General features: G+C 52.1%; 60 protein-coding genes and 5 pseudogenes (2 of these 65 cut by a window edge). 56 read left to right on the top strand and 9 right to left on the bottom strand.

Features of this window, described 5'->3' with window-relative positions:
* From ACE3MN_RS27410 to ACE3MN_RS27160, 51 genes and pseudogenes are all read left to right on the top strand, one after another.
* Window positions 1-164, top strand: the 3' portion of a protein-coding gene (locus ACE3MN_RS27410) for a TraY domain-containing protein (protein WP_185927446.1). Its footprint begins 1 nt before the window's first position; 164 of the gene's 165 nt are visible here — the last part of the coding sequence; its start codon straddles the left edge of the window (only 2 of its three bases are visible, at window positions 1-2); its stop codon occupies window positions 162-164.
* Window positions 165-226: 62 nt separating this feature from the next.
* Window positions 227-589: a type IV conjugative transfer system pilin TraA gene (gene traA / locus ACE3MN_RS27405; protein WP_142446400.1), complete on the top strand. Its 363-nt coding sequence runs from the start codon at window positions 227-229 to the stop codon at window positions 587-589.
* Between the two features lie 13 nt (window positions 590-602).
* A complete protein-coding gene (gene traL, locus ACE3MN_RS27400) occupies window positions 603-908 on the top strand; it encodes a type IV conjugative transfer system protein TraL (protein ID WP_020323523.1) in 306 nt (101 codons plus the stop codon).
* Between the two features lie 19 nt (window positions 909-927).
* Window positions 928-1,494: a type IV conjugative transfer system protein TraE gene (gene traE / locus ACE3MN_RS27395; protein WP_020323527.1), complete on the top strand. Its 567-nt coding sequence runs from the start codon at window positions 928-930 to the stop codon at window positions 1,492-1,494.
* A complete protein-coding gene (gene traK / locus ACE3MN_RS27390) occupies window positions 1,481-2,221 on the top strand; it encodes a type-F conjugative transfer system secretin TraK (RefSeq protein ID WP_375364398.1) in 741 nt (246 codons plus the stop codon). Before traE ends, traK begins: the two co-directional genes overlap by 14 nt.
* Window positions 2,221-3,636 carry an F-type conjugal transfer pilus assembly protein TraB gene (traB, locus tag ACE3MN_RS27385; RefSeq protein WP_375364397.1) on the top strand — a complete coding sequence of 472 codons (1,416 nt, stop codon included), beginning with the start codon at window positions 2,221-2,223 and terminating at the stop codon, window positions 3,634-3,636. Before traK ends, traB begins: the two co-directional genes overlap by 1 nt.
* Complete coding sequence (locus ACE3MN_RS27380; RefSeq protein ID WP_224232551.1) at window positions 3,629-4,225, top strand: conjugal transfer protein TraP; 597 nt, start codon at window positions 3,629-3,631, stop codon at window positions 4,223-4,225. The genes traB and ACE3MN_RS27380 overlap by 8 nt, the downstream gene beginning before the upstream one ends.
* Window positions 4,206-4,430, top strand: a complete 225-nt coding sequence (locus ACE3MN_RS27375; RefSeq protein ID WP_064362914.1) for a hypothetical protein — start codon at window positions 4,206-4,208, stop codon at window positions 4,428-4,430. Before ACE3MN_RS27380 ends, ACE3MN_RS27375 begins: the two co-directional genes overlap by 20 nt.
* 22 nt (window positions 4,431-4,452) lie before the next feature.
* The gene (traV, locus tag ACE3MN_RS27370) at window positions 4,453-5,016 is read left to right on the top strand and encodes a type IV conjugative transfer system lipoprotein TraV (protein ID WP_135800737.1); all 564 of its coding nucleotides are present in this window, start codon (window positions 4,453-4,455) and stop codon (window positions 5,014-5,016) included.
* Window positions 5,017-5,162: 146 nt separating this feature from the next.
* Window positions 5,163-5,366 carry a hypothetical protein gene (locus tag ACE3MN_RS27365; RefSeq protein ID WP_142446404.1) on the top strand — a complete coding sequence of 68 codons (204 nt, stop codon included), beginning with the start codon at window positions 5,163-5,165 and terminating at the stop codon, window positions 5,364-5,366.
* A gap of 240 nt (window positions 5,367-5,606) precedes the next feature.
* Window positions 5,607-6,020, top strand: coding sequence for a hypothetical protein (locus ACE3MN_RS27360; protein ID WP_224236395.1), 414 nt, complete (start codon window positions 5,607-5,609; stop codon window positions 6,018-6,020).
* 28 nt (window positions 6,021-6,048) lie between these two features.
* Window positions 6,049-6,348 carry a hypothetical protein gene (locus ACE3MN_RS27355; protein WP_020315144.1) on the top strand — a complete coding sequence of 100 codons (300 nt, stop codon included), beginning with the start codon at window positions 6,049-6,051 and terminating at the stop codon, window positions 6,346-6,348.
* 16 nt (window positions 6,349-6,364) lie between these two features.
* Window positions 6,365-6,589 (top strand): hypothetical protein, encoded by a 225-nt coding sequence (locus ACE3MN_RS27350; protein WP_022644711.1) that lies wholly within the window; start codon window positions 6,365-6,367, stop codon window positions 6,587-6,589.
* Window positions 6,586-6,990, top strand: coding sequence for a hypothetical protein (locus ACE3MN_RS27345; RefSeq protein WP_155553381.1), 405 nt, complete (start codon window positions 6,586-6,588; stop codon window positions 6,988-6,990). The genes ACE3MN_RS27350 and ACE3MN_RS27345 overlap by 4 nt, the downstream gene beginning before the upstream one ends.
* A gap of 132 nt (window positions 6,991-7,122) precedes the next feature.
* Complete coding sequence (gene traC / locus ACE3MN_RS27340; RefSeq protein WP_375364396.1) at window positions 7,123-9,762, top strand: type IV secretion system protein TraC; 2,640 nt, start codon at window positions 7,123-7,125, stop codon at window positions 9,760-9,762.
* 32 nt (window positions 9,763-9,794) lie between these two features.
* Complete coding sequence (gene trbI / locus ACE3MN_RS27335; protein WP_051800694.1) at window positions 9,795-10,196, top strand: type-F conjugative transfer system protein TrbI; 402 nt, start codon at window positions 9,795-9,797, stop codon at window positions 10,194-10,196.
* Window positions 10,193-10,828, top strand: a complete 636-nt coding sequence (gene traW / locus ACE3MN_RS27330; protein ID WP_142446408.1) for a type-F conjugative transfer system protein TraW — start codon at window positions 10,193-10,195, stop codon at window positions 10,826-10,828. The genes trbI and traW overlap by 4 nt, the downstream gene beginning before the upstream one ends.
* A 168-nt stretch (window positions 10,829-10,996) precedes the next feature.
* Complete coding sequence (locus tag ACE3MN_RS27325; RefSeq protein WP_142446409.1) at window positions 10,997-11,482, top strand: conjugal transfer protein TraP; 486 nt, start codon at window positions 10,997-10,999, stop codon at window positions 11,480-11,482.
* Between the two features lie 26 nt (window positions 11,483-11,508).
* Window positions 11,509-12,471, top strand: a complete 963-nt coding sequence (traU, locus tag ACE3MN_RS27320) for a conjugal transfer pilus assembly protein TraU (RefSeq protein WP_375364429.1) — start codon at window positions 11,509-11,511, stop codon at window positions 12,469-12,471.
* 12 nt (window positions 12,472-12,483) lie between these two features.
* Window positions 12,484-13,101, top strand: a complete 618-nt coding sequence (trbC, locus tag ACE3MN_RS27315) for a type-F conjugative transfer system pilin assembly protein TrbC (protein WP_219719430.1) — start codon at window positions 12,484-12,486, stop codon at window positions 13,099-13,101.
* Window positions 13,098-14,978, top strand: coding sequence for a type-F conjugative transfer system mating-pair stabilization protein TraN (traN, locus tag ACE3MN_RS27310; protein WP_142446412.1), 1,881 nt, complete (start codon window positions 13,098-13,100; stop codon window positions 14,976-14,978). The genes trbC and traN overlap by 4 nt, the downstream gene beginning before the upstream one ends.
* 37 nt (window positions 14,979-15,015) lie before the next feature.
* Window positions 15,016-15,297: a hypothetical protein gene (locus tag ACE3MN_RS27305; RefSeq protein WP_064174416.1), complete on the top strand. Its 282-nt coding sequence runs from the start codon at window positions 15,016-15,018 to the stop codon at window positions 15,295-15,297.
* Window positions 15,287-15,514, top strand: coding sequence for a conjugal transfer protein TrbE (locus ACE3MN_RS27300; RefSeq protein WP_142446413.1), 228 nt, complete (start codon window positions 15,287-15,289; stop codon window positions 15,512-15,514). The genes ACE3MN_RS27305 and ACE3MN_RS27300 overlap by 11 nt, the downstream gene beginning before the upstream one ends.
* 10 nt (window positions 15,515-15,524) lie before the next feature.
* Entirely contained in the window at window positions 15,525-15,851 is a 327-nt protein-coding gene (locus ACE3MN_RS27295) for a hypothetical protein (RefSeq protein ID WP_142446414.1), read from the top strand.
* A gap of 18 nt (window positions 15,852-15,869) precedes the next feature.
* On the top strand, window positions 15,870-16,622 hold the full coding sequence (gene traF, locus ACE3MN_RS27290; protein ID WP_142446415.1) for a type-F conjugative transfer system pilin assembly protein TraF: 753 nt from the start codon (window positions 15,870-15,872) through the stop codon (window positions 16,620-16,622).
* Window positions 16,623-16,632: 10 nt separating this feature from the next.
* Window positions 16,633-17,070 carry a hypothetical protein gene (locus ACE3MN_RS27285; RefSeq protein WP_142446416.1) on the top strand — a complete coding sequence of 146 codons (438 nt, stop codon included), beginning with the start codon at window positions 16,633-16,635 and terminating at the stop codon, window positions 17,068-17,070.
* 435 nt (window positions 17,071-17,505) lie between these two features.
* Window positions 17,506-17,745 carry a type-F conjugative transfer system pilin chaperone TraQ gene (gene traQ, locus ACE3MN_RS27280; RefSeq protein WP_142446418.1) on the top strand — a complete coding sequence of 80 codons (240 nt, stop codon included), beginning with the start codon at window positions 17,506-17,508 and terminating at the stop codon, window positions 17,743-17,745.
* Window positions 17,717-18,292, top strand: a complete 576-nt coding sequence (trbB, locus tag ACE3MN_RS27275) for a type-F conjugative transfer system pilin assembly thiol-disulfide isomerase TrbB (RefSeq protein ID WP_142446419.1) — start codon at window positions 17,717-17,719, stop codon at window positions 18,290-18,292. The genes traQ and trbB overlap by 29 nt, the downstream gene beginning before the upstream one ends.
* Complete coding sequence (locus tag ACE3MN_RS27270; protein ID WP_224232543.1) at window positions 18,282-18,830, top strand: hypothetical protein; 549 nt, start codon at window positions 18,282-18,284, stop codon at window positions 18,828-18,830. Before trbB ends, ACE3MN_RS27270 begins: the two co-directional genes overlap by 11 nt.
* A gap of 465 nt (window positions 18,831-19,295) precedes the next feature.
* The gene (gene traH / locus ACE3MN_RS27265; RefSeq protein ID WP_142446433.1) at window positions 19,296-20,645 is read left to right on the top strand and encodes a conjugal transfer pilus assembly protein TraH; all 1,350 of its coding nucleotides are present in this window, start codon (window positions 19,296-19,298) and stop codon (window positions 20,643-20,645) included.
* Window positions 20,645-23,473 (top strand): conjugal transfer mating-pair stabilization protein TraG, encoded by a 2,829-nt coding sequence (gene traG / locus ACE3MN_RS27260; RefSeq protein ID WP_375364395.1) that lies wholly within the window; start codon window positions 20,645-20,647, stop codon window positions 23,471-23,473. The genes traH and traG overlap by 1 nt, the downstream gene beginning before the upstream one ends.
* A gap of 24 nt (window positions 23,474-23,497) precedes the next feature.
* A complete protein-coding gene (locus ACE3MN_RS27255) occupies window positions 23,498-24,127 on the top strand; it encodes a hypothetical protein (RefSeq protein WP_142446422.1) in 630 nt (209 codons plus the stop codon).
* Window positions 24,128-24,158: 31 nt separating this feature from the next.
* Window positions 24,159-24,848, top strand: a complete 690-nt coding sequence (locus ACE3MN_RS27250) for a tetratricopeptide repeat protein (protein ID WP_235891254.1) — start codon at window positions 24,159-24,161, stop codon at window positions 24,846-24,848.
* A 223-nt stretch (window positions 24,849-25,071) separates the two neighbouring features.
* Entirely contained in the window at window positions 25,072-27,372 is a 2,301-nt protein-coding gene (traD, locus tag ACE3MN_RS27245) for a type IV conjugative transfer system coupling protein TraD (RefSeq protein ID WP_142446423.1), read from the top strand.
* Window positions 27,372-32,633 (top strand): conjugative transfer relaxase/helicase TraI, encoded by a 5,262-nt coding sequence (traI, locus tag ACE3MN_RS27240; RefSeq protein ID WP_375364425.1) that lies wholly within the window; start codon window positions 27,372-27,374, stop codon window positions 32,631-32,633. The genes traD and traI overlap by 1 nt, the downstream gene beginning before the upstream one ends.
* 56 nt (window positions 32,634-32,689) lie before the next feature.
* Window positions 32,690-33,415, top strand: coding sequence for a type-F conjugative transfer system pilin acetylase TraX (gene traX / locus ACE3MN_RS27235; RefSeq protein ID WP_375364424.1), 726 nt, complete (start codon window positions 32,690-32,692; stop codon window positions 33,413-33,415).
* A 147-nt stretch (window positions 33,416-33,562) separates the two neighbouring features.
* Window positions 33,563-34,156, top strand: a complete 594-nt coding sequence (locus ACE3MN_RS27230; protein WP_142446426.1) for a fertility inhibition protein FinO — start codon at window positions 33,563-33,565, stop codon at window positions 34,154-34,156.
* 19 nt (window positions 34,157-34,175) lie between these two features.
* On the top strand, window positions 34,176-34,523 hold the full coding sequence (locus ACE3MN_RS27225) for a DUF6404 family protein (RefSeq protein WP_155553389.1): 348 nt from the start codon (window positions 34,176-34,178) through the stop codon (window positions 34,521-34,523).
* Between the two features lie 204 nt (window positions 34,524-34,727).
* Complete coding sequence (locus ACE3MN_RS27220; RefSeq protein WP_040118499.1) at window positions 34,728-35,030, top strand: hypothetical protein; 303 nt, start codon at window positions 34,728-34,730, stop codon at window positions 35,028-35,030.
* Window positions 35,031-35,179: 149 nt separating this feature from the next.
* Window positions 35,180-35,827, top strand: coding sequence for a hypothetical protein (locus ACE3MN_RS27215; protein ID WP_155553390.1), 648 nt, complete (start codon window positions 35,180-35,182; stop codon window positions 35,825-35,827).
* A 5-nt stretch (window positions 35,828-35,832) separates the two neighbouring features.
* Window positions 35,833-36,483 (top strand): DUF2726 domain-containing protein, encoded by a 651-nt coding sequence (locus tag ACE3MN_RS27210; RefSeq protein ID WP_142446429.1) that lies wholly within the window; start codon window positions 35,833-35,835, stop codon window positions 36,481-36,483.
* Window positions 36,480-36,788, top strand: coding sequence for a hypothetical protein (locus tag ACE3MN_RS27205; protein WP_004098858.1), 309 nt, complete (start codon window positions 36,480-36,482; stop codon window positions 36,786-36,788). Before ACE3MN_RS27210 ends, ACE3MN_RS27205 begins: the two co-directional genes overlap by 4 nt.
* Before the next feature lie 97 nt (window positions 36,789-36,885).
* A complete protein-coding gene (locus tag ACE3MN_RS27200; RefSeq protein ID WP_319928060.1) occupies window positions 36,886-37,443 on the top strand; it encodes a phospholipase D family protein in 558 nt (185 codons plus the stop codon).
* A gap of 132 nt (window positions 37,444-37,575) precedes the next feature.
* Window positions 37,576-37,836 carry a replication regulatory protein RepA gene (locus ACE3MN_RS27195; protein WP_108703732.1) on the top strand — a complete coding sequence of 87 codons (261 nt, stop codon included), beginning with the start codon at window positions 37,576-37,578 and terminating at the stop codon, window positions 37,834-37,836.
* Window positions 37,837-38,063: 227 nt separating this feature from the next.
* On the top strand, window positions 38,064-38,144 hold the full coding sequence (tap, locus tag ACE3MN_RS27190; protein WP_375364428.1) for a RepA leader peptide Tap: 81 nt from the start codon (window positions 38,064-38,066) through the stop codon (window positions 38,142-38,144).
* Window positions 38,125-39,000, top strand: coding sequence for an incFII family plasmid replication initiator RepA (repA, locus tag ACE3MN_RS27185; RefSeq protein ID WP_108703733.1), 876 nt, complete (start codon window positions 38,125-38,127; stop codon window positions 38,998-39,000). The genes tap and repA overlap by 20 nt, the downstream gene beginning before the upstream one ends.
* 1,106 nt (window positions 39,001-40,106) lie before the next feature.
* Complete coding sequence (locus tag ACE3MN_RS27180) at window positions 40,107-41,258, top strand: tail fiber domain-containing protein (RefSeq protein ID WP_155553392.1); 1,152 nt, start codon at window positions 40,107-40,109, stop codon at window positions 41,256-41,258.
* Window positions 41,259-41,261: 3 nt separating this feature from the next.
* Window positions 41,262-43,397: an S-type pyocin domain-containing protein gene (locus ACE3MN_RS27175; protein ID WP_375364423.1), complete on the top strand. Its 2,136-nt coding sequence runs from the start codon at window positions 41,262-41,264 to the stop codon at window positions 43,395-43,397.
* Window positions 43,394-43,693 carry a hypothetical protein gene (locus tag ACE3MN_RS27170; RefSeq protein WP_004136829.1) on the top strand — a complete coding sequence of 100 codons (300 nt, stop codon included), beginning with the start codon at window positions 43,394-43,396 and terminating at the stop codon, window positions 43,691-43,693. The genes ACE3MN_RS27175 and ACE3MN_RS27170 overlap by 4 nt, the downstream gene beginning before the upstream one ends.
* A gap of 251 nt (window positions 43,694-43,944) precedes the next feature.
* Window positions 43,945-44,160: a colicin immunity domain-containing protein gene (locus tag ACE3MN_RS27165; RefSeq protein ID WP_224236764.1), complete on the top strand. Its 216-nt coding sequence runs from the start codon at window positions 43,945-43,947 to the stop codon at window positions 44,158-44,160.
* A 403-nt stretch (window positions 44,161-44,563) separates the two neighbouring features.
* A pseudogene (locus ACE3MN_RS27160) lies at window positions 44,564-44,746 on the top strand (Tn3 family transposase); the annotation flags it as partial.
* A gap of 79 nt (window positions 44,747-44,825) precedes the next feature.
* On the opposite strand, the pseudogene ACE3MN_RS27155 reads toward ACE3MN_RS27160, so the two are convergent.
* Window positions 44,826-45,032 (bottom strand): annotated as a pseudogene (locus tag ACE3MN_RS27155) (universal stress protein); the annotation flags it as partial.
* A gap of 17 nt (window positions 45,033-45,049) precedes the next feature.
* Window positions 45,050-46,528: a SulP family inorganic anion transporter gene (locus tag ACE3MN_RS27150; protein ID WP_064371619.1), complete on the bottom strand. Its 1,479-nt coding sequence runs from the start codon at window positions 46,526-46,528 to the stop codon at window positions 45,050-45,052.
* Window positions 46,529-47,493: 965 nt separating this feature from the next.
* Between ACE3MN_RS27150 and ACE3MN_RS27145 the strand changes: the two genes are divergently transcribed.
* From ACE3MN_RS27145 to ACE3MN_RS27135, 3 genes are all read left to right on the top strand, one after another.
* Window positions 47,494-48,552 (top strand): sensor domain-containing diguanylate cyclase, encoded by a 1,059-nt coding sequence (locus tag ACE3MN_RS27145; RefSeq protein ID WP_004136836.1) that lies wholly within the window; start codon window positions 47,494-47,496, stop codon window positions 48,550-48,552.
* Window positions 48,553-48,899: 347 nt separating this feature from the next.
* Complete coding sequence (locus ACE3MN_RS27140) at window positions 48,900-49,592, top strand: EAL domain-containing protein (RefSeq protein WP_375364422.1); 693 nt, start codon at window positions 48,900-48,902, stop codon at window positions 49,590-49,592.
* The gene (locus tag ACE3MN_RS27135) at window positions 49,559-49,921 is read left to right on the top strand and encodes a hypothetical protein (protein WP_375364421.1); all 363 of its coding nucleotides are present in this window, start codon (window positions 49,559-49,561) and stop codon (window positions 49,919-49,921) included. Before ACE3MN_RS27140 ends, ACE3MN_RS27135 begins: the two co-directional genes overlap by 34 nt.
* Before the next feature lie 370 nt (window positions 49,922-50,291).
* Here the strand turns inward: ACE3MN_RS27135 and ACE3MN_RS27130 are convergent.
* Both ACE3MN_RS27130 and ACE3MN_RS27125 read right to left on the bottom strand, forming a co-directional pair.
* A pseudogene (locus ACE3MN_RS27130) lies at window positions 50,292-50,876 on the bottom strand (IS6 family transposase); the annotation flags it as partial.
* 61 nt (window positions 50,877-50,937) lie between these two features.
* Window positions 50,938-51,057: pseudogene (locus tag ACE3MN_RS27125) on the bottom strand (S-(hydroxymethyl)glutathione synthase); the annotation flags it as partial.
* A gap of 94 nt (window positions 51,058-51,151) precedes the next feature.
* Here ACE3MN_RS27125 and ACE3MN_RS27120 point away from each other — a divergent pair.
* Window positions 51,152-51,274: pseudogene (locus tag ACE3MN_RS27120) on the top strand (IS30 family transposase); the annotation flags it as partial.
* A 62-nt stretch (window positions 51,275-51,336) separates the two neighbouring features.
* Here the strand turns inward: ACE3MN_RS27120 and ACE3MN_RS27115 are convergent.
* Entirely contained in the window at window positions 51,337-52,293 is a 957-nt protein-coding gene (locus tag ACE3MN_RS27115; RefSeq protein WP_375364420.1) for an alpha/beta hydrolase fold domain-containing protein, read from the bottom strand.
* 330 nt (window positions 52,294-52,623) lie between these two features.
* Entirely contained in the window at window positions 52,624-53,037 is a 414-nt protein-coding gene (locus ACE3MN_RS27110) for a winged helix-turn-helix transcriptional regulator (protein ID WP_375364419.1), read from the bottom strand.
* Window positions 53,038-53,127: 90 nt separating this feature from the next.
* Here ACE3MN_RS27110 and ACE3MN_RS27105 point away from each other — a divergent pair, with 90 nt between their 5' ends.
* Window positions 53,128-54,081 carry an aromatic alcohol reductase gene (locus ACE3MN_RS27105; RefSeq protein WP_375364418.1) on the top strand — a complete coding sequence of 318 codons (954 nt, stop codon included), beginning with the start codon at window positions 53,128-53,130 and terminating at the stop codon, window positions 54,079-54,081.
* 105 nt (window positions 54,082-54,186) lie between these two features.
* On the opposite strand, the gene ACE3MN_RS27100 is transcribed toward ACE3MN_RS27105, so the two are convergent.
* The 3 genes from ACE3MN_RS27100 to ACE3MN_RS27090 form a co-directional block, all read right to left on the bottom strand.
* Window positions 54,187-55,047: an SMP-30/gluconolactonase/LRE family protein gene (locus tag ACE3MN_RS27100; protein WP_004136854.1), complete on the bottom strand. Its 861-nt coding sequence runs from the start codon at window positions 55,045-55,047 to the stop codon at window positions 54,187-54,189.
* A gap of 100 nt (window positions 55,048-55,147) precedes the next feature.
* Window positions 55,148-55,621: a DMT family transporter gene (locus ACE3MN_RS27095; protein WP_004136855.1), complete on the bottom strand. Its 474-nt coding sequence runs from the start codon at window positions 55,619-55,621 to the stop codon at window positions 55,148-55,150.
* 14 nt (window positions 55,622-55,635) lie between these two features.
* Window positions 55,636-56,477 carry the 3' portion of an amidohydrolase family protein gene (locus ACE3MN_RS27090; RefSeq protein WP_375364417.1) on the bottom strand. Its footprint extends 556 nt past the window's final position, so the window shows 842 of its 1,398 coding nt (coding positions 557-1,398); its start codon lies off the right edge, out of view — the gene reads right to left on this strand; the stop codon is at window positions 55,636-55,638.

The raw sequence follows: 56,477 nt of genomic DNA, 5'->3' as shown, positions 1-56,477 counted from the left end.
TGAAACTTGATGAAGAGACTAATCGTCGACTTATCAAAGCAAAAGACAGAAGCAGAAGAAGTAAAACATCCGAAGCCTATTTGAGACTGAAAGATCATCTTGAAAGGTTTCCGGACTTTTATAACTCAGAACTTACCGTACCAGGAGGTGAACAGGAGAGATGATTTAGCAACATAGTCATAAATTTGTTTTATATATCCATCATTCTTTTTTAAAGGAAATAAACATGAATGCTGTATTAAGTGTTCAGGGCACTGCTGTCTCTGAAGAAACTAAGCCGTCTTTTCTGTCCCGCGTTTTCAGCAAGAAGACGGCACTGAAAACCCTGAAGTATGCCCTGCCTGCTGTGGCTGTGGCCGCGCTGTTCCCGCAGGCGGCGATGGCCACCGCGACTGACCTGATGAAGTCCGGTGATACCACGGTCAAGGGTACCTTCGGTAAGTCTTCCAGCGTGGTCAAGTGGGTGGTACTGGCTGAAGTTATCGCAGGTGGCATCATGTACATGATGACCAAGAACGTAAAATTCCTGTTTGGCTTCGCCATTATTTCCACCTTTATCACCATCGGTATGTCAGTCGCCGGATACTGACAGGGAATAAGTGATGACGGGAGACGAATTAAAGAAATACCGTTTCCCGGAAACACTGACTAACCAGTCCCGCTGGTTTGGTTTATATCTCGATGAACTTATCCCGGCCGTGATATGTCTCGGCTGGGGTTTCTGGACCAGCAAGTTCATATTTGGTATGGCTGCAGCGGCACTGGTTTTCTGGGGTATCAAGAAACTGAAAAAAGGGCGGGGCAGCTCCTGGCTACGCGACCTGATTTACTGGTATCTGCCAACGTCTCTTCTTAAAGGTTTCTTTCATGATGTTCCGGACTCCTGTTTCCGGCAGTGGATTAAATAAATCAACGGGGAAATAACATATGGAACATGGTGCCAGGCAAGATACCACGCGTGTTATCGCCGTGGGATTTATCTGTCTGGGGACGCTTTTTACCCTCAGTCTTGCGACAAATATCATTCAGGGCATTAATAACTACCGCCTTCAGACAGAACAGAAAGTGGCGGTGACACCGATGTTATTCAGTGCCCCGTTTGCGGTTTCACAGAATCAGGCCGACGCCTCTTATATTGAACAACTGGGGCTGAGTTTTATTGCGCTTCGCCTTAACGTCACACCGGAAACGGTTGATGCCCAGCATCAGCAGCTGCTCCGGTATGTATTACCGGCCTCGCAGAACAGTCTTAAGGTCCAGCTGGCTGAAGATGCGAAACGAATAAAAGAAAATAATGTTAACGCCACCTTTTATATGACGTCTGTCCGCGCCTGGCCTGCGGAGAACCGCGTTGATATCAGGGGGGAGCTGAAAACATGGATTGGTGATTCGAAACCCTACAGCGAAATTAAAAGTTATGTCATTCAGTTCAGTCGCGTCGACGGCGTCAGCTGGCTGGCGCGTTTCGGAGAAATAAATAATGAAAAAAATTAATCCGTTATTTATTTCAGGTTGCCTGTTATTTACGGTGCCTGCAATGTCCGCCACCCTCAGTGGGACGCTGGCCCCGACCGTGGTCCCTCTGACAAACGGCGGGCAGGCTAATATCGCGGTGAGCAACACCGATCCGAACCTTTTTACTGTACCCGGGGACCGTATCACCGCGATTAACAGCCTGGATGGCGGCCTGACCAATCAGGAGCAGACCGACAGCGGGGGGGCTATTCTGGCGACCGTCAGTAAAAAGCCGTTCACCTTTATCGTGGAAACCGAGCGCGGCCTGAACTTCTCCATACGTGCTGTGCCGCACGCAGGCGTCGGTAGAACCATTCAGCTTGTCAGTGAATTGTCGGGAACACCGGGACCGGCCAGGGCATGGGAAGAGTCTAATCCGTATGAATCCGTACTGGTCACCCTGAACCGTGCCGTGCGCCAGGGGAGTGTTCCTGGTGACTATCAGGCTGTCCCGGTCACGTCAGAAACGCTGGCGGTGCCAGCCGGTTTGCGTGCCACGGCAGAGAAAGTCTGGACAGGGCATCACCTGAAGGTCGTCCGTTACAGTCTGGATAATGTCTCGCTGTCGCCTCGTATGGTGCGTGAGAGCGATTTCTGGCAGCCCGGCACGCGCGCCGTCATGCTCAGTACGCCTGCAGGACCGCTGACCGCCGGTGGCCGGATGCAGGTCTGGGTGACCACCTCTGATGCTGGAGGGAACCGCTGATGGCGAACTTCAACACGCTGATTAAGCGCAAGCAGTACCTCTGGCTGGGGCTCATTCTGGTGGGCGGCGCAGCTGCCGTTGGCGGCGGTCTGTATCTGTCAGAGCTGAACCTGAGCTCTGATGAAGAGGCCCCTGCTCAGGGCGAACCCGCACCGGACATGACCGGGGTGGTCGACAGCAGCTTCAACAGCAAAGTGGAGCAGCATGCCACCACCGAGATGCAGGCCACGGCGGCAGACCTGAACAAGCGATTTGCCTCCCTGCAGGGGGAAGTGGACCTGCTCAGTAAAGCGCGGAATGCAGACCAGGTCCGTATCGACAAACTCAGCAATGAGAATGCGGCCATGCAGGAACAGCTGAAGGCGCTGGGCGTTAAGCCGGCTGTCTCTGGCGGCGAACCTGCGCCAACACCGCCGTCTCCGCCTCCTGGCCCGGAAGGCGAGCCGCAGCCTGCCAGTTATCCGCCGCAGTCCGGCGCAGCGGTACCGCCTCCGACGGCATTTTATCCGGGCAATGGTGTGACACTACCGCCACAGGTCAGCTACCAGTCTGTGCCGGTTCCGAACCAGATACAGCGTAAAACATTCAACTACAACCGGGGCAAAAAAGGGCGGGAGCTGCCCTATATCCCTTCCGGCAGCTTTGCGAAGAGCATCCTGATTGAAGGGGCCGATGCGAATGCTTCTGTCACGGGTAACGAATCCACGGTGCCGATGCAGCTGCGTGTGGTGGGTCGTGTCGAGATGCCGAACAGCAAAACGTATGACCTGACCGGCTGCTTTGTCGGTCTCGAAGCCTGGGGGGATGTCTCCAGTGAGCGCGCCATCGTCCGCACCCGCAATATCAGCTGCATCAAAGGGGACAAAACCATCGACCAGCCGATAGCCGGGCACGTCTCTTTCATGGGCAAGAACGGGGTGAAAGGGGAAGTCGTGATGCGTAACGGAAAAATCCTCGGCTGGGCATGGGGGGCCGGTTTTGTTGACGGGATTGGTCAGGGAATAGAGCGTGCTTCTCAGCCGGCTGTCGGGCTGGGGGCCACGGCGACGCTCGGTGCCGGTGATGTTCTCAAAATGGGGTTTGGAGGCGGTGCGTCAAAAGGAAGTTCAACACTGAGCGAGTACTACATTAAACGTTCAGAGCAGTATCACCCTGTTATCCCGATTGGTGCCGGCAATGAAGTCACCGTGGTCTTTCAGGATGGGTTCCAGCTGAAAACCATTGAGGAGCTGGAAGCGGAAAAGAACGGTCAACAACAGGCGCAGAATCAGGAGCCGGTCGCGCAGCCTGAAGCGCAACAGTCAGGCAGCAACCTGAACGGGTTTAACACTGACGAAATGCTGAAAAAACTGGGCAAGCTGGACCCACGCCAGTTCTCACCAGGCGCAGAAGCGCAGGGAGAAAACCATGGTTAAGTCCCGCACTGCTCTCGTTCTGTCCTCGCTGCGCTGGTTCCGCTGGCTGATTCAGCATGCGGTAGTGTATCCGCTGGCCACGATGATGCTGCTGATTGTGGCAGCGCTGTGGCGTGGTCATATCACGCCCGGTCAGATGCTGGTGAATACCATCGAATCGGTGCAGCGGGAAGGATATGTCATTCACGACTGCACGGAACCCGCTTCGCGCGAAGCACTCAATGGTGATGCGGTGAAGCCATTACTGCCTCCTGTTTTACAGGAGGATTGCTCTTCTTTCAGTACGGATGCGGCAGGGTATGCAGCACATATCGACCAGGGCTACACGAAAAACATCCTCTGGCTCTGGTTTCTGATGGCGGTGGTGTTTACGGGTGTCGCGGTGGTTTTCGGCCGTACCCCTGCCAGCAGAACAGGTATCACGTGGGTGAGGGATGCGCGGGGGAATGTTTTTCCCGGATGCAGACCCGGCAAAGGCGCGATATCACCGTTACTGGCCGGATATCAGAAACGCGGTGAGACCATCGTGATTTATGACCCTTCCGCCAGATTTAGCGAGGAAGATAAAAATGAAAACAAAGAGAAATAATCCATACCCCGATGAAACCGGTAATGCGGTTCCGGTCGGGGAGCCTGGTGCAGGAAAAACAGCGTTTTCATCAGAACTGATTTTCGCCCGATCGGATGTCACTCAGCTTAAGCGTGTTGACGAAGCGATGAGTCCGGGAGAGCGGGATAAATTTGTCCGGACGATTAAGGCAAACACTCTGTTCAGGATGAACCTGAAAAAATAACTGATAAATAGCGAGAAATATCATGAAGGAATTAATGCTGTTAATTCCTCTGGGCAGCGCTTTGCTCTTAACCGGGTGCGCGGGCACAGAGACGGAATTCGAATGTAATGCCACGACATCGGATACCTGTATGACGATGGAGCAGGCGAATGAGAAAGCGAAGGCCCGGGAGGAAAGCGCCGCAAAGCCGGCTGCGGCCGGGTTGCCTCGACTGGCTGACGGCAACTTCCGCACGCTGTCGCAGGTATCGTACCCGCTGCCGCCGCAACCGACCCTCTCTGCAACCGGCACAACTCCAGTGTCAACGGCGGCAGTGAAACCGGCAGGCATGCTGAGCGCGCCGCCAGTACACCCGGTGCAAAACGCCAGCAATCGGACCGCGCCGCTCACTGCCACGCCGGTCAGTCAGACATTTCGTTCACCTGTAACGCTGCCGGGCAATTATCCCCGGCCACTCAGGAAGGGAGAACAGACGGCCTCCCTCTGGATAGCGCCGTATATCGATGCTGAAGACGTCTATCACCAGCCCACCACGGTGTTATTTGTGGTGACGCCATCGGCATGGGGTCAGCCCCGAATTAACTAATCAACAGCGGCGTTAATGGCGCTGTGAACACTGAATGTACACCGGATTTAAAACGAGTGCCCTCTGCGTTGAAAGGGATGGGCGGTAGCGTGCTTTGCACCTCGCGCTTGTGGTCTGAAAATTTATGAAGAATGGAGTCGTTTTTTATGATTAAGTTTCAGGATTTTAAAAAAGATAAAAAAACATCTGGCAATGGGGAGATTGACTGCGTCCGTAAAATGAATGAATGGATTGAAAACAAGAATATTCAGGTAATTTCAGTTGAAACCCTGACCGAAGTTACTGGCGACGGTTTCTCTACCGACACCTGTTTTATAATGCTCAGGCTCTGGTATAAGGAAGTCTGTTAAGTCCAAAGGAGTCAAGTATCAATTTCGGGCAAAGATTGATGATACCCTGGTGTTTTATCCAGAGCATCACCACGGTGTTATTTGTGGTGATGCCATCGGCATGGGGCCAGCCCCGGATTAACTGATATCCCACACGCCTGCGCCATTTCCGGCGGGGGCGCGCTTTCTTATTACTGGCTTTATAACGAGTACCCCGCGCGTTGAAAGGGGAGGGCGGTAGCGTGTTCAGAGGATGGGATAATGACTGAGGCTTTTAAATATACCTGGCTGCTTCTGAAAGAAGAGCCGGTATACATACCACTGATTTTCATGATTACGGGTACTGGAGTTATTTCTGTTTTTTTTGTTCTGAAGGATTTCAGGTCATGGTGGAGTAAACTAATCCTCCTGGTAATTGATGTCTTATTTTGTTTGTTTATATTTATTGCTGCACTTGAACCTGAGTCTACTTATAAAAATATTCAACAAAGAAAAGATAATATTTCTTTTACGCTTAAAAACTGCAAGGTCTCCGCATTTGAAGCACAACAGGCAGGGTTGCTCGGGACAACAAAAGATGCCTGGTCCTGTCCTGATGGGATAACCCGCTACCTTCCTGTTAAGTACAGGCCAGAGGCTGGTTCGTCTGAAAAAATGCAGAGTGAATTGCACTGAATTTATTTACTGAAAGGTAAGGCTGGTTATGAGTGAATTATTCAAATGGGGTCTCGCGCTGGTCATTACTGTGGTCGGGTATGCTCTGTTGTTATCTTCTGACAGCCACGCTGTACCCGAGGCGCAGGCTCATCACTGGATTAATGACTGCCGGTTACTGGAGTCGAATATTGACAGGGGGTTTCTCTCTTCCGCGCAAAACCGGCTTCAGTGTGGTGACGTTATTGAAAATGTCAGCAAGGCTGATTATGACAGGGCGATAAATGGCGATAAGCAAATAAAAACCATCGCAGAATTAATTGAAGAACTGTTCGGCGTTAATTTATAAACGGAGACAATAAGGTATGCATACCTTCATTTTTCTGGTGCTGATGACACCGGCTAGTGCCGGTGGTATCTGGAGTATCACACCTATGCCCAATACGGATGTGTGCCTCAAAATGCTGCGTGCAGTCGAAGCGCGTGGAGGCAACAGAAGGTTCGGAAGTAATACGGGTGAGTGCATTGAAGTTAAAACGCGAGAACCCCTGAACAGTACGATGGAAACGCTGAACGGAGGCAGTCAATGAGAGCCTACTACCTTGAAGGAGATAATATTGAGTGGCTTATTGGTGTGTGCCTGATCCTTTTCGTTATCGGTGTTGTCGGTGCGCTGGCCATGTTTGTTATCCCTGAAAAGATTAATCTGCGAGTCTGCAGGGCTAATGTATTTTTCTTTAGTGCGCTTATGGCAGTGGTTGCGTTTGTCACACTTATCGTCTTTACCAGTCGGTCATTCACGATGGATGAGCTGGAAGCCGGGAGACACTGGAAAAATGACTGTAAACTCCTTGAGGCAAACATTCCGACGGGCGCATTTACCGAACCTGTTAATAAACTGGGTTGTGCCGGTGTCATCATTAATATACCGACGGTTCAGTATGATGAGTATATCCGCCAGTGGGAGTTATATAAGCGTGCAGGTAAATAGTTTTTAAATTCGCCTGAGCGACTTTCGGTGTTTATTTGTGTCTGCGATTTTAAAAATGGCTTTGCGTGATATATCCGCGAACTACAGCCTGATATTTCTCTGAATTTCTAAAATGTATTAAGGAATGCTCGCATGAGTAATAACATCATGGATACCGTCGCGCAGGCCGTGAACTCGCTGGTCTCTGCGCTGAAGCTGCCCGACGAATCTGCCAAAGCCAATGACACGCTGGGCAGCATGAACTTTCCGCAGTTCAGCCGTATCCTGCCTTATAAGGATTATGACTCTGCCACCGGGCTGTTTATTAATAACAAAACCGTCGGCTATATGTTTGAAGCGCGCCCGCTTCCCGGTGCGGATAAAGATATCGTCTCCACGCTGGAGCATTTACTGCGCAGTAAACTTCCCCGCGGTGTGCCGGTCAGTTTTCATCTGGTATCCAGTAAGCTGGTCGGGAATGATATCGACTACGGCCTGCGTGAATTCCGCTGGAGCGGTACACAGGCTAAAAAGTTTAATGCCATCACCCGCGCCTACTATCTCCGGGCAGCCGAAACACAGTTTCCCCTGCCGGACAATCTGGATTTGCCCCTGACGCTGCGTAACTACCGCGTCTACATCTCCTGCTGCGTGCCCCGCAAGAAGAACTCCACCTCGCAAATTGTGGAGCTGGAGAATCAGATTAAAGTGTTACGGGCATCGCTCGGCGGGGCTTACATCCCGACGCGTATTCTCGATGCAGCCGGGCTGGTCGAACTGATGCGGGAGCTGATTAACCCGGACCCGCACGAGATGTACCGGGTGCCGTACAAGCTGGACCCGTATCAGGACCTGAACTACCAGTGCGTGGATGACAGCTTCGACATGCAGGTCACCGCCGGTCACCTGAAAATCGGCCGCCTGGGGCGCGACGGGAAAGAGTGCGTGACCCGGGTGACGAACTACCACCTGGAGTGTGACCCGGAAATCGCCTTTCTCTGGACCGCGGCGGACAACTACGCCAACCTGCTGAACCCTGAGCTCTCCATCTCCTGCCCCTTTGTCATCACGCTGACGCTGATGGTCGAGGACCAGGTGAAAACCCAGAACGAAGCCAACCTGAAATTCATGGACGTGGAGAAGAAAAGCAAAACTTCCTATGCGAAGTATTTTCCGAACGTAATAAAAGAAGTGCAGGAGTGGGGCGATATCCGCCAGCGTCTGGCGACCAACCAGACCTCTCTGGTGTCCTACTTCTTTAACATCACCACGTATACCGCCGACAACGCAGAGGCCTCTCTCGCTACCGAACAGCAGGTGCTCAACAGCTACCGTAAGGGCGGTTTCCAGCTTATCCCGGCCCGCTACCATCACCTGCGTAATTTTCTGGCCATGATGCCGTTCAAGTGCGGCGAAGGCCTGTTTAAAGAGCTTCAGGCGGCAGGTGTGGTGAAGCGGGCTGAGACGTTCCAGGTGGCCAACCTTCTGCCGGTTGTTGCTGACAGTCCGCTGGCGCCGGCAGGACTCCTGGCCCCCACCTACCGTAACCAGCTGGCGTTCATCGACCTGTTCTACGAGGGAATGAACAACACCAACTTCAACATGGCGGTCTGCGGCACCTCCGGGGCGGGGAAAACCGGTCTGATCCAGCCCCTCATTCGCAGCGTGCTCGACTCCGGCGGTTTTGCCTGGGTCTTCGACATGGGCGACGGCTACAAGCTCCTGTGCGAAAACATGGGTGGCGTGTATCTCGACGGCGACTCGCTGAAGTTTAATCCGTTCGCCAATATTCTCGACGACGCGAACTTTGACCTGTCCGCCGAGCGTATCCGCGACCAGATGTCGGTGATGGCCAGTCCCAACGGCAACCTGGATGAAGTACACGAAGGTCTGCTCCTGCAGGCGGTCCGGGCGGCCTGGCTGAGTAAGCGCAACAAGGCGCGCATCGATGATGTGGTGGACTTCCTCCAGAGCGAGAAAGACAGTGAGGAATACGCCGACTCGCCGGGGGTGCGCAGCCGTCTTGATGACATGATCATCCTGCTCGACCAGTACACCGTGAACGGGCTGTACGGGGAGTACTTCAACTCCGATGAGCCGTCCCTGCACGACGATGCCCGGATGGTGGTCCTTGAGCTGGGCGGGCTGGAGTCGCGCCAGTCCCTGCTGGTCGCGGTGATGTTCTCGCTGATTATCTATATCGAGAACCGGATGTACCAGTCCCCGCGCAGCCTGAAAAAACTTAACGTTATCGATGAAGGCTGGCGACTGCTGGACTTCAAAAACGAGAAGGTCGGGACCTTTATCGAGAAGGGCTACCGGACGGCGCGCCGGCACACCGGGGCTTATATCACCATCACCCAGAACATCGTCGACTTCGACTCCCCGACCGCATCGAGCGCGGCACGGGCCGCCTGGGGTAACTCATCGTACAAGGCCATTCTGAAGCAGTCAGCGAAGGAGTTTGCGAAATACAACCAGCTGTATCCAGACCAGTTCAGCAAGCTTGAGAAAGACATGATTAACGGATTCGGCTCGGCCAAAGAGCAGTGGTTCTCCTCTTTTATGCTGCAGGTGGAGGCGAACTGCTCCTGGCATCGCCTGTTTGTCGACCCGCTCAGCAGGGCGATGTACTCCTCCAAAGGCCCGGACTTCGAGTACATGAAAGCGCGCCGGGCAGAAGGTGTCGATATTCACGATGCGGTGTACGGCCTGGCCTGCCGCAACTTTGACAGGGAGATGGCTGAGCTTGAATCCCGGATATCTGAAAACGACACAGAGGAAAACCGCTGATGGAAGAGAATGCAGAGCAACAAACGGAGCAGATGCAACAGCAGCAGAGGCCGGAACAGCAGCAAAACAAAGCGACATCGCGCACTTTCCGGCGGGTGCTGGTCATCACCGCCCTCGTCGTTTTTACCCTGGCCTGCAACGTCATGCTCACGCGGGTGATGCTGGCGTACACCACGCCACGGGTGGTGGCCTTCGATATGAAAAAGACGCTCGACAACTTTATGGACAGCGTCAGCCAGAAGCCACTGACTGAGGCGCAGTCAAAAGTGCTCTCGGACCGGTTTAACGAGGCACTGGAGAAGAGCCTGGCGGATTATCAGCAGCAACATCATGTGCTCATTCTGGTCTCACCCGCCGTGGTTCAGGGCGCATCCGATGTGACCCGCACCATTCAGCACGACATTGCCCGCCGGATGAAAGGAGCACAGCAATGATACGACTGAAAGGCTGCCTGCTCGCCAGCTGTCTTTTGTCGCCGCTGACACAGGCGGCCGACCTCGGGACCTGGGGGGATTTGTGGCCCGTGCGCGAGCAGGACATGCTGCAGCTCATCACGCAGCGTCTGCAGAAACTGCAGACCTCCGGTCAGTGGGACCAGACGATGGATGAATTTAAACAGCGCGTCATTGAAAACAGCCAGCGCCCGGCGCCGGTGGAGGGGATTAAACGGGCAGAGAAGTATGAGCAGCGCTGGTTTGACCCCAGCATCCGTCTGAGTGAAGACCTGAAAGACCATGAGGGGCGGGTGTTTGCCCGCAAGGGCGAAGTTGTGAACCCCCTGAAAACCGTGCCGTTTATGCAGACCCTGTATTTCATCAACGGGGATGACGCCGACCAGGTGGCGTGGATGAAGCGCCAGGTGCCGGAAACCCTGATGAGCAAGATTATCCTGGTGCGTGGCAGCGTGCCGGACACGTCCGCCGCACTGGACAGCCGGATTTATTTCGACCAGAACGGCGTGTTGAGCCAGCGCTTTGGCCTGACCACGGTGCCGGCGCGTATCACGCCGGCTCCGTCTGGTGAACGGCTGAATATTGAGACCTTCCCGCCGGCCCCGCAGCCATGAACCGACGAGACTGGCCGGCAGGTCGTCACACAGCAAGCCGGGAAGACGGCACAACTCAGAGGACGAAGAACATGACATCCAACAGTCGTATCAATCCGGGCAACACCCTTCACCGCAATGATAGTACGGTCTGCTGCGAGAGTCTGACCGCTGAAGCATGGGGGCATCATGATAAATAAGGCTCTGGCACTCATTTTATATTGCCTGCGCTGGCTGGTCTGGGCAGTCCATTACCTGGTTATGTGGCCTGCTGCAACGGTAATGCTGTTTGTAATCTTAATTTTCTGGCTGCGTGACACCACGCCGGGCCAGGTAGCGGCAGACGAAATAGCGGCTTCAACGCGATATGTAAATTATGGGGAATTCAGGACACCGGGAGGGTGTGGTCCGAACTTAGGCGGTCCTTTATTCGGAGAGCACTGTCGTAGCACGGATGCTGCGGGTTATGCCGATTATATAAAAGAGAGTATTGACGAATTGTGGCGCGGAACCTGGAAAGCGCTTTGGATCGTAATGGCGCTGGTATATGCAGGACTGTCCTGGCTTCTGGGGTGCTTTCCCCGTTTCCCTCGCCATGTATTTGTCAAAGTGGCAGGTGACGCGGGAAGCGTCACCCTTCCCGATAACCGGCTCAGGGAGACAGATCAGAAATGAAAGCTGCTGTGTTCTTTCTCATCTGCATGACTTTTTCGGTATTCTCGGGCCGCGCCGCTGCAGACCCTTCCTGTGAGGGACGATTTGTTAACCCGATCACCGATGTATGCTGGCGCTGTATCTTCCCCCTGTCGCTCGGCAGCGTGCAGGTCGGCAAAGGCGACCTGCCGGATACCAGCAATCCCGGCAGTCCCCTGCAGCTCTGCCCGGCTCCGCCGCCGCTGTTTGTTCGCCCCGGTCTGGCCATCGGGTACTGGGAGCCCATGGCGATGACGGACGTCAGCCGTTCCCCGGGCTGCATGGTTAATCTGGGGGGATTCAGCATCAACCTCGGCAAGACCGGCATGGGGACCGCGAAAAAGGACGACAAACAGGTGAACGGGGCCTTCTATCACGTGCACTGGTACAAATACCCGCTGACGTACTGGCTGAACATCATCACGTCAGCAGGCTGCCTGGAAGGGGGCGATATGGATATTGCGTATCTTTCCGAGATTGACCCGACCTGGGTGGACAGCAGCCTGACTACCATCCTGAATCCGGAAGCCATTCTGTTTGCCAACCCGATTGCGCAGGGCGCCTGTGCTGCTGATGCGATGGCCAGCGCGTTTCATATGCCGCTGGATGTTCTGTTCTGGTGCGCCGGCTCTCAGGGTTCGATGTATCCCTTCAGCGGCTGGGTCAGCAACGAGTCCAGTCCGCTGCAGTCCTCGTTACTGGTCAGCGAGCGCATGGCGTACAAGCTTCACCGGCAGGGACAAATCATGGAGAGCATCGGCAAGGACAAGGCGGTCTGTTATGAGTACCCGTCCCCGATTATCCCCAAAGAGCGCTGGCGCTATCAGATGGTGAACATGTACCCCGACAGCGGTCAGTGCCATCCCGTGGGTCGCAGCGTGATGCGCTGGGAAGCGGGACGAAATCCCCCCAACTCACGAAAGAACTACGGCTATCTGATGTGGCGTAAACGTAACTGCGTCTTCCTCTGACAGGAGTCTCCGATGAAATTTATCAATGCGATGATTGTGATGGCCTTACTGACCATGAAGGTGTGTGGGGCCGTTGGCCCCACAACCGAAGACAGAGCCTGGCTGAAACAGCAGGAGAATTTAAGCGAGCAGCTGCGCCAGCATCCCGACAGACAGCTGCGGGAGGAGCTGGAAGCGCAAATTAAGCGCAATCCACTCAACCGCTCAGACAGCCAGTTTATCGATAATCTTCTGAGCCAGCAGAAAGCAGCGAATCAGGAAAAACCGACAGAAGGGGCACTGTATTTTGTCTCCTTCTCGATACCGGAAGAGGGGCTGAAGCGCATGCTGCATGAAACCCGCCAGTACGGTATTCCGGCAACACTGCGGGGACTGATTAATAACGATATGAAGACCACCACTGACGCGGTGCTGCAGCTGGTAAAGGACGGTGTCACCGATGGCGTCCAGATCGATCCGACGCTGTACTCACAATACAACATCCGGAGTGTCCCGGCCCTGGTGGTCCGTTGTCAGACGGGGTTCGACGTGGTGCGCGGCAATATTCGCCTGAAACAGGCGCTGGAGAAAGTGGCGGAAACAGGTGACTGCGCACAGACGGCCAGAACAATGCTGGGAGGTGTCCGGTGAAAGAACTCCCGCTCATTCTGACACTGCACGCCTCTGTCCTCAGTGCCTTCATCTGGCTGGCATCACCGGCCTGTGCTGACAGCGGTACCGACTATAAAGCCGGGTCGGATTTTGCGAAGCAGGTGCAGGGCAGCGGGATTGACTCGCTGAAAAACTTCAGCGGCGAGCAAAACCTGCCGGGGTATACCGACAGCCCGGACCAGACAAAATACTACGGTGGCGTCACTGCCAGCGGAGACAGTGCCCTGAAAGGTGACTCGGCCGCTGAGTTCAGCCAGGGCGAGACCGGTAAAACCATTACGGAGTCATTCACAAACCGGCCTCCGGACCTGGTTTCCCCGGAGGCACCGTTTATTCAGTCGGCAAAAGACATCGAATCCCGGGCGGATACGATTGTCGGGGATACCGGACAGGCCTGTACGGCCCAGGTGGTTAACCGCAGTGAATTCACGAACCACACCTGTGAGCGCGACCTTCAGGTTGAGCAGTACTGTATGCGGACGGCGACCATTACCGGTCACTATAACGATACGACGACGACTGATGTGTACAGCGTGGCGCTGAAGGATGCCTGGCAGGAGGGCGACCAGGTCAAAGTGCGCTTCAGTTTCGGTGTGACCGGGACACTTATTCATGCAGAGGCGCAGTATTTCATTACCAGCCTGCCGAATTATGCGCCACCGGGGCAGGCAAGGACGCTCTATGCCCTTGGCGGTTCGGTTCGTGTGGAAGGGGGGCAGGAGTGGAAAACCCTTTCCGGTGGCGGTTATCAGGTTGTGGAGGGCCGGGACGAGATTATGACCATTAAGCTGCATGACAGCTATTCGGTCAGCTACTTCGCCGGCATACTGGCCCGGAATCTCCGCTCCGGTTACATCACTCTGAACATCCGCGCCACAATGCAGGTCGCCTCAAAAGAGTGGGAGCCTGACGTCACCTGGGTTGAGAACTGCGCCTTTAACAAAGATGAAGGAAACAAAACATCGTCAGAATGTACTGAGCCGGGAAGCACGAAAGAGGTCTGGCAGGACGGGAAAGCGTACCCGGTTTATCAGGCCTGCTGGGCTTACAGGGACACGTACATTACTCAGCCTGCAGATTTTGGTGCCTGTCAGTCTCTGATGGATAACAAAGCCTGCACCCTGTCATCCCGCCAGTGCGCCTTTTACAGTGAGGACGGAAGCGGGACCTGTCTTCATGAGTACGCTACGTTCTCCTGTGAGACGCGGACCAGCGGGAAGCAGATGATTTGCGGCGGGGATGTGTTCTGTCTCGATGGCGAATGCGATAAGGCGGCCTCCGGGAAGAACAATGATTTTGGTCAGGCAGTCTCCGAACTGGCCGCCCTGGCGGCAGCCGGTAAGGACGTGGCTGAGATGGACGGCGTGAATGTCAGGGCCTTCACCGGCAACGCGAAATACTGCAAGAAGTTCGCCGCCGGATTCAGTAACTGCTGCAAGGACAGTGGCTGGGGGCAGGATGTGGGGCTGGCGCGCTGCAGCGGCGAAGATAAGGCGCTCGCGAAAGCCAAAGCCAACAAGCTGACCATCAGCATCGGGGAGTTCTGTTCGAAAAAAGTCCTGGGTGTCTGTCTGGAGAAAAAGCGCAGCTACTGTCAGTTTGATTCAAAACTGGCGCAGATTGTTCAGCAGCAGGGACGAAACGGCCAGCTGCATATCGGATTTGGCGGCGCGAAAAGCCCGGACTGTCGGGGTATCAGCGTGGATGAGCTTCAGCGTATCAACTTTGACCAGCTGGATTTCACGAACTTCATGGAGGATTTAATGAAGAACCAGTCTATTCCTGAGAACTCAGCGCTGACAGAAAAAACGAAAGAACGCATCAAAGAGCTTCTCACACAGTCTTCTGCAAAGTAACCCCTCTTTAATAACATACATATCTAAAGGTGATTAAATGGCCGCGTCATTCATGGTGGTTGTTCTGCTTGTGGTCTTTCTTTTTATTCCGACTGGTATTGCTTTATGCATGTCAGGCCGCAGTCTGCTCCTGATATTCCTGGGTGCCCTGACGTGCCAGGCCGCTGTTGCCGTTGCGTTTGCAGGACTGTCTGCCCGGGGCTGGTCTGAGTCGATGGGGATGGGGGCGGCATCACTCATTTTCTACGTTATCGGGCTGCACAAGGCTGACGGTGTAAAACAGAATACTCGTAACGGGAGAGAAAAGAATGAAAGTTAATTTTCACAAACATCCTGCCGTCGATTTTTCGCTGAGACTGGCGCTGACGATAATTATTATTTCTCCGGTGCTGTACTTTTCATGGGATGCCGTCAAAGGAACATCAGGCAGTGATTATATCCTGAGCGTTATCTTTATTCTCTGCATGGGCGGTGTCGGACTTATGAATTATCTGTTTTTTTCGGCGCTGACCAGACTTTTACAGAAGGGAAAATAAAGGAGCAGGGATGGAAGAGAAAAAGTCGTATGGAATGGTGGTGCTGTTTGTCAGCGTGTTTGTTGTTTTTCTGGTGAGCATCATGTCTTACAGCCTGTGGCGGGACAAACAGATTAGTGCATTTATGGCCACCAACCGTGCCTGGGGTATCCAGTGTGACCGGATTTCTCAGGTCGCGTGGGTGGTCCGGGGTGGGGAGCGGGTGAATTTAACGATAACCGATCTCCCCCTTTACTGCAGCAGCTACCGCTTTGAACTGCGCAATGGTCAGGGTGAAGTCATTCACCTGCTCGATAAACACGCTGCCTACCAGCAACTTTCCCGCCAGCCACACTGATTAAAACAGGTAGTTATCATGCGAAAAATACACACCGCCCTTCTGGCGGGGTGCCTTTGCTGCACCCTGTTGCCGGCTTTCGCCAAAGATGCGGGCTGGCAGTGGTACAACGAGAAACTGAAGTCCCGGGAAGCTGAAAAGCCGCCAGTACCGGCGGCCCCGCCACCGCAAATGGATATTCTCCAGAAGCAGGCTCTCCTGCAGCAGGCGACTAAGAAAGCCCTGGCGGAAGCCATTATGTACCCCTCGGTACCGGCCTTTGTGAAGTACTTCCGGCTGCAGAACTACTGGACGCAGCAGGCCGGCCTGTTCTCGATGAGCGCGAAGAAGGCCATGCTGGCGCACCCGGAGCTCGATTACAACCTGCAGTACAGCCACTACAACGGCACGGTAAAAAACCAGCTGGCGGCCGACTATGCCGAACAGCGCCGGGCTATCTCGACCCTCGCGCAGCATTTTGGCGTGATGTTCTTCTACCGGGGCCGCGAAGCCATCGATGGCCAGCTGGTCCAGGTGATTCAGAACTTCCGCGAAACCTACGGCCTGAGCGTGATACCGGTGTCGGTCGACGGCGTCATTAACCCCATGCTGCCCGACAGCCGGACAGACCAGGGACAGGCCGCACAACTCGGTGTGAAGTTCTTCCCCGCGATGATGCTGGTCAACCCGAAAAGCGGCCAGGTGAAGCCGCTGAGTTACGGCTTCATCAGCCAGGACGACCTGGCGAAACAGTTCCTCTATGTCTCCAGCGACTTTAAACCAAACTTTTGAGGATTAACGGATGATTTATTTTCGGGCTGGATGTATTGCTCTGCTTTTTATCACCATTCCGGCGCTGGCATCAGAAATAATGGGTATTCCTGAGGGTAGTCGGATTTTTTGGTTTGGGATTTTTCCAGCAATATGCTTGCTTTTTCCTGTTTTACTTGGCTCAATAAATACTGGTAAAAATTTTCTTTGTGAGTATTTGGTGTGTGCATTAACTGTTCTGACTGTTCAGATACCATTTCTCGTTAAAATATCCTCACACTCTTATTTTTTCCTGTTCATTATAGCCGGGGTTGTGCAGACTATTATTCCACTGGTTGTGCATGTGGGTATGCTTGCAGTTGTTTCGGGGGGGCATTCTGGTTTGATAAAAAGAAATGTCTGCATTAGTGGAGCGTCATTGGCAATGGCGCTCTGCGTTTGGTTTGGAATCATGTGTCTATTTAAATAATAAGTATGCTAGTTTCTCTCCAAATATATCGTCGAATTTATAGTAGATTGCAAACTGAATAAGAAAAATCCACACCATAAACAAGAAAAGGGCAGTGAGAGCCTTGGTTAGTTGAATGATATAAATGAACGCCATTTGAAACATCCAGTATGACAATCCCAAAATTGTTAGTAGGCATAATGTAATGACAATGTAGTCCGGAATGTTTTGAGGGGGCAGTGAAAGAGATAAAATATATGCAATGAATATTATTGCCGCATTTCCTAAAAGAGTTTCCCGGATAAGGTCCCTGATTGTCAGGAGTCTGTCTTGTCTGTCTTTATCTATTTTTATGTCCATTCTCTCTCCGAACTCTATTGATTGTAGTTTGGTCTGATGCGCGGTAATGAGTAAAGCACATTCAAAAACTTAAGTCTAAAAACTGAAGGATGATATATGCGAAAGATTCGGTTCCCCGATTTGGATATTACGGGAATGTGGGTGCTGGCCGTGGGAGTGTTTTCCCATCTGATAGCCAGGCTTGTCAGAAAACAGCCTGAAATGGCCGTGCAGGCCGCTGAAATTCTGGGATTAGGAATGGTCATCTTCGGCGGGTACCGCATTCTCAATGCCCTTATTGCTGAAGCCGAAAAGGAGGAGAAAGCCCGTGAAAAGCAGCCTGAAGAACACAACTAAAACAGCAGCAACCACAGCAACTTTACTCCTGGCCCTCTCCGGCATGGCGCACGGGGGAACACTCGATGAGGTGAAGTCACTCTGGGACCCGCAGGGCATCTCCGGTGTGGCATCAGCCTCCCGGCAGGATGATGCTCCTCGAGCTGTGATGCCTGCCACCCAGCCTCGCTGGCTCCGGCTCAGTAACGGCAGGCAAGTGGACCTGCGGGACTGGAAAGTGGTGTTGTTCATGCAGGGGAAGTGCCCGTACTGCCATAAGTTTGACCCGGTCCTGAAGCAGCTGGCCACGCAGTACGGCTTCTCTGTCTTCCCCTATACCATTGACGGGCAGGGCGATGAGGCCTTTCCGGAGGCGCTGCCGGTACCACCTGAGGTGATGCAGACCTTTTTCCCCAATATCCCGGTGGCCACGCCGACCACGTTTCTGGTCAACGTGAACACGCTGGCCGCTTACCCGGTTCTGCAGGGCGCCACGGATGCGCAGGGCTTTATGGCGCGAGTGGATACAGTATTTCAGATGATGGGGATGCCCAAAAATGAATATTAAAAAATCATTAAATCTGCGGCCTTCTGATTTAAGTAAAAAGAGTTTATATTTTCAATGCATGATGTATGTTGTGTTTTTAACGGGCGCTATCATTTTTACTGGAAAAAATCTTGAGTGTCTTATTAATGGAATGTGTGTTTTATGGGGTCTTTTCGTAAATAATTTCGGTCTGGCTGTGGTGCTGGTTTTTAGTGTCTTTTTTGCTATGGTTCTTTCAGTTTCTGCTGGGGGGTATCCATATGATGATTTTAAGCCGGTGTTAATATTTTATGGGAATTCAGTCTCTGTTGTTTGTCAGGTTTTCGCCCTGCTGGTTTTGCGGGCATGGCAGTGGGATTTTTTTGCTGTGGCAGGAACGTTCCTTCTGACTCAGTTTATAACCGGATATATGACAGGTGGCATCCAGAGAGATATATCAGAAGGCAGGGTTCTGGATGATGCATTCCATATCATCGCTGAACTCTGGGTCCTGTTACCCATGTCAATTTTTTGTTGGGGGGTGTCATGGGTTTATTATACAGCCCTGTTTAATTCTTAATGACTGAAATGAATAAACGACTAATGCTAAACGTTATACCGAATTCAATTAAGACAACCCATATCGCAAAGTACGCTCTGTTTATTTTTGTATCTCGTTGCAGTAATTCTTCAAATAAGGGGCGAAGAGTGTAGATTACCCAGGAGAGAACGAACAGGCAGCTTAATATCGACATTGTTAAAATAATAAGCCAGACGATGATGGGGCTGTCCTTGAAGTATAAGGAAGGTGTTATCAGGAATAATATTAACGAACTGCTTGTCAGTGTATCTCTGAATATATTTCGTAAAATATCCTGAGAGTTTTTGTCTTCCAGCATTCTTATCATTTTTCCGAATGGTAGCTTCATGATTAACACTCCTTTTATAAATGCTGTCAACCGGGCATAGAGGGCAACATATGTATCTGTTTTCACCGTGGTTCAGAACGATTTATTCTTACAGAAGTCGTTTCCGTCTTCAACGTATATTGCTGAGTTGTCTTTTGGGGGGGATATCGTTCAACACCGCCGCCGATGTGAATGGCGATATGAATAACTTCTTCAACAAACTGGGGTTCGCGTCCAATACCAGTCAGCCACAGGTCTGGCAGGGGCAGGCGGCGGGCTACGCCTCCGGTGGTTCGCTGTATGCCAGAACGCAGGTCAAATCCATCCAGCTGGTCAGCATGACCCTGCCGGATATCAACGCTGGCTGCGGCGGCATCGATGCGTACCTGGGCTCATTCAGCTTCATTAACAGCGAGCAGCTGCAGCGCTTCGGCAAACAAATCATGTCCAACGCCGCAGGCTACTTCTTTGACCTTGCCCTGCAGACTACGGTACCCGAAATCAAAACTGCCAAAGACTTCCTGCAGAAAATGGCCAGCGACATTAACAGCATGAACCTCAGTTCGTGCCAGGCCGCACAGGGCATTGTGGGTGGCCTGTTCCCCCGCACCCAGGTGGCGCAGCAGAAGGTCTGCCAGGACATTGCCGGTGAAAGCAATATTTTTGCCGACTGGGCGGCATCGCGTCAGGGCTGTTCGGTTGGCGGGCAGATGGGCAAGGTGCAGGATAAAGCCAGCGATAAGGACAAGGAGCGCGTCATGAAGAACATCAATATCATGTGGAATGCCCTGTCCAAAAACCGGCTCTTTGACGGCAATAAGGAGCTGAAGGAGTTTGTGATGACGCTCACCGGGACGCTGGTCTTCGGTGAGAACAGTGAAATCACCCCGCTGCCGGCGCGTACCACCGACCAGGACCTGATTAAAGCCATGATGGAAGGGGGTACGGCTAAAATCTACCACTGCAACGATTCTGAAAAATGCCTGAAAGTAGTCGCAGACGCGACGGTCACCATTGCCGCCGACAAGGCGCTTAAGAGCCAGATTTCGACACTTCTGAGCAGTATTCAGAGCAAGGCGGTAATGGACCAGGCCCTGACGGAGCAGGAGAAGGGCTTTATCTCCAGCACCACCATCCCGGTGTTCAAATACATTGTCGACCCGCAGATGCTGGGTATTTCAAACACGCTGATTTATCAGCTCACGGACTATATCGGCTACGACATTCTGCTGCAGTACATCCAGGAGCTTATTCAGCAGGCCCGGGCCATGATTGCCACAGGCAACTACCCGCAGTCGACAATGGATTTAATTCTGGAAAACCTGAATCAGGCGAGCGTGCAGATTGCCGCCTTTCAGGCGCGTGTTCAGGTCCAGCAGGATGCGATGCTGGTTGTTGACCGGCAGATGAGTTACATGCGCCAGCAGGTGTCCGCCCGCATGATGACCCGCTACCAGAACAACTACCATTTCGGAGGGAGCCTCTGATGACGCCACTTGAAATCTACACCATCGCCGGGGGCGACTGGCTGCGGGGTAATCTCAATGCCATCGCGGCGTTCATGGGGACCGCCACCTGGTCGTCCATTGAGAAAATGTGCATCGCGTTTTCGGTGCTGATTGTGACCGTCAGCTGGGTGAAAAAACACAACATCATGGACCTTGTCGGTTGGGTGTTTTCCCTGACCCTGGTCTCGATGCTGGTTGTCGTCCGTACACCTGTACAGATAATCGACTACAGCAACGTGGCGCAGGTCTACAAAGTGGATAACGTCCCGGTTGGCCTGGCCATTCCGGCGTCGCTGACCACGCGTGTGGGTAATGCCCTGGTACAGAGCTACGAGATGATTTTCTCCCTGCCCGACAGTGTCACCTACAGTAAGACCGGGATGCTGTTTGGCGGAAACCTGGTGGCGAAAAGCACGGATTTTGTTTCGCAGAACCCCGAAATTACCACGCTGTTCTCCGACTATGTCCAGAACTGCGTGATGGGTGACATCTTTCTCAATGGCAAATACACCCTTGAAGAACTGATGAACTCGCCCGACCCGTACACACTGGTGTTTTCTAATCCCAGCCCGCTGAGAGGGGTATTCGATAAAAACAACAAGTTCCAGACCTGTCTGGAGGCTTCACGTGATTTGAAGTCAGCGTTAGCACTCGACTCTCAGACCGGCGGGAAAACATGGAGTTATTATGTACGCCAGCTGTTTGGCGGCAAACCGAATCCGGACCTGCTGTTCAGCCAGATGATAGGCGACAGTTACAGCTACTTCTACAGCTCAGGCCAGAATGCCGGGCAGATTATCCGGCAGAATGTCACCATGAATGCGCTGCGCAACGGCATCCAGAGTTACGCGGCCCGCAGCGGCGACACGGCAAGTCTGGTGAACATCGCCAACACCACGTCGCTGGAGAAACAACGCCTGGCACAGGCCACGATGGGGCATCAGGCCCTGCGCTCCCTGCCAATGATGCAGACGGTGATCATGGGTATCATGATTGGGTTGTTCCCCATACTGATTATGAGCGCGATGTTCAACATGATGACGCTGCAGGTGATAAAGGGCTACGCGTTTGCCCTGATATGGCTGCAGTCCTGGCCACTTGTCTTCTCCATCCTGAACAGCGCGATGGCCTACTACGCAAAACAGAACGGTGTCCCTGTGGTTCTCTCTGAGCTCTCTCAGGTGCAGTTGAAGAATTCGGATATTGCGACAACGGCCGGGTATATCTCGATGATGATACCGCCGCTCACCTGGTATATGGTCAAAAATATCGGTGCCGGCTTCTCCAGCGCATACAGCCACTTTGCCTCTTCGGGACTCAGCTCGACGTCTCAGGCTTCATCGGGAGTTGTGGATGGTAATTACTCCTTCTCAAACATGCAGATGGAAAACGTCAGCGGCTACAGCTGGGGTACCAACAGCACGACCAGCTTCGGGCAGATGTCGCGGCAGCTGGGGAATGGGGCAATGAGCACGCAGACCAGGGATGGCTCAATGGTCTGGGACAGTGGTGGTGCAATGTCAAAACTGCCGGTGGATATCAACGTCGGTCGTCAGATAGCCAGTGCGCAGCAGCAGATGGCCAGAGAGTCGGATGTGCAGGCTGAAAGTGCTCTGCATGGTTATAACAGCAGCGTGACAAGTGCCTGGAACAGCCTGCAGCAGTTCGGCACAAATAAAGGGAACAGCGCGTCGACAACAACCGGGGCCGATAATACTGAGTCGTCGCAGGACTCAATGGCCAGAAGCAAGATGTGGAATGCCGTTGTTTCAAATGCTAAAGCCAATAACATCAGCAACGAGCAATCCTTCCAGAATCTTATGGATGAAAATACGAGAGGTTCGGTCAATGGTGAAATTTATGGCAGCGCTAAAGTAAGTGGTGGATTTGAAGTTTTCGGTACCGGAGGACGAGCGGAAGCCGGTGGAAAAATTTCAATAAATGGTACTGCTAGTTCTGGTTCAACAGATTCGGTTGGACAATCAGGCCGTAAATCAGAAGACAGTCGTCATGATATAAGTAGTCAGGCAGCTAAAGACTTTAAAGAAGGATCAGATTACTTTACCAGTCGAAAAAATTCCACATCAGGCAATATTACGGATAATAATGCCAGTTCACGTGTTGACCAGTTTGCAGCATCACTCTCAAGTGCTAAAAACAGCTATGACCAGTATACGAATAGCCGGACACGCAGTCATGAATACAGTGAAATGGCTTCACGGACAGAGAGCATGAGCGGCCAGATGAGTGAAAATCTGACTCAGCAGTTTGCTAACTTTGTCCAGCAACGTTCACCGCAGAATGCAGAATCCATACTGACCAACACAAGTTCGCCAGAAGTTGCTGCGCAACGTGAAGCCCTAGCGCGTGAGTTCGTCAAAGCTCAGGTTGAGCCTAAGATTGATGGTGCTTACCAACAAGGGCGAGAGTCCATTGGCCAGAACATGTCTGGTGTATCAGGTGGTGGTGATCGTGGTACGGTAATGAACGACTACGGACATAATGCTGGTAGCATTGATACCATGACTCGGGATGCTGGAATTAAAGATAATGTTGGTCAGTCAGTTGATACAATGCTGTCTAAAAATAAACAGGCGCACCGAGAAAGCCAACAGGGAATTCAGCAGAAGGGTGGTGAAGTGAAGAAACAACAGAGCGATCTGGAAAATCACCACAAAACAGCAGGAAATAAATTTGAAAGTGAATATAATGTCAGAAGGGAACATCAAGAGTTAATTCCCGGGGCTGATTCCCGAGATGAGTTGACGAAAAAGGCTCTCGATTTCCAGGAGAAGCATAAGCGTTAAGAATATATGTTCTAGGGAGGGGGTATGAAAAATATGTTTATGTCGATGATGGTATGCCTTTCTTGTTTATCACATGGTTACCTCCTGATTATTACTATTTTCCTCACTGCTTTATCTGTAATTTGGTTTGGGATTTTTGAATATGTAAAGTTTGTTGTTAAGAGGAAAGTGAAATACCCTCCATTTTGTAGTAATAATTTAAAGTACATGAGCTTTGTGCTCCTTTTTGCTCTGATACATCCTGCTCTGTGTTTAATGTTTGTATTTTTCTTTCATCCTTTCTATCTAAGCAGAAGCCTGCGGTTGACTTCTCAAACGAACCTAATCTCTGTAAGGAATAGTCGTATTAACCCACGCCGTTACGGTAATGACTCTTCGTTTGCTCAGGTAGAACCGTTTGTAGCAAGTGGCAAAGTTATCAGTAGTAATCCATCGTATTGCTTAAACGAATTTTCAGATTCTCTAAGCTATATGGGTCGAGAGGATTTTTCTATTAGTAATACTTCCGGCTCAGGATGCGAAATTCATATGCCCAGCGTTCCAGATTTTAATGGCAGCATTTCTGATGTGAATCCTGCAAGTGGACTGCCAATGATTAGCGACGTAGATGTTTGCGGAAACTCCTATGGTATAAACAGCCATGCAGATTATTGAGTGAGTGATTTTATTAAAAAAGAAAATTTTGATGCAGGGAGATATCGAAATGAAAAAATACAATATTTTGATCGGTGGGATTTTTCTTTTTACGCTATTTAATGCATGGTCAAACGATGACTATTATAGCAAGATTAAGAAAGATGCAATTGCAGGCGATGCACAAGCACAGTTCAAAATAGGCAGGATGTATATGATAGTGTCCGGGGATTATGAAAAAGCTTTTTACTGGTTAGGTAAAGCTGCAAAGCAAGGCAACGCTGAGGCGCAGGCAGATATAGGCTCTTTCTATTATTACGGGACAGGTGTCAAGAAAAACCGAAAAAAAGCTGAAGAGTGGTTAGTTAAAGCCTCGCGTAATGGTGAACCAAGGGCGCAAAATGATTTGGCGATATTATATTCGGAGTCAGAGTCTCGAGATGCACGCTGTGATAGGATATGGGAACTTTTATCCTCGTCAGCAGCCAAAGGTTATGATATGGCATATCTTAATATTGGTAATTACTACTTACGTGGAGTGTGTGTAGAGCGTAGCATGAGTAAGGCGGTAGACTGGTGGGAAAAAGCAGCTGATAAGGGAAATGGCCAAGCTGAGTTCAACCTATATGTTTCATACTCTAATGGTAGCGGTGTATCTATGAATCAGCATACCGGCTATGTATATCTGAGAAAATCATGTGAGCACGGATATAAAAAAGCTTGTGATTTAATCAATGAATAGATATGTGCTTCGATAATAATACCTGCCATATTTAAAATGGCGGGTTCCTCTTTGTGTTTTTTTCTGTTTTTACTCAAACGGTGAGTAGGTGCGCAATTTACTTGTGCGCCTGTGAGGCGTTGCCGCCATCGGCGGAATGTTTTAATGATGTAATCACCTTCTGTCGGATATTTTCCTGATATCCGGCATTCCTTCCTCAATGGTTTACTGACGGATTATTGCCATGAGCTTCAATGCCAAAGATATGACGCAGGGCGGTCAGATTGCCAATATGCGCTTTCGCATGTTTGGCCAGATTGCCAATATTATATTTTACGTGCTGTTTATTTTATTCTGGGTGCTGTGCGGGTTGATGCTGATGTTCCGCCTCAGCTGGCAGACCTTTGTGAACGGCTGCGTGTACTGGTGGTGTACGACGCTCGGTCCCATGCGCGATATTATTCGCTCCCAGCCCGTCTACACCATTCAGTATTACGGCCAGTCGCTGGAATATACCTCAGAACAAATCCTGGCCGATAAATATACCATCTGGTGTGGCGAGCAGCTGTGGACCAGTTTTGTGTTTGCGGCCGTGGTTTCCCTCGTTATCTGTATCGTGACGTTCTTTGTTGCCAGCTGGGTACTGGGCCGGCAGGGGAAACAGCAGAGCGAGGATGAGAATACCGGCGGGCGCCAGTTGTCCGATAAACCCAAAGACGTGGCGCGCCAGATGAAGCGCGACGGTATGGCTTCGGATATTAAAATTGGCGATCTGCCGATACTGCTGAACTCCGAAATCCAGAACTTCTGTCTCCACGGGACCGTGGGCTCCGGTAAATCCGAAGTGATACGCCGTCTCCTGAACTACGTCCGCGCCCGGGGCGATATGGCCATCATCTACGACCGCTCCTGTGAGTTTGTCAAAAGCTATTACGACCCGTCGCTCGATAAAATCCTCAACCCACTGGACTCGCGCTGTGCGGCCTGGGATTTGTGGAAAGAGTGCCTGACGCTGCCGGACTTCGATAACGTCTCCAATACCCTTATCCCGATGGGGACCAAAGAGGACCCGTTCTGGCAGGGCTCAGGGCGCACGATTTTTGCCGAGGGCGCGTATCTGATGCGTGAAGACAAGGACCGCAGCTACGAGAAGCTGGTCGACACCATGCTCTCCATCAAAATCGACAAGCTGCGCGCCTATCTGCAGAACACCCCGGCGGCGAACCTGGTGGAAGAAAAAATTGAGAAAACCGCTATCAGTATCCGTGCGGTGCTGACCAACTACGTCAAGGCCATCCGCTACCTGCAGGGCATTGAGAAGAATGGCGAGCCGTTCACTATCCGGGACTGGATGCGCGGTGTGCGTGAGGACAGGCCCAATGGCTGGCTGTTCATCTCCTCCAATGCAGACACGCATGCTTCCCTGAAGCCCGTTATCTCCATGTGGCTGTCGATTGCTATCCGGGGTCTGCTGGCTATGGGGGAGAACCGCAACCGGCGCGTGTGGATTTTTGCTGATGAGCTTCCCACGCTGCACAAGCTGCCGGACCTGGTCGAAATCCTGCCGGAAGCGCGTAAGTTCGGCGGCTGCTATGTGTTTGGTATTCAGTCCTACGCCCAGCTGGAAGACATCTATGGCGTGAAACCCGCCGCCACGCTCTTTGACGTGATGAACACCCGGGCCTTCTTCCGTTCTCCCAGCAGGGAAATAGCGGAGTTTGCCGCCGGTGAGATTGGTGAGAAGGAAATCCTCAAGGCCAGCGAACAGTACTCCTACGGTGCAGACCCGGTGCGTGACGGGGTATCGACCGGGAAAGAAAAAGAGCGTGAAACGCTGGTCAGCTATTCCGATATTCAGACACTCCCGGACCTGTCCTGTTACGTCACGCTGCCCGGGCCGTATCCGGCCGTGAAGCTGGCCCTGAAGTACAAACCGCGCCCAAAAATTGCCGAGGGATTTATTCAGCGCACTCTCGATACACGGGTGGACGCCCGGCTCAGTGCGCTCCTGGAGGCGCGGGAAGCCGAAGGCAGTCTGGCGCGGGCGCTTTTCACGCCGGATGCGCCGGAGCCTGAACAGCGTGATGCAGACAGCAAAACACCGGCCGGACAGCCAGAGCCGGAAAGCGCTCCGGTCTCACCTGCCCCCCTGAAGTCCTCGTCGACAGCTGAAACGCTGGCCGCACCGGCATCCGTTAAGGCATCAGAAGTGCCACAGGCTAAAGTCACGACCGTACCGTTAACCCGCCCGGCACCGGCAGCGACTCCTGCTGCTGCCAGCGTGACAGCGTCTTCTGCTGTTGCGACGGCGGCCACGACCGGCGGCACCGAACAGGCGCTGGCACAGCAGTCTGCAGAGCAGGGGCAGGAGATGATGCCGGCTGGCATGAATGAGGACGGTGAAATCGAAGACATGCAGGCGTATGACGCCTGGCTGGCTGATGAGCAGACGCAGCGCGAGATGCAGCGGCGTGAAGAGGTCAACATTAACCACAGCCACCGCCGCGATGAGCAGGATGATATTGAGATTGGAGGGAATTTCTGATGATGTCGATTGGCTCCGTCAAGTCGGCCGGGAGTGCCGGTAATTACTATACGGACAAAGACAATTACTACGTCATCGGCAGCATGGAGGAACGCTGGCAGGGCAAAGGGGCGGAAGCGCTGGGTCTGGACGGAAAAGCAGTCGACAAGGCCGTGTTCACCGAACTACTGAAAGGGAAACTGCCGGATGGCAGCGACCTGACCCGGATGCAGGACGGCGCCAATAAGCACCGGCCGGGTTATGACTTGACCTTTTCGGCGCCCAAAAGCGTGTCGGTGATGGCGATGCTGGGCGGTGATAAACGTCTTATCGATGCCCACAACCAGGCGGTGACGGTAGCCGTGAAACAGCTGGAGACTCTGGCGGCAACCCGTGTCATGACGGACGGAAAAAGCGAAACGGTACTGACCGGCAATCTGATTGTGGCGAAATTCAACCACGATACGAACCGTAATCAGGAGCCGCAGCTGCACACCCATGCCGTCGTTATCAATGCCACGCAGAACGGGGACAAGTGGCAGTCTCTCGGTACCGATACGGTTGGTAAAACGGGCTTTATCGAGAATGTGTACGCTAACCAGACAGCCTTCGGGAAACTCTACCGGGAGGCGCTGAAACCCCTGGTGGAAAAGCTCGGGTATGAAACCGAAGTCGTGGGCAAGCACGGCATGTGGGAGATGAAGGACGTGCCGGTCGAGCCGTTTTCCACGCGCAGCCAGGAGCTCAGGGAGGCGGCTGGACCCGATGCGTCCCTGAAGTCCCGGGATGTCGCGGCACTCGATACCCGCAGGTCAAAGGAAGCCATCGATCCGGCAGAGAAGATGGTGGAGTGGATGAACACGCTGAAGGAGACCGGCTTCGACATCCGTGGCTACCGTGAGGCGGCTGATGCGCGGGCAGAAGAGATTGCCCGTGCACCCGCAGCGCCGGTGAAAACCGACGGACCGGATATCACGGACGTGGTGACCCGGGCGATTGCCGGTCTCAGCGACCGTAAGGTGCAGTTTACGTATGCGGATGTGCTGGCGCGCACGGTTGGCCAGCTGGAGGCAAAACCCGGCGTCTTTGAACTGGCGAGAACGGGCATCGATGCGGCGATTGAACGGGAGCAGCTTATCCCGCTCGACCGGGAGAAAGGCCTCTTCACCTCAAACATTCACGTCCTCGATGAGATCTCCGTGAAAGCGCTGAGTCAGGAAATTCAGCGCCAGAACCACGTCTCCGTCACGCCGGATGCGTCAGTGGTGCGCGAAAAAACCTTCAGCGATGCGGTCAGCGTCCTGGCGCAGGACCGTCCGGCGATGGGGATTGTCGCCGGTCAGGGCGGCGCGGCCGGCCAGCGGGAGCGGGTTGCTGAACTGACACTGATGACCCGGGAACAGGGACGCGACGTGCATATCCTCGCTGCCGATAATCGCTCCCGGGAGTTTCTTGCCGGGGATGCGCGGCTGGCCGGAGAAACCGTAACCGGCAAGTCAGCCCTGCAGGACGGGACGGCGTTTATCCCGGGAGGGACGCTCATTGTGGACCAGGCGGAGAAGCTGAGCCTGAAGGAGACGATTTCCCTGCTCGATGGCGCCATGCGCCATAACGTACAGGTCCTGCTCTCCGACAGCGGCAAGCGCAGCGGAACCGGGAGCGCGCTGACAGTCCTGAAAGACAGCGGCGTGAATACATACCGGTGGCAGGGCGGAAAACAGGCGACGGCAGACATCATCAGCGAGCCGGACAAGCGTGCGCGCTACATCCGACTGGCACAGGAGTTCGCCGCTAGCGTGCGTGAAGGGCAGGAGAGCGTGACGCAAATCAGCGGCACGCGTGAGCAGAATGTCCTGAACAACGTTATCCGCGATACCCTCAAAAATGAGGGGGCGCTCGGCAGCCGGGACATGACGGTGACCGCGCTGACGCCGGTGTGGCTGGACAGTAAAAGCCGGGGCGTGCGGGATTATTACCGGGAAGGGATGGTGATGGAGCGGTGGGACCCGGAGACCCGGATGCATGACCGCTTTGTTATTGACCGGGTGACGGCCAGCAGCAACATGCTGACCCTGACAGACCGGGAGGGCGAGCGTCTGGACCTGAAGGTCTCCGCCGTCGACAGTCAGTGGGCGCTGTTTCGCACGGATAAGCTGCCGGTGGCGGAGGGGGAGCGTCTGGCGGTGCTCGGGAAGATACCCGACACGCGCCTGAAGGGTGGGGAAAGCGTCACGGTGCTGAAAGCGGAGGCCGGGCAGCTGACGGTTCAGCGTCCCGGGCAGAAAACCACCCAGACACTCCCTGTCGGCAGCAGCCCGTTCGACGGGATTAAGGTCGGCCACGGCTGGGTGGAAAGCCCTGGCCGGTCGGTCAGCGAAACGGCGACCGTCTTTGCCTCCGTCACGCAACGCGAACTCGATAACGCCACGCTCAACCAGCTGGCGCAGAGCGGAAGTCATATCCGGCTGTACTCGGCGCAGGACGCTGCCCGCACCACAGAGAAGCTGGCGCGCCACACCGCGTTCAGCGTGGTGTCGGAGCAGCTGAAGGCCCGCTCGGGAGAAACAGACCTTGAGGTGGCCATCGCACAGCAGAAGGCCGGACTGCATACCCCGGCAGAGCAGGCGATTCATCTTTCCATCCCGCTGCTGGAGGGGAACAGCCTGACCTTTACCCGGCCGCAGCTGCTGGCCACGGCGCTGGAAACCGGCGGCGGTAAGGTGCCAATGGCAGACATCGATGCAACCATTCAGGCGCAGATTAAGGCCGGAAGTCTGCTGAATGTGCCGGTGGCCTCCGGCCACGGCAACGACCTGCTGATTTCCCGCCAGACCTGGGATGCGGAGAAAAGCGTTCTGACGCGGGTGCTGGAAGGGAAGGATGCGGTGGCACCGTTAATGGACCGGGTGCCGGGCAGCCTGATGACAGACCTGACCGCCGGACAGCGGGCGGCAACCCGGATGATACTCGAAACCCCGGACCGGTTCACCGTGGTCCAGGGCTACGCCGGGGTGGGGAAAACCACGCAATTCAAAGCCGTGATGAGCGCCATCAGCCTGCTGCCGGAAGAGACGCGCCCGCGCGTCATTGGTCTGGGACCGACACACCGCGCCGTGGGTGAGATGCAGAGCGCCGGCGTGGAGGCGCAGACGACCGCCTCATTCCTGCATGACACGCAGCTGCAGCAGCGCAACGGCCAGACGCCGGATTTCAGCAATACGCTGTTCCTGCTTGATGAGAGCTCGATGGTCGGGCTGGCAGACACCGCGAAAGCGCTCTCCCTGATTGCGGCCGGGAGAGGCCGTGCCGTACTCAGCGGCGATACCGATCAGTTGCAGTCCATCTCTCCGGGCCAACCGTTCCGGCTGATGCAGCAGCGCAGTGCCGCGGATGTGGCCATCATGAAAGAGATTGTGCGCCAGGTGCCTGAACTGAGACCGGCGGTCTACAGCCTGATTGACCGGGATATCAGCCGTGCGCTGTCCACTATTGAACAGGTCACGCCGGAGCAGGTGCCCAGAAAAGACGGCTCCTGGGTACCGGAAAATTCCGTGGTGGAATTTACTCCCGCTCAGGAAAAAACGATACAGGATGCGCTGAAGGAGGGTAAGGAAATACCGCCAGGCACGCCAGTGTCCCTCCACGATGCGATTGTGAAGGACTACACCGGGCGTACCCCGGCGGCGCAGGCAAATACGCTTATCATCACGCATCTGAACGCAGACCGCCGCGCACTGAATGGGCTCATCCATGATGCCCGGGTACAGAATGGCGAGGTCAGTAAAGAGGAGATGACCCTGCCGGTACTGGTCACGAGCAACATCCGTGACGGCGAGCTGCGTAAATTGTCCACCTGGTCAGAGCATCAGGGGGCCGTGGCCCTTCTCGATAACACTTACCAGCGCATTGAGAACGTCGATAAAGAAAACCAGCTGATTACCCTGAAGGACAGAGAGGGAAACACCCGGTTTCTCTCTCCCCGGGAGGCGTCAGCGGAGGGTGTCACGCTCTATCGCGAGGAGCACATCACCGTGTCACAGGGCGACCGGATGCGCTTCAGTAAAAGTGACCCGGAGCGGGGTTATGTGGCCAACAGCGTGTGGGAGGTGAAAACGGTCGCGGGTGACAGTGTCACGCTGTCTGACGGTAAAACCACCCGCACACTGAACCCGAAGGCCGATGAAGCGCAGCGCCACATCGACCTTGCCTACGCCATCACCGCCCACGGCGCGCAGGGGGCCAGTGAACCTTTCGCCATCGCACTCGAAGGCGTGGAAGGGCGCCGGAAAGCGCTGGTCAGCTTTGAGTCGGCCTATGTGGCGCTGTCGCGCATGAAACAGCATGCGCAGGTCTACACCGACAACCGGGAGGGGTGGACCACGGCGGTCAGCCGTTCTCAGGAGAAGGCCAGCGCACATGACGTGCTCGAACCGCAGAACGCCCGGGCGGTGAGGAATGCCGGTCAGCTCTATGGTCGAGCACAGCCGCTGGATGAAACCGCCGCAGGCCGGGCTGCCCTGCAACAGTCAGGTCTGGCCAGAGGCCGCTCTCCGGGTAAATTCATCTCACCCGGTAAAAAATATCCGCAGCCACATGTGGCCCTGCCGGCATTCGATAAAAACGGCAAGGAGGCCGGTATCTGGCTCAGTCCGCTGACCGACAGGGACGGGCGGCTGGAGGCCATCGGGGGCGAGGGGCGGATTATGGGGGACGAAACGGCCCGGTTCGTCGCCCTGCAGAACAGCCGCAACGGCGAAAGTCTGCTGGCGGGGAATATGGGCGAAGGCGTGAGAACAGCCCGCGACAACCCCGACAGCGGGGTGATAGTACGCCTTGCCGGCGACGACCGGCCCTGGAACCCGGAGGCCATCACCGGTGGTCGGGTCTGGGCTGACCCCCTGCCGAATACACCGCTCCCTGATACCGGTACTGACATTCCGCTCCCGCCGGACGTGCTGGCACAGCGGGCCGCAGAAGAGGCGCAGCGCCGGGAGATGGAAAAACAGGCGGAACAGACTGCCCGGGAAGTGGCCGGGGAGGAGAAGAGAGCGGGCGAGCCAGGCGAGCGGATAAAAGAGGTTATCGGGGACGTGATTCGCGGCCTGGAGCGTGACCGCCCGGGCGAAGAGAAAACGCTGCTGCCGGATGACCCACAGACCCGGCGCCAGGAGGCCGCGATACAGCAGGTGGCCTCAGAGAGTCTGCAGCGTGAACGCCTGCAGCAGATGGAGCGGGACATGGTGCGCGATCTGAACCGGGAGAAAACCCTCGGGGGCGACTGACGCACCTGCAGCATTTGTCAGGCACAGCAATATCAGGGATAAATAAGGAAATCACGATGACAACACACGTAATACGCGTCAGCGCCGCAGACCGCTGGCTTAAGGCGCTGCTGACCTGGGCGCCCGGGCAGACGGATATGATTAAAACGGTGGCCCTGCTTCTGATGGTCACCGACCATGCCGGCCTTTTGTTGGCAAATAACAACGAGCTCATGCGCCTGCTGGGGCGGGGCTGCTTTCCGCTGTTCGGTCTGGTCTGGGGGATGAATCTGGCCCGGCACGGAGAAATACGCCAGTCACAACTGAACAGCCTCTGGGGCTGGGCGCTCGTTGCGCAGGTATCGTTCATGCTTATCGGGTACCCGTGGTACACGGGTAATATCCTGTTTGTCTTTGCCGTCACCGGTCAGGCGCTGCGGTGGTTCAGCCTGCCATCCTGGTATTGCACCCTCCCGGCAGTCGGACTTCTGATAACCTGGATGCCGTTGTCAGCCGGCAGTTACGGCATGGCGGGTGTGGGGATGCTTACAGCGAGCTGGCTGCTCTGCCGCGCACAGCATGCGACGGAACGGCTGAGTTATGGTGCGCTATGGGCCATCATGGTGTTACTGATGAATATCAATGATGTCAGTGAGTCGGTGGCCGGGCTGGCGATTGCCTTGCTGACGCTGATGGTGTGTTCATCTGTCGGGGAAAGTGTGAAACGTTTCTGGCCACGGCATTTCTTTGTGATGTTCTATGCGGTACACCTTGCGGTGCTGGGGATAGTCGTCTCGATGTAAAAAATCCCGGAGGTCATCCGGGAAAGGACATAGTGTCTGAACGCGTTACAAAAGGAGCCACCGCCCTTATTTCTCTGGAACAGGAAAGGGCGATGCCGTTCAGGTATAGTAATCTTTATTATCTGAACTGAACTACAGGCAATTGTTATGGCAGAAGAAAAACGCCCTGTACTGAGCCTCAAACGAAAGCCTGCGGCGGAAAGCACAGGAACGGATGTCACAAGCACACCGGGCGTCGTTCGCCGCAAAAAAGTCGTGGTGGTCTCGACGCCGCCCGCCTGGAAGGTCAAGAAAGAGAAGCTGGAGCAGGCGAAAAAGGCCGCCGAATCCGCTGCACGCCAGGCAGCAGAAGAAGCGGTGAAAGCAGCAAAGACTCCGCCTCCTGTACGTTATCTTCAGCTGCTGCCGCCGGAGCAGGCTGTCATGACCCTGAAGGCGTTCTGGCCGCAGCTGTTTGAGGGTAACGCCCCGCGCCTGCTGGCAACCGGGATGCGTGAACAGCTGTTTGCGGACATTACAGAGCGTGACCTGCCGTTATCACATAAGCAGGTGATTAAGTGCCTGAAAAGCCTGACCCGGTCGGCGGGTTATCTGTCCCGGATGCGGGAAGGTGCCTCCCGCTATGACCTGCAGGGCAATGCCGTGGCCACCGTTACGGCAGAGGAAGCTCAGTACGCCAGTGAGCGCATGATGAAGGAGCTGCTGCGTACTGAGCGAATGAGGAGCCAGACGGCTGACTGAATGCAAACGGAGGTGTGAAATGGATTTTGAGGAACGGAAACAAAAGGCGCTGGCGATAATGGCCAGCCGTAAGATGTGGAAAAGTAATTACGCACCGCCTCTGATACGTCTGCTGTGGTGGCTGGGTGTAAAAATCCCCCCGCTGCCGTTTGCCTCGTTCTGGCAGGTTTTCGGTTTGATGACAGGCGGTTTCTCCGTGGGATACGGGCTGCTGATGTACTTTATGGTCTGGCGTCCACAGGGGATGAGTCCTCTGTTTGCTTGTGCGGTCAGTCTTATCGCGGGCGTATTATTTGGCTTAACGATGGCGCTGTTTCACCTGTGGCGGCGAAGGGCGAATAAATTACCTGACTGGAAAGACCTGTAACGGAATGAATATATACTGTCAGGGGCGATTACTCTTGCACTGACAGTTATATATCCTTTTTAGTAAATAAAATATTAAATTTATTGTGCGGTCATTATATATGGCCGTGCTGCGGTGGTTATTATTCATTTCTGAAAGACACACTCAATGTGTTGTTATTCTTTTCCCTTCGGGAAATCATATTTTAAACGAGAAGGGTAAATAATGGTTAAAGATGAAATGACAGATGAGTCTGCTGTGCCCGAGTCTGACCAAGCGCGAAGAATGATAAGACGTTCGGTACTGCGGATGGTGGGTTCGGGCCTGATTCACTCCCGGGATGATGTGATTCGCTACCTGATAAATGAGGGTGGCTTTGACATTGAGAGTGTGACCGACACCAGTGTGACGCTGTGTGCGCCGGATGAGCCGGAAGAGATGCTGACGCTGACGGGGTGGGTGTTTTCATCATCATTCAGACTGGCTGACTGCGTTTCTGATAATACCTGTCCGGTTATGTACGACTGAAATCAGTACCCGGATGTATTTTTGAATATATATCTGAGTGCACTATTTAACGGATTTAAATCCCTTGCGTATATTGCTGCAAACAGTCTGTAAAATGTCATGGGTAATACTCGTGTGGGTTGATTTTAATATTTAAAAGGAATGCGAATATGTTTCGGTATTTTATTCTGCGCACTGAGCAGCAATTATTCTGTTATTTATACGGTATCGCGCTGGCGCTGGTTCTGATGCTCTTATTTTCTCCTGTGTCCCGGGCATACGGGTTTTATCTGGTTGCGTTGTCTGTTGCTTTGTCTGTTGCGTTGTCTGTTGCGCTGTTCTGGGCCGGTCTGGCCCTGTACACCCGTCGCACCGACCGGATGAGAAAGCCGGAGGTCTCACCGCTGGTCAGTATCCGCGACGGTATTCAGGTGGTGGCCATACTGCCGCGCCATGAAAAGGCCCGTCTGGAATGGGAAATTCTGCAGGATGCTGACGTGTATCGCCGTCAGATGGTTGCCCTTCTGGACCTGGCTCAACGGGGTGTCAGCCGGGGGCTGATATACGCGCCGGCGGTGATGCTGGCTGGTCTGTGCTTTCTTGCCCGGGGATTTCCGCAGGATGCTGTTCGGGTCTTCAACGCTCTGCGGGAAATGCCCGCCACAGAGCTTGTGCATCAGACTGGTTTTGTCCTGCGCTACGTCCTGCTGATTTCCGTCATGTCGGCTCTGATTGCCGATGTTCTGGCCGGGAGAGGATTGCCGAACGCCTTTCGCCGCGCATTGCTGGACAGGCTGCCGGCAGAGGCAAAGGAATAAACAGCATGGCGAAAATACTAATGATGGCCGGCAGTACCGTTGTTGTGCTGAGTCTGCTGGGGTTTCTGGTTCTGCTTCTGAAAGGACGGGCCGTAACGAAGACATCTCCGGTCCTGATGTCACTGAAAGCTCTGGGTATTCGCCCCTCGGAGGCAGAGCAGCGATTGTGTCGCCAGCGGGTCTGGGTGGGAAATGACTCGCTCATGACACCACGGGAACAACACTTTTACCGGGCACTGCTGAGGCATACCAGCCGTAAGCGCTGGCTGTTATGCCCGCAGGTCCGGGTGGCGGATATTGCCACACTCGCTCCCCACATCCGGCCACGTTCCCGGACCTGGTGGCAACTCTTCCGCATGGCGTCTCAGTGGCACTGCGACGTGGTCATTGTTGATATCCGCACCTTTGCTATCGTTGGCGCGATTGAACTTGATGATGCCTCGCATCTGAAAAAACAGCGTATCCGGCGCGACATCCTGCTGGAAGAGGTACTGAGGCAGGCGGGTATCCCGCTGCTGCGCGACCGGGACTCAGAGAAACTGGTCAGGCGAGTCAGTGAGTTTCTGAAATACCGTGAAGCTGAAACCGACGATATATCTGCATCCGACACAGCTTTACCGACAGCGCATACTGAACGCAGGGAGGAAGAAAAATGATTGTGCCCGTAGAGGTTGATCGCGATGCGCGGGGCTACTGGACACACCCGGCGTTAATCCGGAGTTGCTGCCAGACCACGCCACAGCTGATGTGGTGGCTGCGCGTCCAGAAGCTGGAGTGCTTCGTGATGAGTATGCGTGACGAGGCTACAGAGGCATTCTGTGCCGGATGGGATGATGGCCCGCCTGACGCTTCAGCATGGGAACTGGTTCCTCCGCCCGGTAAGGGCTGGTTTCTCGGTTCAGTACATCCACGGGAGGAGGGGCCGGAGTGCTACTGGTTCCGTCATACCACAAAAGCCTGACGCCTCCGCAGAGCGTCGTTGTCCAACCCCTGGGGCGGGGAAAAGCCAGTTTCCCCCGCCCCCGGCGTTTCTGAATACATCCAGTGAAGGAAATACTGTGAAAGTAAATCGTACTCTCCTCAGATGGTGTCTGCCCGGACTGGTCAGCCTGAGCCTGTGCGCACCCATTCCGGCCGTTTATGCCGCGAACATCGAGACCGGGTTTTCTCCGGAAGGAACAGCCCTGCAGCTGGTTCTGAATACCATTACGACCGCACAACAGGAAATCCGGCTGATGGGCTATTCCTTCACCTCTCCGGAGGTGGTCAGGGCGCTTGTCGGAGCAAAACGCCGGGGCGTGGATGTGAAGGTCGTTCTGGACCACAAAGCCAATACCGGCGAGCGTAACAAGGCCAGCCGTGCAACCATGAATCTGCTGGTCAGCGCGGGCATTCCTGTCCGGACGGTGGATGCATACAAAATCCTGCACGACAAAGTGATCATCGCCGACGGCCGCAACACTGAGGTCGGCTCATTTAACTTCAGCCGGGCTGCAGACCGTTCGAACTCGGAGAACGTGCTTGTCGTCTGGGACGACCCAGCCTTAGCCCGCCGCTACCTGAACCACTGGACATCCCGCTGGTTGCAGGGAACGGACTGGAAACAGACGTACTGATACCGCCTTAAACGATCCCCGGACGTAAACCGTGCGCCAACGCGGGTTACGTTCATAAAGTAAGTCGCTGATTCAAATATTCTGTAGTATTCTCTGCGAACGATCCTTTTTTAGATCCTTGAGGAGGCAGAGATGTCGCAGATTGATAATGCAGGAACTTCCTCATCGAAAATCAAGCGTCCCTATCGAAAGGGGGCTCCTGTACCCGCAAGAGAGCGCCAGCAAGCCTCTTTGGCTCGCAGAAGTTCGACGCATAAAGCATTTCATGCAGTGATACAAAGTTCTTTAAAGGACAAGCTCGTACAGTTTGCAGATGAAGAAGGTATCACTCAGGCTCAAATGTTAGAAAAGCTCATTGAGCTTGAAGATGAACGAAGGAAATTAGAATCGTAAATATTTACATTCTTGAACCTTCGACGCGTGAGTACTAGATTACTGATCGTTTAACAAATTTTGATGGCTGGCCACGCTGTAAGGTGGCAGGGAACTGGTTCTGATGAGGTGTCTACCCGGGACCAAAAAAGAGAAAACCCACTAATCTCATGAAACTTGGCGGAATCGTAGATTAAGTGGGTTGTCATTTAAACTGCATAGAAGCTGTTGCTCTATGCAGGGAGTATATGTGCATGCTCAGAGAACTTCAAGATCAGTTTCTGAACTTACTCCTTCCGCGCAGCATAAGTGCGGGAAGGTGTGACTGACGTTCAGACCCTGTTCTCCCATTATCGTCAGGTCAAAAACCCTAATCCGGTATTCACGCCGCGTGAGGGGAAAAAGACCCTGCCGTTCTGTCGTAAGCTGATGGCGAAAGCTGATGGCTTCACCTCCCGTTTTGACTTTTCCGTCCATGTGGCGTTTGTGCGTTTGCTGGGTAAGCGTCAACGTATGCCCCCGCTGCTGCGCCGGCGTGCCATCGATGCGCTGCTGCAGGGACTGTGCTTCCACTATGACCCGCTGGCCAACCGGGTACAGCGCTCCATCACCAATCTGGCCATTGAGTGCGGTCTGGCGACCGAATCGAAAACCGGCAATCTGTCCATCACCCGAGCCACGCGGGCGCTGAAATTTATGGCGGAGCTGGGACTGATTACCTACCAGACCGAATATGACCCGCAGATTGGCTGCAATATCCCGACAGATATCACGTTCACCCCGGCCCTGTTCTCCGCGCTGGATGTCTCTGACGTGGCGGTGCTGGCTGCGCGCCGCAGCCGCGTGGAGTGGGAAAATCAGCAGCGCCAGAAGCAGAGTCTGAAGCCGCTGGAGATGGACGAGCTGATAGCGAAAGCCTGGCGGTTTGTGCGCGAACGGTTCCGCAGCTACCAGTCCGAACGTAAACAACATGGCCTGAAACGCGCCCGTGCACGCCGTGACGCGGACAGAACCCGTCAGGACATTGTGACCCTGGTGAAGCAGCAGCTGACGCGTGAGTACGCCACCGGGCGCTTTACCGGGGGGCTCGATGCCATGAAGCGCGAGCTGGAGCGTCGCGTGAAAGAGCGCATGCTGATGTCGCGGGGGAACAACTACACGCGGCTGGCCACCGTCCCCATATAACCTTCCTTCCCGAAAAAATCCGGCCGGCGCCGGAGGCTTTCGCACGTCCGCAGTCCGTCACAGATTATTATCTGAGCACCTGTTCCCTTTCGCCCGGCTGAATCCCGGGCTTCCCTGCGCAAATATGGCCAGAAAATTTATCACCGGCGTCACTTCCGGTCGCTGAATTCAGTTATCCCCCAGTAACTGCAAGGGACTTTTCCATAAGGTTACAACCGTGATGCTTACAGAGCGCCAGTCGCTGAAGTTTCAAAGTGCGTGGTTTCCTTTAAAACCCTGCTCAGTACTTCTTTTAAATACATAATCTTTATCTCTTATAAATACATAACCTGTTCGTCGCCTGCCCTGTGGACAGGCTCAGAGAATGCCCGCCCTTGCAGCGGACTCACGTCCGCGCCGGTTCGGAAACACCATAAAAGTACCTCCCGCCGCTATACGGCGGGCATTTCAGCAATACCACACCATTTAGTTACATCATCCGGGTAAATACCATGAAAACTGCGCCAGCTCTGTCCTCGGCACGTCAAAAACCACTTAAACGACAGCAGAAACCTCGCCTCTCACCACCGGAGAACGCTCACGCTTCAATCACATCAGTGCCCACCTGACCGCCACTGAAAAGCGCCGCCCCACCCCGGCCATCGGCCGGGGTAATGCATCGCTTCAAAATGACGGATGTTGTAACTAGATTTTGTCGTTGCTGTGGGTGGTGTGGCTTTCAGTTCTGGCATACACGCTCGTAAGCGGCCCTGACGGCCCGCTAACGCGGAGATACGCCCCGACTGCGGCTGTCGCCTTGTCGTGACCACTCCGACCGCGCACAGCAGCTTCTGAATCGTTTTCAGCGGGTTTGGTTAGGCTTAGCAGGGTGGGGGATTATTACGGCTGAAGCCGTAATGCTTTTTTCGTCCTCGCTTCGCTGCGAGGGTCTCCGGCGCTTTGCGCCTCCCATGCGCTGACGCGCATGCCCAAATCATTAACAAATAAGAATGCGTCTCATCTGTTGACATGTCACAGGGCAGCGTGTACGGTGAATGAATACTGTATGTATATACAGTATGCGTAAAAATTATCGCACACTTTCATCAGCATAAAAGGAATTCACCATGGCTGAACAACAGAAAAATGCTCAGGTACTGAATGGCATCAACGACGACATCACCGAATTAAAATCCCTGACCACACTGCGGAAGCGGGTCGTCAGCGATGGAGAAATAGTATCGAAATCCGCGAACGGGTTCCGGCTCTCAAACGGCAGTACCGGCGTCATCCTGCGTAATGACGGCCGGGACTTTTATGCCCTGACCACGGCTGCCGGTCAGTCTCAGGACGGGCAGTGGAACACCCTGCGCCCCTTTTCATTCAGTCTCTCCACCGGTCGCGTCTCACTGCGAAACGGCGTGGATATCTCCGGCGGAGCTGTCGTTTCCCATAATGCCGGCATTTCCACCTCCCTGACCGGGCCTGACCCGCTCATTAACGGCCAGACCTATGATGCCGCGCCCGTGTACACGGATTTCACTACAGGTAAAGTCACCACAAGAATGATGATGGGCGCCAGGGTGAATGCCGGTCGTGACGATTTCGGCATACTTTCCTACCGCGACTGGCACGGTAAATGGCATGAGTTGCGTCTTCGCCCCAATGCCGAACTGGATGCCGGACAGTTTATTAAACGTAATCCGGATGGCTGGTTCTGGGCAGGGGGAAACAAAAATATCAGCAGCACTGAGAGAGTAACCAACGGTGTTCATTTGCAGGGCGCGAGCGATTTAGCCGCCGACTTTTATCACCAGGAGCGTATCGGACAGCATCATTTTCTGGGGCTGCATGTGGCCAATGGCGGCGCTCAGGGCTGGTACGAATTCCGTAACGACGGCCATGCCTACACCAACGGCGCCTGGAGCAGCAGCTCTGATTCCCGCATGAAAACGGACATCGAAAAAATCGATAATGCGCTGGACAGACTCGACCGTATCGGCGGGTACACCTACCTCAAACAGGGGAAACCCGAAGCCGGGGTGATTGCCCAGGAAGTGGAGGCCGTGCTACCGCAGGCCGTGACGCAGACAACGCTGACGCTCAATGACGGCAGTGTGCTGCCGGATGCGCGTAGTATCAATATCAACGGTGTGGTCGCCCTGCTGGTTGAAGCACTGAAGGAAGAACGTCAGGCGCTGGTTCAGGAGAAGGAGGCCAGACTGTCGCTTGAACAACGTCTGGCAGCGCTGGAAGAACGTGTGGGTCGGGAGGGCTGATTCATGGATGAGTATGATTTCAACGGTGGGGTACCACCATTACCGGGTAATGTATGGTTTCCTGCTGATGAAGACGGTCCTGGGCGTTGGGCCGCGCCCACTACGGGAAGTCAGACTGGTGATATTCTGACTGTATGGCCGTCAAACGGATATACCCCTCCTGATACTTCTTATCTGCCACCATCAACCTTAGGGCCCGGCTGGGCTGATTACGATATGGCAGGCGTGGCTTCTGACCAGGGCTACCTTTTATATGGTGTTCCGGTAAGGGTCGTTCTGGATATACTGACAGAAGAGGGTGACTGGCCCGGCTGGACCATCGGTCTCTATGAAGCTTATCGGGAACAGGAGCCCGTGTCTGCCGCCATGGCCACTCTCGACCGGGGACTGATTTCGGGGTTACCTGACCCCTCCAGGCCTGCCGTTGTACCTTATGCCCGGCTGGAGCCAGAATCCCCGAACCCGGAAAAAATTTCCCGCGTAATGACAATCCAGCCCTTAAATGCCGTCACAGACGTGCCGGTAAATGCGTTACCCGCACCAGGAGGAACAGTGAACGTTCAGCGGCGTCTGACCGATCTGGTATCCGGGGGGAATCAGTACCTGGTGGTGACAGGAGGAAAACCCATGTCTGTTCGTGTGGTTGATGCCAGTCTCGTGAAGGACAAGACACCACAATCAGACCGATTCCTGAAGAATACTTATCAGGCAACCATTGCGCCCGGGCTTCCACCTCTTATTTTCACTACTGATTATATTAATGATTCCAGGATGTTTCCCAAGAATTATGTTCCAAACGCCAGAGGAATTATTAGCGGACAGGGGGTTTATGGTTCAGCCGGCTATACCTCCTCTACCAGAAATGACGATGTCATTGTGAGATTCCCGGCAGGGAGTGGAGCCAGCCCGCTGTATATATCCTCTGTAGAGGTATTAAATCCTGTGTCACTACATCAGCGTCAACTGGCTGAGACAGATATCAGGAACAGAATAGATGCGGCGATCAAAACCGAGGAAAACCGTAAATACCTGTTTGGCAAAGCAGGTATTCAGGAGACGCCGGCGTTCACTCCGGAAATGGTGAAATCAGCCAGCGCCCTGCTGACGGCACCGGCGGCGATGATGCTTAACCGGGCACCTGCCGGGATACAACTATCTGCAATGGGCACGGGAGTAATGACTGCTGTGGGTGAATGGGCAGGCTCGATTGCCGGCGCGTTATGGCGAGGGGCGGTCGGAACGGCGGCTGCCAGCACCGCGGGTCCCATGGTTGCTGCCGCATCGACGATATTTTTCTCGCGGCCTGCAGGGGGGGGCAGTGACAAGGTTCCGGGACGCGATATTAATATGATGGCGGCTCAGGTCAGTCTTTTTAATACGGGTAAGGTGAAAATCGAACCCGGGATGAAAACAGTTGATCTGCCGGTACGCGGCTTTATCTCCACGGACAGTAATGGACGGCAGTCGGTGATGATGGTGAAAACTGGCTCCGGCGGTGTACCTGCCACGGTACCGGTACTGAGTGCCGTGCGCGACAAGGCCACCGGTCTGGATAAAATCACGGTACCAGCCGTCGCGGGCGCCCCGTCGCGGACCATCCTGATTAACCCTGTACCGGTCGGTCCTGCGGCACCATCACATACCGGCAACAGTACGCCGGTTCCGGTGACGCCGGTGCACACTGGTACCGATGTTAAGCAGGCGGACAGCATCGTCACCACAACATTGCCGGTGGCGGATATTCCTGCGTTGCAGGACTTTATCTACTGGCAGCCGGATGCGACCGGTACTGGCGTTGAGCCGATTTATGTGATGCTGAATAGTCCTCCAAAATCAGTTACTCATAAACACAAGCATTATCCGCCTAAAGGAGTATCCTGGAAGGATATTGTTAATAAAACTGCTAATGGAGGGAGTGCTAAATTTAAACCAGATGTAAATATTCCTGAAATTGATGTAGATGCATGGGAAAATGGACAAACAACAGCAAAACATCCCACATGGAAGGTCAAAAAGTATGATCGTGTAATAGGAGCTTATGCTGGAAAAGAAACTCAGTGGGTTGTTGTAAAAGAATCTCAGGGGGTTATTCACTCTCATCCAGTATCAGAACAAAAAGCTAAGGAGTACATGAAATGAGAATAAATCGTACAGAAATCGACTTCAATGGTGGGACAGTAACAGATGATACATTATTTATAACGGATTTTGATGGACCAGTAGACTATATTGATGAAGATATCTTGCTGGTAGAATATGCAAATGATTTTTCAGTAGATGTCTCATTTCATGAAGGTTCGAACGATTTAAGTGTTAACGTTATACGTGGAAGTGACTGGGATAATCCTGTATACAGAAAAACTATAGGGCTTCGTGATAAATCTGTATTGTTACAATCAATCAGAGAAGCAATTGAAATTGCAGTTAAAGGTTAGAAAATGCTATTCAATTTATGATGGCTGGACAGTACCAAACTGCCTCCGTCTGAAAATACGAGATCGAATAGTTTTTCCCTTTTTTAAGCCGCCTGATCACGGGCGGTTTTTTTGTAAGCGTGAAGCTAGCACGGTGAGCGGATACCAGAAACGGAGGATGTCATGAGCCTTTTTATCTGGATGGAAAATTGATCCAAATGAAGAGAATGGTAAAATATATCTAGTTAGGGCGGGATTCTTTAAATAGAAAAATCAGCGTGAACGAATTTGTCTCTAACATAGTAATAGCCAGAAGGGAATCCTATGGAAGCGAAGAAGCAAATAAAGATATAGATCATTGTGCAGGAGAGCTATTTATTATTGCCGATTGTTTTAATCCTGAACCAGACAGAGAAAGTTATGAACTTGATGAGACTGGATTAAGAAATGAGGTTAAAGCCACTCTTGAAAAATTTCATCTTCTTTGACCTTCAACCGTTGTGCAATTAGTTGATAGCCAACCTCTCGGGTTGGCTAATTCTGATTAACCCTGTGCCGGTCGGACCTGGTGTGCCATCGCATACCGGCAACAGCACGCCGGTTCAGGTGCCGCCTGCTGAAAGCCGTGAGGCTGAACTGGCGTAAGCAACAGGAGACGTGGGGAAGCCGGGCAGGGCTGGATGAGGGGATAATGGATAGCCGTGTCGAATCAAGGGCTTAGCTCTTATAAAGGTATTAAGACCAATTCTTAAACGTTATTACTTATTCTCCCTCTTTTTTGCCTTGCCTCTTTGCTTTTTCCCTCATAGCGTCCAAAACCCATGCGCTAAGTGACAGGCCAGCTACGTCGGCAAGCTCAGCAAAATGAGCCTTGTCTTCAGGCAACAAGCGTACCCAAAACAGAATGGTCTGGCAAAGGCGCTGAGAGAAATTGGCCGCATTGAGCGGACGCTGTTTATGCTCGACTGGTTCCGCGATCCTGCACTACGTCGGCGAGTACAGGCGGGACTGAATAAAGGGGAAGCCCGTAACGCGCTGGCGCGGGCAGTATTCCTACACCGGCTGGGTGAAATCATCTTGAAATTAATGCGCATACAGGGTTTGCAGATGAATTAGGACGGGCAGGAGGAGCAACTGGGCGCTCTGGGGCTGGTATCCGGACAAGTTCCTGCGTCAGTTGCTCCCGGCTGTCAATACCGATAGCCCCCGTCAGGTCAGAAAATGACGGTTGTTCATTTTTTTCAAGCACATGCAGCAGGGCAAGAGGCGCGTCAAGCTTCCCTGCAACCCAGGCCGCATACTCACACACGGAGCGTGTTGATGACGAACCATCCACGCAGGCAATAACGGTGTTTTCCATATCATTAATTTCTGACATTAATGACCTCCCATCAGTTTTTCGACTTCTTCGGGTTTATCGTGAACACCAAAGCGATCAACGATTGTACGGGTTGCTTCGTTCATCCCTCGGATCTCAACGTCTGTTCCTTCTCTGCGGAATTTAATAACCACCTTATCCAGAGCGCTGACTGACGTAATGTCCCAGAAATGAGCATGCGTCACATCAATGACCACTTTCTCTACGGCCTCGCGAAAATCAAAATACGCCATAAAGCGGTCGGCAGAGGCAAAGAACACCTGCCCGGTGACCTTATAGATCCGGGTTTCCTCCCTGAGTTCTGAAGAGACAGCCAGAAAACGCGCCACTTTAGTGGCAAAATTCAGGGAAGCGATCAGCACACCGGTGAGTACCCCGAATGCCAGATTATGAGTGGCCACCACCACCACCACCGTTGCCAGCATCACCACGCTGGTTGAAACAGGATGGCTTTTAAGATCTACAACTGAACGCCATGAAAAGGTACCAATTGAAACCATAATCATCACGGCGACCAGCGCGGCCATAGGGATTTGCGAGACCAGGTCCCTGAGGAAGACTACCATACACAGCAGGACCACACCGGCAGTGAGGGTGGACAGACGGCCCCGGCCGCCGGACTTGACGTTGATAACGGACTGGCCAATCATTGCACAGCCCGCCATCCCCCCGATAAAGGAGGTGCAGATATTGGCGATGCCCTGGGCCTTGCACTCCCTGTTTTTATCACTGGGAGTATCCGTCATATCGTCCACAATCGTGGCCGTCATCATTGATTCCAGGAGTCCTACAACAGCGAGCCCTGCGGAGTACGGGAGAATAATCAGGAGCGTATCAAGATTCAGCGGGATGTCCGGCACCAGGAAGACCGGGAGGCTGTCAGGCAGTTTCCCCATATCCCCGACAGTACGCACATCCAGATGCAGCCACATGGCAATAGCCGTCAGTACCACGATACAGACAAGGGGGGAAGGGATTGTTTTATTCAGATACGGGAAGAGGTAAATAATGGCGAGCCCCCCTGCCGTCATGGCATAAACATGCCAGGTCACATTGGTGAGCTCAGGTAACTGCGCCATGAAAATCAGGATCGCGAGTGCATTAACGAATCCGGTGACCACGGAGCGTGAGACGAAGCGCATGAGGCTGCCGAGCTTAAGATAGCCAGCTATCAGCTGGAATATGCCGGTCAGCACGGAGGCAGCCAGTAAGTACTGCAGTCCATGATCCTTCACCAGGGTCACCATCAGGAGCGCCATTGCCCCCGTTGAGGAAGATATCATCGCCGGGCGACCACCAAAGAAGGCCATAATCAGCGGGATACAAAAGGCGGAGTAAAGCCCCACCTGAGGGTCAACACCGGCAATAATGGAAAAGGCGATCGCTTCTGGAATGAGTGCGAGCGCGACAACAATACCAGCCAGCACGTCACCACGGACGTTACCCAGCCAGTCCTTACGCGTCGAGGACAGCAACATAGTAATTTCTCAGTTTTCAGATGTAGTTAGCCCCGGAGGACATAAGTTTTAAATACGATAAAGCACATCCGCAGACGGGATGTTATTGCGTGCGTGCTGAGGCTCGCTCAGTACAGCGGAGGAAGGAAAAACTCAGGGTGGCGTAATGCGCATGGTCAGCAGGTAAATCCTCGAAATCAGGCACTCAGCCCTTAGTGAACAGAATAAGCCAGCGCAATGTACTTTTGCGCTGACCACATGCTCTGCTTGATGCAGAGTCTTACTACTATAAACGAAAATACAACACGATCAATGCAAAGGCCCCATACAGGCAGTTTAAGCAACAGAATATGACTGTCGGTGGTCAAGGTAACCGCATGGATGTCTTGATATCAGATAGATAACGTTTCGTGAACATCCCCTACGCTGATTAAAAAAGTTCTTAACGTACAATAATTTTCGAGATCCAAACTGACCCCTTCATGGCGATGTGCCTCTCTGTGAGATGGAAGAAAGACCGGAGACTTCAGTTTAGCCTGGCACTGTTTTCAGGGAAGAGATCAAGTTGAGGGGCATAAAAAATCCCCCGGAGGCACTTGCCGGGGGCAACTGAAACGACATTAATTGCTGTGTACATCACAAAATAATCTGTAGTAAACGATAAGTAAGTTCAAGTAACTTTTTACTGGTCAGATGTTGTGTGTTTTTAACAGCCTACCAGAATTAATAATGCAATAGATTTTAATGCTGATAGATTATCATTCTTAAGCCGATAATACTAAAGTGTCTATTTGAATCAGACTAGAATGAAGCTGGTAAGTGAGAAAACTGATGCAAATGTTATTATGAATCGTTCATAATTAATTTAAGTACGATCTTGTAATTTGCACTAACGTGTTATAATTTTGTAATGTACGATGTTTTCTATCTTAGTTTTAAGTGGGTTAAATTGATTCTGTCTCTTAGAGTTTTATAATAGGATTTGTATGTTAAAAAATTTCCCTGATGAGAAATATATATCTGATCGGAATTCATCTTTTATTAAACGAGTGTTTTTTTTACGTCAGGTTGGAGTCATTCTATGCTTTATCCCAATATATTCAGTTCTTCAAGAGCAATCACACCAAAAAATAACGATTGCCCTATTGACTCTGAATGCGCTTACTTGGCCAACAGTTGCTTATCTTGCAAGTATAATGTCAACGGATATGCTGTATACAGAAAAAAAGAATATGATACTCGATTCATTTTTTGCGGGTATTTGGATTGCAGTGATGCAAGCCAGCCCAATTCCATCATTATTCATTGTTTCAGTTCAAATAGCTGATCGCTATGCTGCGGGTGGGTGGAAAATATTAAAGCCAGCATTAACGTGGATGATGCTTAGTTTCCTGATAGTTTGGTTAGCAAATGATTTCAGATATACGATGGATTTCAGTATTCAAACTGTATTGCTTTCTTTACCCTTGGCTACCTGTTATCCCATAGTATTGAGTGTGGTTTCACGAAATTTATCTATTAAGCTGAGGAAAAGAAGGGAGTTACTGGAAATGCAGGCTTTAATGGATCCGGGGTTAGATCTACCAAATCGACGTTTTTTTGAACAGAAAATGGAAAGCGCTTTTCGGGCTACTCGAAATAAAAGAATCCATTCATATCTTATGCTAATTGACGTTGATAATTTTAAAAATATCAACGATACATATGGTCATGAAGTTGGTGATGCGGTGTTATCACGTATATCATCAATACTACGAGAGTGCGCGGGGGAGAAGGACGTACCAGCAAGATTTGGTGGCGATGAGTTAGCCATTATTGTTAACAACAGTACTAGTCAGCAAGTTTTATCCATGGTTAATATAATTCAGAAAAAAGTTAAAGATCTTTCATTGCCTTCTCACAAGGATATTTACTGTACTATCAGTATCGGTATTTCTTGTGCAGAAAATAAAAATTCAATCATTGAGTGGATCAAAGAGGCTGATGAAATGTTATATCAAGTTAAACGTAACGGGAAGAATGGCTATTGCATGCAGAATAATTAAAAGTGTTATGGTTTTATTTATCGTAATTATTGACATATACATGTTTAATATTTTAATAAAAAATTTTCTAGAATGTTATCTTTTTGAGTATTAGTGAAATTTACATCTAAACTTTAACACTTACCCTAGGCACTCAACACGTCTCAAACCTATTATTTATATTATTTTAATAATGAAATCATGTTTTTATTTTCTTATTCAAGTTCATTTGATTTGAATGATCGATCGATTTATGGAATGTGATAGGTTTAGCCTATTGTTAGATCGTTATCGATCATTTTAAACTATTTCTCTTTCATTTTTATTTATGACACGATTAGGATTATTCTTAGTTCCGGTGTTTTTTTATGATAAAGAACAGTGTGGAAATAGAATCCTGTAGCTTTGTTTTAGAACCATCCTACAAAAAAGATGGTTCTATTCATTCATGGGAAATTCTTACAAAAAGTGTAAAAAAAAAGAACGCTAATAATTTTCATGCTAATGAAGGCGTCTTCTGTTTCAGTTCCATGAACGACAAAGAAATCATCGATGTGTTTAACAAACAGATATTGATAATTGAAGGAATTGATGCATTCAAATTGAACTTTAAGCCAGTTTCATTGAACGTCGACAGTATCATTAGCGATTATATTCTAACCGATAAATATATTTCTGATTACTTAAAAAATCAAAAAAGCATAGCTTTTGAAATTAACGAGTATTTTCATGAGTTCAATACTAAATGTCCTATGGCTGACTTGAAGTGTCTTTCAAAATTATGTCCAGTATGGCTGGATGATTTTGGTAGAGGTTTAACCAGTTTAACAATTATTGAGATGTTTAATTTTGAATGTATAAAAATCGATAAGGATTATTTCTGGGAAATACAAAATGAGAGTGGCTTTTTTAAAAAAATAAATGAAGTGAAATCATACTGCAATTTTTTAATTGTTGAAGGTGTTGAGACGATAGAACAAAGAAATAAAGTACATTCTGTTGTTAATAGCGCTTGTCAGGGACGATTATGGATGGAGAATTATTACTATGTCGAGAGTTAAAGTCAATGATAAAAATACATGACAAATGTCCATTTTGTGGCTTACATTTAATTAACGAGGACCGTTGTCAAAGTTGTCATGCATTCCAGATTAAAGGATATGTGTCAAGAGAAGCACGCAAAAGAGTTAATTTTGTATCTATCAGCATCTCTGTACTGGTAGTTCTATTTGGGGCCTTGATTGTGTTTGTGGTTTCTAAAAGTATCGGAGCATATATCTCTGTAATCACGTGTTCTCTTGCTGTTTATTTTATTATGAAAAAAATTTTGATTATAAAAGAAGTAAAAAAAGGGAAGGTGGTTTGGAAAAGAGCAATAATTACATGGTAGAAAATAACTAAATAATATAATGACGCGGGTACTTTGAACACAAGTCTCGGATCCCGAGGTTTTCTTACCGTATTCTTATGAAGAAAATTTCCGGTGGCTACCGGGGATCCACGCAAGTGTAGGCGTAAATCAACCACCTGCGGTCGAAACTGACTGCCGCAGAACCCTGTGATAATGGTCATACTTAGTGATTTATGCTGAGCTGAAAAACTTTGTCATATTCAAAACACCCTGTCGCTGTTTATTTCAGACGACATGCTTAAAAGCTGGATACAATCTGCCCGTGATTATCGACCTGTGGTCGAGGCCAGTCATTGGCTGCGCGGATGATGGCTCAGCTGGCTCTATCGCATTAGCGCATGCATGTCCGCAACGTCTGTGCCCGACGGAATGACTTAAATCCCAGCATCAGACGTATTCGTCGTTTGATATTTCGGTGCTCCTGCTCAATCAGGTTATTCAGATACTTACTTTGCCTGATGGTGATGATTTCTTCTTCTGATTTGTTGGCATTGACTGTGGCCAGTACCACTGTATTGGCGCCACTTTTATCGATGGTCACCACCTTAGGTTCGCCATGCTGGCGATTGGCTTTGCGAAAGAAGCGCAGGGCCGCTGCGGCATCCCGTTTTGCCGTCAACAAAAAGTCGATGGTCTGACCTTCGGTATCGACTGCCCGTTACAGATATTTCCACTGTCCCCTGACTCTGATGTAAGTTTCATCCATTCGCCACCAGGGCCCCACGGCAGGTTTATGCCGTCGAAATGCCCTATCCAGCAGAGGTACCAGCCGTATAATCCAGCAGTGAAGAGTGAAATGGTCGACGGTGATACCGCGTTCAGCCATTATCTCCTCCAGATTTCGGAGGCTTAGTGAGTAAGCCAGATACCAGCGAACACACTGAGCAATAATATCGACAGGATAGTGCAGACGTTTGAAGGCTTTTAGGATCATGCATAGTCAGGTAACATCGCAAAAACACAGCATGTTATCTGACGGCTTCTTAATGCGACAGAGCCAGATTGTAACCCACGCCGCTCTGTTTTCTGCAAAGCGAGCAATGACAACGATAAAATACTTCGGGTTTATGAGTAAGTTCAAATTCAACCGTTCCACACAAATAAGATCCTTTCATTTCAAAGCCATTCCTGCAAGGGCTAAAAGATTTTTATGAAACATTACCACCTTTTTAGTACTGATATAGGAGCGCTCTTTATGGCAACTCAAAATCAGTTAACAGCCAACAAAGACTAAACAGTGTCGCCAGACAGCTCAACGAGAGATCGAGAAAAACGCTAGACTATGAATCTCCCGTAGAGCGGTTCAATCAATGTGTTGCATCCCTCGGTTGAACTCACAGCCAGATGTGGACGTTGCTACCAACAGTCTGAGTGATTCCACGGAGAATCGACCATCATGTATTTTCAGGACCAAGATGCTCGCAGAACCAGTCAACAACCCTATTTATGACAACGGGTTGATACCAGTGATCATCACCGTGTTCTGCACTTTCAATAAGTACATAGTCCGCTTTGTTTCCCGATTTCAAAAGGGCTTTGTAAAGCGTTGCGCTCTGCTTAGGCGATACTAATGTATCCTTACTTCCATGCATTATTAGGAACGGAGGTTTACATCCTTTGAGACGTCCTATGGGGCTTGCATTTATCGCTTTTTCAGGTACAGAACTGATGGAGGCACCTGCAAAATTCTTGAAAGCCACACCATTAATTAGCAGTGACTCCGCGACTGCAGGAGACTGATGCACTTTTTGTCGGTGATCCGGAAAACCGTCACCTATGTTACGCAGATCTGATATTCCGTAAAGCGTAGCCACAGCCTGCACATCAGCGGACTGGCTGAGAAAATCGCCGTGATCGAATGATTTATCGCCATTAGTGGTACCAAGCATCTGCGCCAGCCATCCTCCTGCAGAATCGCCAAATACACCAATTCGTGAGGGGTCAATTCCATAATCGTGGGCATGTTGACGAAGGTATCTTACTGCTGCTTTAGCATCTATCACTGGCGCAGGGAAAGTATCCGGAATTGTCCTGTATTCTGCCGCTGCAACAACAAAGCCAGCCTCCGCTAAAGCCATGCGCATCTCCACAAATTTGTTGTGTTCAGCGGTCATAAACCCTCCCCCAGGAAAATAAATGATACCTGGTTTCAAAATGTTGGTACGAGGAACAAGAAAAGACATATGCAATTGCCTGACAGAACGAGTTTTTTTTACTGTCTCATAAACCACATCACTAATATTATCTATAGGGGTTTTAGTCAAGGCGACTTGGATAATTTTCGCCCCATGAACATAACCAGGAAGATCATGATAATTAGAAGATATTTCATTACTTTCTTTAGAAATCATAAAAAAACACCAGTTTTTAAATATTGTTTCACCAGCCCACCTATAATTCTGAAAGGGTAGGCCATCCTGTCAGATAATTTTCAAGGCCGAATTAATGGTAGCAAAAAAATAAAATTCGCTTTAACACCCATTTGAAATATGTACAGACTAACATTGATGTCAGACATACGTAAAATATAATCCTCTGTAATTACACCATCCCGACCAAGCTTGGTGAAATCGGTTCTGTCTCCGGATGACTACTGTATACATACATATCGAAAGGCTCATCAATTCAAACACTTGTATTATCTACAAATCACAAAAAGTGATATTTATATTCATAGCCAGTTACGCCCTTGGGTTATTGTTATTTTTTTCATATCTCAACCGGTCTTCACGAAAGCGATCAGCATTATCGACAATCCAGGTCCACAGCGGGATCATTCGCACAAGCAACTCCATACCTGTATCGGACAGCTCGTATTCGACTCGTGGCGGGATTTCACTGAAATCATGGCGAATAACCAGTCCGTCGCGCTCAAGCTGTCGTAATGTACGTGTCAGCATGCGCTGAGTCACTCCGTGCATACGCCTGCCAATTTCGGCGTGACGTAGTCTGCCATAAACGCCAAGCGTGTTGACGATACCCAGTGACCATCGACTGCCTGCATGAGTCAGTACCTCCCGCCGCAAGCCATCATCATCGTCTCTCAGACCCTTACAAACAGCCTGCGAATACTGAAGAATTTCGTCCCGATCCATTTCACAGATTCCCGGTATCATACGTGTACCTTCTTTTTTAGCCTGTTATGAATTGCTAGAGTGGCGCAACAATTCATGTAAGGCCAGATTATGAACAAAACTGATCTTAACGCTACGTCTGAGAAAATCCTCGTGCTCGGTGCCGGTGAGCTGGGCCTCCCCGTTCTGCGAAATCTTGCCCTTCGGGCAAAAGATGTGGAGGGAACGAAAATCAGCGTACTGCTGCGCGAAAGTACCGTAACGTCAGATGAACCTGTAAAAAAATTAGTTATCACGGAAATCAGAAACCTCGGTATTAATATAGTCACGGGCGATCTCGTCATGAGTTCTGTCGACGATTTGGCCAGCCTCTTTGCGCAATTTGACACAGTCGTTGGCTGCACGGGGTACGCGGCCGGAATAAATACACCAATGAAACTGGCGCAGGCGGCCCTGCAGGCGCGGATTCCACGATATTTTCCATGGCAGTTTGGAGCTGATTTTGATGCCATCGGACGCGGCAGTCCACAAGACATCTTCGACGCGCAGATTGACGTGCGTGATTTACTACGCAGCCAGCATGAAACTGAGTGGGTCATCATTTCGACCGGCATCTTCATGAGCTATTTGTTCGAACCAGACTTCGGTGTGGTCGATCTGCAGAACGATACTGTTCACGCACTCGGCAGTATTGACAACACCATAACACTGACAACACCTGATGATATCGGGATGCTGACGGCAGCGATCGTATTTACAACTCCTCGCATCCGGAATGAAATTGTGTATATCGCCGGTGATACACTGACCTACGCAGAGGTAGCAGATAAGCTGCAATCAGCGCTTGGCCGTCCTTTCAGCTGCACGGAATGGAGCGAACAATATCTGATGGATAAACTCGTGCTCAACCCGCAAGACATGATGTCTAAGTATCGTGCTGTTTTTGCACAGGGGCGGGGAGTTGCATGGGATAAAAAGCAGACATTCAATGAACGCCATGACATTCCGGTTACCGACGTGGCAGCCTGGATAAATGCAAACCTGACCCCGGGCAGCTCATTATAAACGTATTAAAGCTGCTGTAATAAATACCAGAGTCTTTCTCCTGCCTACCCGAATATGGTGAAGAGAAAGACTCTGTTCCCCCTGTAGGCACTGATAGCAAAGGGGTTACGCTGTGTGAGCTGAAAACCGGCTCTCCGGTAAACCGGGGAATACGGCTGATTCCGCTCTTAGCAACGCTCCATCATGCCTTGACGGCACAGAAAGACCCACGCTGGCACTGGTACAATACAGCGTTGTGAATGCTTCTCCCGCGAGTGTCGGGCAAGTGCTCTGAACTCCTGGAGAGGGCAGGATACTCTCCGTCGTTCCGTCCGGACGATAACGTACAACACGGCTTCCTCCCCATTCGGCATTCCAGACATAGCCCAGTGCGTCCACGCAGGAGCCGTCAGGCGCCCCATTTCCTTCTGTTGCAGTGAACACGCGCTGGTTATTCATAGAGGGGTAATCACAGCACATTATACGGCCCTGCATCGAATCACAGTAATACATCGTGCTGCCGTCCGGACTGAAACAGATGCTGTTCGGGATAGCCACCTCAGGCAGGGGTAGCGTCTCAATGCTGAGTGTCGCTGCATTTAGCCTGTGAAATCTTCCTATGACTTTCGCGGGGTACCCGTCATCCATGGTCCCGAAGACGAAATTACCCTCGCGGTCGCACCGACCATCCCCTGTCCGTGTTCCCGGTCCTCCCGGTGACGCCACTACCGGCGTAAAGATACCCGTATTCAGATCGCAGAAGGCGAATCGGGACGCCAGTCCCATCAGTAAAACGTCAGAATTTTCAGTAAGTGCAAACGATCCGAGGCGCTCAGGCAGGGACCAGCGCATCACAACACTGCTGTCTTCTTCAAGGGCAAGCAGCTCGCAGCCTTCAATGTCAGTCCAGTAAATCCTGCGTGTCCTCTCGCACCAGATTGGGCACTCTCCCAGCAAATTTCTGGCATCAGCAGCCACTGAAAACATGTTATTTCTCCCGCATATAAAAGTTTCGCATCGCGCCTGACCAAAAGCTTACGGCCATTTGCACTATGGCAGATGGCCGTAAGGAGCAATTCCCACCCCGTCAGGGCAAAAAACGCGCTGAAAGTTTGTCACCAAAAAGCATGATGGCGAGTCCTGCCAGCATGACCAGCATGCCCCCCAGTTTGAGCAACGAAACCGGTCGCCGTACAGCACCCAGCAGACCGAAATGGTCAATCATCTGCGACGAGAGTAACTGCCCAACGATTGCCAGCCCGAGCAGGGCTGAAAAACCGATTTTCGGTGCCAGCACCACGTAGCTGAACAACGCACAGGCACCGATCAGGCCGCCCGCCAGACTCCATGCTGGCTGAGAAGGAATAGCGGCGAGAGAGCTAAATAACCCTCCACGTAGCAGCGAGTAAATCCCGAGGCTCAACGCCCCGGCCGTAAAGGAAAAGAACGCGGCGGTGACCGAATCGCCCCCGAGTCCTTTTGCGAGCTGACTGTTCAGGGTCGTCTGCAGGGTAATACCAAGACCCGCTGCAAAAGCTATTACGTAATAAATCGCGCTCATGCTGTTATTCCCTGTCAGTTTGCCTGTACCAGCGGCAGGAATTTCTCCGCAAAGATGTCCGGCTCATACCCGGCGGCGGCAAAAAGGTGTTCGCGTGATTCATCGATGGCAGCACGAAGACGCTCGCTGTCCACGCCCAGAACTTTGCCGTTCTGCTTGACGATGCGCCCGCCAATCATGACAGTATCGATGTTGCTGCGTTCAGTTGCATGCACCACCGTCCCGAAGGCATTCCCGTTCGGATAGAGATTGAGATCAGCAGCGTTAATCAGGATGAGGTCGGCCTGTTTGCCTGGCGTCAGGCTACCCACTTTATCCTGTAGTCCGGCACAGGTCGCACCATCGACGGTTGCCGACTTCAGCAGTTGCGCTGCGGGGAGCGTTGTCAGTGAATGCCCTGAATCACAGCAGTGCTGCTTATGCATACCCATTACTCGCAGCAGGTAGAACGCCACGCGCATTTCCATAAACATATCTGTGCTGTAAGACGTTTCGTTATCCACGCTCAGGCCAGGATTGATGCCATGGCGCTGCGCGGCCTCAATGGCAAACATCCCGTTTTCAATGCCATAGTGCGAATCTGAGCGCGGACAAACGTTCACCCGTACGCCGGCTTCACGCAGGATTTCCCAGCCCTCATCAGGCAGTGCAGTGCAGTGGTTGAAGATATTGTCCGGGCCCAGCAGGCCCTGCTGATGCAGTGATTTAAGCTCTGAAGCCATTTCAGCGCCAAAGAATTCGGTCACGATTGGCAGCCCGAGCCGGCGGGCCTCGGCCCACAATTCCGGCTCCAGCTGGGCCATGACGCCCAGAGAAACCAGTCCCTCAGGATTGTCTTTGAAATATTTTTCCTGCA

This window comes from Klebsiella grimontii, from assembly GCF_042137965.1.
GTDB classification, from domain to species: Bacteria; Pseudomonadota; Gammaproteobacteria; order Enterobacterales; family Enterobacteriaceae; genus Klebsiella; species Klebsiella grimontii.
Note: the sequence above shows the minus strand (reverse complement) of the source record. Positions and strands in the feature narration are given on the sequence as shown.

Excerpts from the sequence above, each read along its gene's own strand:
- traA (WP_142446400.1), top strand. The coding sequence starts at position 227 with ATGAATGCTGTATTAAGTGTTCAGGGCACTGCTGTCTCTGAAGAAACT.
- traL (WP_020323523.1), top strand. The coding sequence starts at position 603 with ATGACGGGAGACGAATTAAAGAAATACCGTTTCCCGGAAACACTGACT.
- traE (WP_020323527.1), top strand. The coding sequence starts at position 928 with ATGGAACATGGTGCCAGGCAAGATACCACGCGTGTTATCGCCGTGGGA.
- traK (WP_375364398.1), top strand. The coding sequence starts at position 1,481 with ATGAAAAAAATTAATCCGTTATTTATTTCAGGTTGCCTGTTATTTACG.
- traB (WP_375364397.1), top strand. The coding sequence starts at position 2,221 with ATGGCGAACTTCAACACGCTGATTAAGCGCAAGCAGTACCTCTGGCTG.
- ACE3MN_RS27380 (WP_224232551.1), top strand. The coding sequence starts at position 3,629 with ATGGTTAAGTCCCGCACTGCTCTCGTTCTGTCCTCGCTGCGCTGGTTC.
- ACE3MN_RS27375 (WP_064362914.1), top strand. The coding sequence starts at position 4,206 with ATGAAAACAAAGAGAAATAATCCATACCCCGATGAAACCGGTAATGCG.
- traV (WP_135800737.1), top strand. The coding sequence starts at position 4,453 with ATGAAGGAATTAATGCTGTTAATTCCTCTGGGCAGCGCTTTGCTCTTA.
- ACE3MN_RS27365 (WP_142446404.1), top strand. The coding sequence starts at position 5,163 with ATGATTAAGTTTCAGGATTTTAAAAAAGATAAAAAAACATCTGGCAAT.
- ACE3MN_RS27360 (WP_224236395.1), top strand. The coding sequence starts at position 5,607 with ATGACTGAGGCTTTTAAATATACCTGGCTGCTTCTGAAAGAAGAGCCG.
- ACE3MN_RS27355 (WP_020315144.1), top strand. The coding sequence starts at position 6,049 with ATGAGTGAATTATTCAAATGGGGTCTCGCGCTGGTCATTACTGTGGTC.
- ACE3MN_RS27350 (WP_022644711.1), top strand. The coding sequence starts at position 6,365 with ATGCATACCTTCATTTTTCTGGTGCTGATGACACCGGCTAGTGCCGGT.
- ACE3MN_RS27345 (WP_155553381.1), top strand. The coding sequence starts at position 6,586 with ATGAGAGCCTACTACCTTGAAGGAGATAATATTGAGTGGCTTATTGGT.
- traC (WP_375364396.1), top strand. The coding sequence starts at position 7,123 with ATGAGTAATAACATCATGGATACCGTCGCGCAGGCCGTGAACTCGCTG.
- trbI (WP_051800694.1), top strand. The coding sequence starts at position 9,795 with ATGCAACAGCAGCAGAGGCCGGAACAGCAGCAAAACAAAGCGACATCG.
- traW (WP_142446408.1), top strand. The coding sequence starts at position 10,193 with ATGATACGACTGAAAGGCTGCCTGCTCGCCAGCTGTCTTTTGTCGCCG.
- ACE3MN_RS27325 (WP_142446409.1), top strand. The coding sequence starts at position 10,997 with ATGATAAATAAGGCTCTGGCACTCATTTTATATTGCCTGCGCTGGCTG.
- traU (WP_375364429.1), top strand. The coding sequence starts at position 11,509 with ATGACTTTTTCGGTATTCTCGGGCCGCGCCGCTGCAGACCCTTCCTGT.
- trbC (WP_219719430.1), top strand. The coding sequence starts at position 12,484 with ATGAAATTTATCAATGCGATGATTGTGATGGCCTTACTGACCATGAAG.
- ACE3MN_RS27305 (WP_064174416.1), top strand. The coding sequence starts at position 15,016 with ATGGCCGCGTCATTCATGGTGGTTGTTCTGCTTGTGGTCTTTCTTTTT.
- ACE3MN_RS27300 (WP_142446413.1), top strand. The coding sequence starts at position 15,287 with ATGAAAGTTAATTTTCACAAACATCCTGCCGTCGATTTTTCGCTGAGA.
- ACE3MN_RS27295 (WP_142446414.1), top strand. The coding sequence starts at position 15,525 with ATGGAAGAGAAAAAGTCGTATGGAATGGTGGTGCTGTTTGTCAGCGTG.
- traF (WP_142446415.1), top strand. The coding sequence starts at position 15,870 with ATGCGAAAAATACACACCGCCCTTCTGGCGGGGTGCCTTTGCTGCACC.
- ACE3MN_RS27285 (WP_142446416.1), top strand. The coding sequence starts at position 16,633 with ATGATTTATTTTCGGGCTGGATGTATTGCTCTGCTTTTTATCACCATT.
- traQ (WP_142446418.1), top strand. The coding sequence starts at position 17,506 with ATGCGAAAGATTCGGTTCCCCGATTTGGATATTACGGGAATGTGGGTG.
- ACE3MN_RS27270 (WP_224232543.1), top strand. The coding sequence starts at position 18,282 with ATGAATATTAAAAAATCATTAAATCTGCGGCCTTCTGATTTAAGTAAA.
- traG (WP_375364395.1), top strand. The coding sequence starts at position 20,645 with ATGACGCCACTTGAAATCTACACCATCGCCGGGGGCGACTGGCTGCGG.
- ACE3MN_RS27255 (WP_142446422.1), top strand. The coding sequence starts at position 23,498 with ATGAAAAATATGTTTATGTCGATGATGGTATGCCTTTCTTGTTTATCA.
- ACE3MN_RS27250 (WP_235891254.1), top strand. The coding sequence starts at position 24,159 with ATGCAGGGAGATATCGAAATGAAAAAATACAATATTTTGATCGGTGGG.
- traD (WP_142446423.1), top strand. The coding sequence starts at position 25,072 with ATGAGCTTCAATGCCAAAGATATGACGCAGGGCGGTCAGATTGCCAAT.
- traI (WP_375364425.1), top strand. The coding sequence starts at position 27,372 with ATGATGTCGATTGGCTCCGTCAAGTCGGCCGGGAGTGCCGGTAATTAC.
- traX (WP_375364424.1), top strand. The coding sequence starts at position 32,690 with ATGACAACACACGTAATACGCGTCAGCGCCGCAGACCGCTGGCTTAAG.
- ACE3MN_RS27230 (WP_142446426.1), top strand. The coding sequence starts at position 33,563 with ATGGCAGAAGAAAAACGCCCTGTACTGAGCCTCAAACGAAAGCCTGCG.
- ACE3MN_RS27225 (WP_155553389.1), top strand. The coding sequence starts at position 34,176 with ATGGATTTTGAGGAACGGAAACAAAAGGCGCTGGCGATAATGGCCAGC.
- ACE3MN_RS27220 (WP_040118499.1), top strand. The coding sequence starts at position 34,728 with ATGGTTAAAGATGAAATGACAGATGAGTCTGCTGTGCCCGAGTCTGAC.
- ACE3MN_RS27215 (WP_155553390.1), top strand. The coding sequence starts at position 35,180 with ATGTTTCGGTATTTTATTCTGCGCACTGAGCAGCAATTATTCTGTTAT.
- ACE3MN_RS27210 (WP_142446429.1), top strand. The coding sequence starts at position 35,833 with ATGGCGAAAATACTAATGATGGCCGGCAGTACCGTTGTTGTGCTGAGT.
- ACE3MN_RS27205 (WP_004098858.1), top strand. The coding sequence starts at position 36,480 with ATGATTGTGCCCGTAGAGGTTGATCGCGATGCGCGGGGCTACTGGACA.
- ACE3MN_RS27195 (WP_108703732.1), top strand. The coding sequence starts at position 37,576 with ATGTCGCAGATTGATAATGCAGGAACTTCCTCATCGAAAATCAAGCGT.
- tap (WP_375364428.1), top strand. The coding sequence starts at position 38,064 with ATGTGCATGCTCAGAGAACTTCAAGATCAGTTTCTGAACTTACTCCTT.
- ACE3MN_RS27180 (WP_155553392.1), top strand. The coding sequence starts at position 40,107 with ATGGCTGAACAACAGAAAAATGCTCAGGTACTGAATGGCATCAACGAC.
- ACE3MN_RS27175 (WP_375364423.1), top strand. The coding sequence starts at position 41,262 with ATGGATGAGTATGATTTCAACGGTGGGGTACCACCATTACCGGGTAAT.
- ACE3MN_RS27170 (WP_004136829.1), top strand. The coding sequence starts at position 43,394 with ATGAGAATAAATCGTACAGAAATCGACTTCAATGGTGGGACAGTAACA.
- ACE3MN_RS27150 (WP_064371619.1), bottom strand. The coding sequence starts at position 46,528 with ATGTTGCTGTCCTCGACGCGTAAGGACTGGCTGGGTAACGTCCGTGGT.
- ACE3MN_RS27145 (WP_004136836.1), top strand. The coding sequence starts at position 47,494 with ATGTTAAAAAATTTCCCTGATGAGAAATATATATCTGATCGGAATTCA.
- ACE3MN_RS27140 (WP_375364422.1), top strand. The coding sequence starts at position 48,900 with ATGATAAAGAACAGTGTGGAAATAGAATCCTGTAGCTTTGTTTTAGAA.
- ACE3MN_RS27135 (WP_375364421.1), top strand. The coding sequence starts at position 49,559 with ATGGATGGAGAATTATTACTATGTCGAGAGTTAAAGTCAATGATAAAA.
- ACE3MN_RS27115 (WP_375364420.1), bottom strand. The coding sequence starts at position 52,293 with ATGATTTCTAAAGAAAGTAATGAAATATCTTCTAATTATCATGATCTT.
- ACE3MN_RS27110 (WP_375364419.1), bottom strand. The coding sequence starts at position 53,037 with ATGGATCGGGACGAAATTCTTCAGTATTCGCAGGCTGTTTGTAAGGGT.
- ACE3MN_RS27105 (WP_375364418.1), top strand. The coding sequence starts at position 53,128 with ATGAACAAAACTGATCTTAACGCTACGTCTGAGAAAATCCTCGTGCTC.
- ACE3MN_RS27100 (WP_004136854.1), bottom strand. The coding sequence starts at position 55,047 with ATGTTTTCAGTGGCTGCTGATGCCAGAAATTTGCTGGGAGAGTGCCCA.
- ACE3MN_RS27095 (WP_004136855.1), bottom strand. The coding sequence starts at position 55,621 with ATGAGCGCGATTTATTACGTAATAGCTTTTGCAGCGGGTCTTGGTATT.